General features: G+C 42.9%; 52 protein-coding genes and 1 tRNA gene (2 of these 53 running past the window's edge). 30 read left to right on the top strand and 23 right to left on the bottom strand.

Annotation, left to right across the window (positions count from 1 at the left end; translation table 11 throughout):
• From ACT3TH_RS03200 to ACT3TH_RS03175, 6 genes are all read right to left on the bottom strand, one after another.
• Window positions 1–522, bottom strand: partial view of an anthranilate synthase component I family protein gene (locus ACT3TH_RS03200; RefSeq protein WP_444754410.1) — the beginning only. 891 nt of this gene lie to the left of the window's left edge; the window shows 522 of its 1,413 coding nt (coding positions 1–522); its start codon is at window positions 520–522; its stop codon lies off the left edge, out of view.
• A 46-nt stretch (window positions 523–568) separates the two neighbouring features.
• Entirely contained in the window at window positions 569–844 is a 276-nt protein-coding gene (locus ACT3TH_RS03195) for a Trp family transcriptional regulator (RefSeq protein WP_444754409.1), read from the bottom strand.
• Window positions 845–1,100: 256 nt separating this feature from the next.
• Complete coding sequence (locus tag ACT3TH_RS03190; protein WP_444754408.1) at window positions 1,101–1,859, bottom strand: iron ABC transporter ATP-binding protein; 759 nt, start codon at window positions 1,857–1,859, stop codon at window positions 1,101–1,103.
• 248 nt (window positions 1,860–2,107) lie between these two features.
• Window positions 2,108–3,157, bottom strand: coding sequence for an iron chelate uptake ABC transporter family permease subunit (locus ACT3TH_RS03185; RefSeq protein WP_444754407.1), 1,050 nt, complete (start codon window positions 3,155–3,157; stop codon window positions 2,108–2,110).
• A gap of 74 nt (window positions 3,158–3,231) precedes the next feature.
• Window positions 3,232–4,332, bottom strand: a complete 1,101-nt coding sequence (locus tag ACT3TH_RS03180) for an ABC transporter permease (protein WP_444754406.1) — start codon at window positions 4,330–4,332, stop codon at window positions 3,232–3,234.
• 72 nt (window positions 4,333–4,404) lie between these two features.
• Complete coding sequence (locus ACT3TH_RS03175) at window positions 4,405–5,553, bottom strand: siderophore ABC transporter substrate-binding protein (RefSeq protein WP_444754405.1); 1,149 nt, start codon at window positions 5,551–5,553, stop codon at window positions 4,405–4,407.
• Between the two features lie 328 nt (window positions 5,554–5,881).
• Between ACT3TH_RS03175 and ACT3TH_RS03170 the strand changes: the two genes are divergently transcribed.
• From ACT3TH_RS03170 to ACT3TH_RS03160, 3 genes are all read left to right on the top strand, one after another.
• Complete coding sequence (locus tag ACT3TH_RS03170; RefSeq protein ID WP_444754404.1) at window positions 5,882–6,838, top strand: energy transducer TonB; 957 nt, start codon at window positions 5,882–5,884, stop codon at window positions 6,836–6,838.
• A gap of 82 nt (window positions 6,839–6,920) precedes the next feature.
• Entirely contained in the window at window positions 6,921–7,607 is a 687-nt protein-coding gene (locus ACT3TH_RS03165; RefSeq protein WP_444754403.1) for a MotA/TolQ/ExbB proton channel family protein, read from the top strand.
• A 98-nt stretch (window positions 7,608–7,705) separates the two neighbouring features.
• Window positions 7,706–8,107: an ExbD/TolR family protein gene (locus ACT3TH_RS03160; RefSeq protein WP_444754402.1), complete on the top strand. Its 402-nt coding sequence runs from the start codon at window positions 7,706–7,708 to the stop codon at window positions 8,105–8,107.
• A gap of 253 nt (window positions 8,108–8,360) precedes the next feature.
• Here ACT3TH_RS03160 and ACT3TH_RS03155 read toward each other — a convergent pair whose 3' ends face one another.
• Complete coding sequence (locus ACT3TH_RS03155; protein WP_444754401.1) at window positions 8,361–8,900, bottom strand: DUF2799 domain-containing protein; 540 nt, start codon at window positions 8,898–8,900, stop codon at window positions 8,361–8,363.
• A 323-nt stretch (window positions 8,901–9,223) separates the two neighbouring features.
• Here ACT3TH_RS03155 and ACT3TH_RS03150 point away from each other — a divergent pair, with 323 nt between their 5' ends.
• Complete coding sequence (locus ACT3TH_RS03150) at window positions 9,224–9,826, top strand: hypothetical protein (RefSeq protein WP_444754400.1); 603 nt, start codon at window positions 9,224–9,226, stop codon at window positions 9,824–9,826.
• A 253-nt stretch (window positions 9,827–10,079) separates the two neighbouring features.
• The gene (topA, locus tag ACT3TH_RS03145; RefSeq protein WP_444754399.1) at window positions 10,080–12,734 is read left to right on the top strand and encodes a type I DNA topoisomerase; all 2,655 of its coding nucleotides are present in this window, start codon (window positions 10,080–10,082) and stop codon (window positions 12,732–12,734) included.
• Window positions 12,735–12,828: 94 nt separating this feature from the next.
• On the opposite strand, the gene ACT3TH_RS03140 is transcribed toward topA, so the two are convergent.
• The 3 genes from ACT3TH_RS03140 to lon form a co-directional block, all read right to left on the bottom strand.
• Complete coding sequence (locus ACT3TH_RS03140) at window positions 12,829–13,386, bottom strand: superoxide dismutase family protein (protein WP_444754398.1); 558 nt, start codon at window positions 13,384–13,386, stop codon at window positions 12,829–12,831.
• 165 nt (window positions 13,387–13,551) lie between these two features.
• The gene (locus ACT3TH_RS03135; RefSeq protein WP_444754397.1) at window positions 13,552–14,682 is read right to left on the bottom strand and encodes a hypothetical protein; all 1,131 of its coding nucleotides are present in this window, start codon (window positions 14,680–14,682) and stop codon (window positions 13,552–13,554) included.
• A gap of 155 nt (window positions 14,683–14,837) precedes the next feature.
• Window positions 14,838–17,420, bottom strand: a complete 2,583-nt coding sequence (gene lon, locus ACT3TH_RS03130; protein ID WP_444754396.1) for an endopeptidase La — start codon at window positions 17,418–17,420, stop codon at window positions 14,838–14,840.
• Between the two features lie 422 nt (window positions 17,421–17,842).
• On the opposite strand from lon, the gene ACT3TH_RS03125 reads away from it, so the two are divergent.
• Together ACT3TH_RS03125 and ACT3TH_RS03120 are read left to right on the top strand one after the other, a co-directional pair.
• Window positions 17,843–19,204 (top strand): Na+/H+ antiporter family protein, encoded by a 1,362-nt coding sequence (locus ACT3TH_RS03125; RefSeq protein ID WP_444754395.1) that lies wholly within the window; start codon window positions 17,843–17,845, stop codon window positions 19,202–19,204.
• Window positions 19,205–19,305: 101 nt separating this feature from the next.
• Window positions 19,306–19,749: a hypothetical protein gene (locus ACT3TH_RS03120; protein WP_444754394.1), complete on the top strand. Its 444-nt coding sequence runs from the start codon at window positions 19,306–19,308 to the stop codon at window positions 19,747–19,749.
• Window positions 19,750–19,850: 101 nt separating this feature from the next.
• Here ACT3TH_RS03120 and ACT3TH_RS03115 read toward each other — a convergent pair whose 3' ends face one another.
• Both ACT3TH_RS03115 and ACT3TH_RS03110 read right to left on the bottom strand, forming a co-directional pair.
• The gene (locus tag ACT3TH_RS03115; RefSeq protein WP_444754393.1) at window positions 19,851–20,096 is read right to left on the bottom strand and encodes a hypothetical protein; all 246 of its coding nucleotides are present in this window, start codon (window positions 20,094–20,096) and stop codon (window positions 19,851–19,853) included.
• On the bottom strand, window positions 20,096–20,695 hold the full coding sequence (locus ACT3TH_RS03110) for a 5-formyltetrahydrofolate cyclo-ligase (RefSeq protein WP_444754392.1): 600 nt from the start codon (window positions 20,693–20,695) through the stop codon (window positions 20,096–20,098). The genes ACT3TH_RS03115 and ACT3TH_RS03110 overlap by 1 nt, the downstream gene beginning before the upstream one ends.
• Window positions 20,696–20,808: 113 nt before the next feature.
• Between ACT3TH_RS03110 and ACT3TH_RS03105 the strand changes: the two genes are divergently transcribed.
• From ACT3TH_RS03105 to ACT3TH_RS03090, 4 genes are all read left to right on the top strand, one after another.
• Entirely contained in the window at window positions 20,809–21,222 is a 414-nt protein-coding gene (locus ACT3TH_RS03105) for a hypothetical protein (RefSeq protein WP_444754391.1), read from the top strand.
• Between the two features lie 174 nt (window positions 21,223–21,396).
• The gene (gene fumC / locus ACT3TH_RS03100; protein WP_444754390.1) at window positions 21,397–22,800 is read left to right on the top strand and encodes a class II fumarate hydratase; all 1,404 of its coding nucleotides are present in this window, start codon (window positions 21,397–21,399) and stop codon (window positions 22,798–22,800) included.
• Between the two features lie 281 nt (window positions 22,801–23,081).
• The gene (locus ACT3TH_RS03095) at window positions 23,082–23,597 is read left to right on the top strand and encodes a DUF6680 family protein (RefSeq protein WP_444754389.1); all 516 of its coding nucleotides are present in this window, start codon (window positions 23,082–23,084) and stop codon (window positions 23,595–23,597) included.
• A gap of 381 nt (window positions 23,598–23,978) precedes the next feature.
• On the top strand, window positions 23,979–24,416 hold the full coding sequence (locus ACT3TH_RS03090) for a hypothetical protein (RefSeq protein ID WP_444754388.1): 438 nt from the start codon (window positions 23,979–23,981) through the stop codon (window positions 24,414–24,416).
• A gap of 97 nt (window positions 24,417–24,513) precedes the next feature.
• Here the strand turns inward: ACT3TH_RS03090 and ACT3TH_RS03085 are convergent, their stop codons facing one another.
• The 4 genes from ACT3TH_RS03085 to ACT3TH_RS03070 all read right to left on the bottom strand — a co-directional run bounded on the left by ACT3TH_RS03085 (window position 24,514) and on the right by ACT3TH_RS03070 (window position 28,293).
• Window positions 24,514–25,329 (bottom strand): MipA/OmpV family protein, encoded by an 816-nt coding sequence (locus ACT3TH_RS03085; protein WP_444754387.1) that lies wholly within the window; start codon window positions 25,327–25,329, stop codon window positions 24,514–24,516.
• A gap of 127 nt (window positions 25,330–25,456) precedes the next feature.
• The gene (locus tag ACT3TH_RS03080; protein WP_444754386.1) at window positions 25,457–26,479 is read right to left on the bottom strand and encodes a rhomboid family intramembrane serine protease; all 1,023 of its coding nucleotides are present in this window, start codon (window positions 26,477–26,479) and stop codon (window positions 25,457–25,459) included.
• Window positions 26,480–26,725: 246 nt separating this feature from the next.
• The gene (locus ACT3TH_RS03075) at window positions 26,726–27,913 is read right to left on the bottom strand and encodes an alpha-hydroxy acid oxidase (protein ID WP_444754385.1); all 1,188 of its coding nucleotides are present in this window, start codon (window positions 27,911–27,913) and stop codon (window positions 26,726–26,728) included.
• Between the two features lie 38 nt (window positions 27,914–27,951).
• A complete protein-coding gene (locus ACT3TH_RS03070) occupies window positions 27,952–28,293 on the bottom strand; it encodes a glutaredoxin family protein (RefSeq protein ID WP_444754384.1) in 342 nt (113 codons plus the stop codon).
• 290 nt (window positions 28,294–28,583) lie between these two features.
• Here ACT3TH_RS03070 and mtgA point away from each other — a divergent pair, with 290 nt between their 5' ends.
• The 6 genes from mtgA (at window position 28,584) to ACT3TH_RS03040 (ending at window position 33,289) form a co-directional block, all read left to right on the top strand.
• Complete coding sequence (gene mtgA, locus ACT3TH_RS03065; RefSeq protein ID WP_444754383.1) at window positions 28,584–29,270, top strand: monofunctional biosynthetic peptidoglycan transglycosylase; 687 nt, start codon at window positions 28,584–28,586, stop codon at window positions 29,268–29,270.
• A gap of 194 nt (window positions 29,271–29,464) precedes the next feature.
• Window positions 29,465–31,735, top strand: a complete 2,271-nt coding sequence (gene ppk1 / locus ACT3TH_RS03060; RefSeq protein WP_444754702.1) for a polyphosphate kinase 1 — start codon at window positions 29,465–29,467, stop codon at window positions 31,733–31,735.
• Window positions 31,736–32,075: 340 nt separating this feature from the next.
• Entirely contained in the window at window positions 32,076–32,246 is a 171-nt protein-coding gene (locus tag ACT3TH_RS03055; protein WP_444754382.1) for a hypothetical protein, read from the top strand.
• Window positions 32,247–32,325: 79 nt separating this feature from the next.
• Complete coding sequence (locus ACT3TH_RS03050) at window positions 32,326–32,577, top strand: hypothetical protein (protein ID WP_444754381.1); 252 nt, start codon at window positions 32,326–32,328, stop codon at window positions 32,575–32,577.
• 57 nt (window positions 32,578–32,634) lie between these two features.
• Window positions 32,635–33,006: a hypothetical protein gene (locus ACT3TH_RS03045; protein ID WP_444754380.1), complete on the top strand. Its 372-nt coding sequence runs from the start codon at window positions 32,635–32,637 to the stop codon at window positions 33,004–33,006.
• A gap of 79 nt (window positions 33,007–33,085) precedes the next feature.
• The gene (locus ACT3TH_RS03040; RefSeq protein WP_444754379.1) at window positions 33,086–33,289 is read left to right on the top strand and encodes a hypothetical protein; all 204 of its coding nucleotides are present in this window, start codon (window positions 33,086–33,088) and stop codon (window positions 33,287–33,289) included.
• A gap of 200 nt (window positions 33,290–33,489) precedes the next feature.
• On the opposite strand, the gene ACT3TH_RS03035 is transcribed toward ACT3TH_RS03040, so the two are convergent.
• Window positions 33,490–34,185 (bottom strand): tRNA-(ms[2]io[6]A)-hydroxylase, encoded by a 696-nt coding sequence (locus tag ACT3TH_RS03035; RefSeq protein WP_444754378.1) that lies wholly within the window; start codon window positions 34,183–34,185, stop codon window positions 33,490–33,492.
• 573 nt (window positions 34,186–34,758) lie between these two features.
• On the opposite strand from ACT3TH_RS03035, the gene ACT3TH_RS03030 reads away from it, so the two are divergent.
• The 11 genes from ACT3TH_RS03030 to ACT3TH_RS02980 all read left to right on the top strand — a co-directional run bounded on the left by ACT3TH_RS03030 (window position 34,759) and on the right by ACT3TH_RS02980 (window position 48,920).
• A complete protein-coding gene (locus tag ACT3TH_RS03030) occupies window positions 34,759–36,957 on the top strand; it encodes a malate synthase G (protein WP_444754377.1) in 2,199 nt (732 codons plus the stop codon).
• Between the two features lie 513 nt (window positions 36,958–37,470).
• Window positions 37,471–38,538, top strand: a complete 1,068-nt coding sequence (locus ACT3TH_RS03025; RefSeq protein WP_444754376.1) for a porin — start codon at window positions 37,471–37,473, stop codon at window positions 38,536–38,538.
• Window positions 38,539–38,731: 193 nt separating this feature from the next.
• Window positions 38,732–40,366 (top strand): CTP synthase, encoded by a 1,635-nt coding sequence (locus ACT3TH_RS03020; RefSeq protein ID WP_444754375.1) that lies wholly within the window; start codon window positions 38,732–38,734, stop codon window positions 40,364–40,366.
• Window positions 40,367–40,750: 384 nt separating this feature from the next.
• Window positions 40,751–41,626 (top strand): 3-deoxy-8-phosphooctulonate synthase, encoded by an 876-nt coding sequence (kdsA, locus tag ACT3TH_RS03015; RefSeq protein WP_444754374.1) that lies wholly within the window; start codon window positions 40,751–40,753, stop codon window positions 41,624–41,626.
• Between the two features lie 41 nt (window positions 41,627–41,667).
• Window positions 41,668–41,922, top strand: coding sequence for a heavy-metal-associated domain-containing protein (locus ACT3TH_RS03010; RefSeq protein WP_444754373.1), 255 nt, complete (start codon window positions 41,668–41,670; stop codon window positions 41,920–41,922).
• A gap of 71 nt (window positions 41,923–41,993) precedes the next feature.
• Window positions 41,994–42,218: a heavy-metal-associated domain-containing protein gene (locus tag ACT3TH_RS03005; protein ID WP_444754372.1), complete on the top strand. Its 225-nt coding sequence runs from the start codon at window positions 41,994–41,996 to the stop codon at window positions 42,216–42,218.
• A 291-nt stretch (window positions 42,219–42,509) separates the two neighbouring features.
• Window positions 42,510–44,870: a heavy metal translocating P-type ATPase gene (locus tag ACT3TH_RS03000; protein ID WP_444754371.1), complete on the top strand. Its 2,361-nt coding sequence runs from the start codon at window positions 42,510–42,512 to the stop codon at window positions 44,868–44,870.
• Between the two features lie 339 nt (window positions 44,871–45,209).
• Window positions 45,210–46,526: a phosphopyruvate hydratase gene (gene eno / locus ACT3TH_RS02995; RefSeq protein WP_444754370.1), complete on the top strand. Its 1,317-nt coding sequence runs from the start codon at window positions 45,210–45,212 to the stop codon at window positions 46,524–46,526.
• A 148-nt stretch (window positions 46,527–46,674) separates the two neighbouring features.
• The gene (locus ACT3TH_RS02990) at window positions 46,675–46,983 is read left to right on the top strand and encodes an FtsB family cell division protein (RefSeq protein ID WP_444754369.1); all 309 of its coding nucleotides are present in this window, start codon (window positions 46,675–46,677) and stop codon (window positions 46,981–46,983) included.
• 130 nt (window positions 46,984–47,113) lie between these two features.
• Window positions 47,114–47,854 (top strand): 2-C-methyl-D-erythritol 4-phosphate cytidylyltransferase, encoded by a 741-nt coding sequence (ispD, locus tag ACT3TH_RS02985; RefSeq protein ID WP_444754368.1) that lies wholly within the window; start codon window positions 47,114–47,116, stop codon window positions 47,852–47,854.
• Between the two features lie 457 nt (window positions 47,855–48,311).
• On the top strand, window positions 48,312–48,920 hold the full coding sequence (locus ACT3TH_RS02980) for a BLUF domain-containing protein (RefSeq protein ID WP_444754367.1): 609 nt from the start codon (window positions 48,312–48,314) through the stop codon (window positions 48,918–48,920).
• 367 nt (window positions 48,921–49,287) lie between these two features.
• Here the strand turns inward: ACT3TH_RS02980 and ACT3TH_RS02975 are convergent.
• The 3 genes from ACT3TH_RS02975 to pyrC form a co-directional block, all read right to left on the bottom strand.
• A tRNA-Glu gene (locus ACT3TH_RS02975) sits at window positions 49,288–49,363 on the bottom strand.
• Window positions 49,364–49,861: 498 nt separating this feature from the next.
• Window positions 49,862–50,656: a ribonuclease T gene (gene rnt, locus ACT3TH_RS02970; RefSeq protein ID WP_444754366.1), complete on the bottom strand. Its 795-nt coding sequence runs from the start codon at window positions 50,654–50,656 to the stop codon at window positions 49,862–49,864.
• Window positions 50,657–50,789: 133 nt separating this feature from the next.
• The gene (gene pyrC / locus ACT3TH_RS02965) at window positions 50,790–51,866 is read right to left on the bottom strand and encodes a dihydroorotase (RefSeq protein WP_444754701.1); all 1,077 of its coding nucleotides are present in this window, start codon (window positions 51,864–51,866) and stop codon (window positions 50,790–50,792) included.
• 341 nt (window positions 51,867–52,207) lie between these two features.
• Here pyrC and ACT3TH_RS02960 point away from each other — a divergent pair, with 341 nt between their 5' ends.
• Window positions 52,208–53,446 carry an argininosuccinate synthase gene (locus ACT3TH_RS02960; RefSeq protein WP_444754365.1) on the top strand — a complete coding sequence of 413 codons (1,239 nt, stop codon included), beginning with the start codon at window positions 52,208–52,210 and terminating at the stop codon, window positions 53,444–53,446.
• Window positions 53,447–53,540: 94 nt separating this feature from the next.
• Here ACT3TH_RS02960 and ACT3TH_RS02955 read toward each other — a convergent pair whose 3' ends face one another.
• The gene (locus ACT3TH_RS02955) at window positions 53,541–54,815 is read right to left on the bottom strand and encodes a hypothetical protein (protein ID WP_444754364.1); all 1,275 of its coding nucleotides are present in this window, start codon (window positions 54,813–54,815) and stop codon (window positions 53,541–53,543) included.
• Window positions 54,816–55,086: 271 nt separating this feature from the next.
• Between ACT3TH_RS02955 and ACT3TH_RS02950 the strand changes: the two genes are divergently transcribed.
• Entirely contained in the window at window positions 55,087–55,602 is a 516-nt protein-coding gene (locus ACT3TH_RS02950) for a L,D-transpeptidase family protein (protein ID WP_444754363.1), read from the top strand.
• A gap of 107 nt (window positions 55,603–55,709) precedes the next feature.
• Here the strand turns inward: ACT3TH_RS02950 and ACT3TH_RS02945 are convergent, their stop codons facing one another.
• Window positions 55,710–57,365: a CYTH and CHAD domain-containing protein gene (locus ACT3TH_RS02945; RefSeq protein WP_444754362.1), complete on the bottom strand. Its 1,656-nt coding sequence runs from the start codon at window positions 57,363–57,365 to the stop codon at window positions 55,710–55,712.
• 125 nt (window positions 57,366–57,490) lie between these two features.
• Window positions 57,491–57,671, bottom strand: partial view of an isocitrate lyase gene (locus tag ACT3TH_RS02940; RefSeq protein WP_444754361.1) — the final stretch only. The gene runs 1,406 nt beyond the window's last position; only the last 181 of its 1,587 coding nucleotides appear in the window; its start codon lies beyond the right edge, outside the window — the gene reads right to left on this strand; it ends in the stop codon at window positions 57,491–57,493.

The following is a 57,671-nucleotide window of genomic DNA, read 5'->3' as shown; positions in this document are numbered from 1 at the left end:
ACGGTTGTCTTGCTGCGCAGTAGGATAATAAAAATAGAAAATCTCACCCGTCATTTTATCGAGTGTCAGACCATCCAAATACACGCCAAACTTAAACGGTTCAAAATCTTCGCTCGCCTTAGCATTGAGACTGGGCTCAAAGAAATTCACACAGTCATACCCTAAGTAGCCGACAAGGCCGCCACTTTGATCGCGGGCAATTACATGTTGCGGGGTAATCTTACGTAGCAGCTCATAAGGGTTGTTAGTTTGATAGTGCACGGTTTCAGACGTTTTATTATCGGTGATGGCAAGCGTGGTGCGATCCAATGCAGCAATGGTCATAATAGGATCGAAACCAATGGCATGATGGCGTGAGATGTGACTGTCTTCGCCCAAAGATTCGAGCAAGTAACAAGTATCAAATTCACGCTCAATACGTTTGAATAGTGCAAAAAAGTCAATGTCTTGCGTCAGTTTTATGCGCTGCGGCTTACTGGGAATGTCAATAAGCTCAGGTTGCGTGAGTGTAGAGTCGGTCATAGTAAATCCAAAATGGTTCAAGTGGGTAAGAGAGGTATTCGGTGCATTAAGAACTTTGTCTATGCGTCGCTAGTAAGGCGCTAATATCATGACTTTGAATGGCTTTGGCCCCTCGCGAGACGGTCGCAATACCGACGCCTAACTGTTCAGATATATCACGTTGAGTAGCGCCGCGCTCAAGCAAGTCAAAAATACGAATGCGATTGGCAATCTCATATTGCTCTTTATCAGTCAATAGGGCATTCAATAACCCTTCAATATCATCATTGTCACTACAACTGGCTAGATGTTTCAATAAACTGCGATAGGGGTCAGTGCTCATAATATTTGATCTTAATAAAATAAAAAAAGAGATTATCTTGTTTCAGTATTCTAGTACAGTAGTACATAAAAGACAAGGGGAAGTAAGTTTTGGATTGATATTTACGGATATCTTATCGATGCTGCGTGATCTTAAAATCGTCAATGACAAGCAATCAATTGAAAATTATACTAATGCGGATAAGGCTTCTATTAGGCAAAGTAAATGCTACCTGATAAAAGCCTTTAAAATAGAAGTGCTACTTAATAATCTGCCTTCAAACTGTATCGACAATCACTGGACGACCTTGATGGTTCAGGACAGTGACATCGACGTTGTATAATTTTTTCATGGTTTCTTTAGTCAGAACGTCGGCGGGTTTGCCAACCGCCGTAACTTGCCCTGATTTCATAGTGACGACTGTATCAGCAAACTGTGCGGCTTGATTGATATCATGTAGGACAATTACGACGGTTTTTTGTTGGCTATGGCTCACTTCACGTAGCTCACGCATCAGGCGTCCAGCATGGTACATGTCCAAATTGTTCAATGGCTCATCGAGCAATAAATAAGGCGTGTCTTGGCAAACAATCATTGCAATCAACACACGTTGGCGTTGTCCACCCGACAAAGTAGACAAAAACCGATTGGCTAAAGGCTCAAGCTCGAAGCGCTCGATGATTTCCTGTACTTTTTGTTGATCGCTTGCCGTTGGTTGCCCTTGATGATAAGGATAGCGCCCAAACATCAGCAGCTCATGCACGCGCAGTCGACCTTGTACTTGGTTGTCCTGTCCGAGCATGGCGACGGTTTTAGATAATGTCCTTGCATGACAGCTGGCAATATCATGCTCACCAAAGCACACTTTTCCTGATTGTAGCGGTTGCAAGCGTGACATGACTGAAAACAAGGTGGATTTGCCCGCGCCATTGGGGCCAATCAGAGCAATAACTTGAGCGCTTGGTAAAGACAGGCTCACGTCATCTAGGATTTGCTGTTTGCCAATATGGTACGAGATATTATCTATTTTAATCATAGTGGTTCTTGCTTTTGCGAATGTTAAAGGGTCTTAGTTTGATAAGGTGTTAGTTAGTATTGGCGGCGCTGTTTTTAAAAACGTTATAGACGATATTAAATAAAATGGATACCTAAAATGATAGTGCACAACTGGTACAAATTTTTCTTGCTTGCTGTGCCTACGCTGACAGAGACCTCGTAAAATTTATTCGAGTCGCGCTGATTCTCTTTTACACTGGACCGACTGTATTTCTAAAAACGCTACTTTTAACGATACTTAGTCATAAAAATTAATAGTAAAAATACTAAGCCGCCTGCCAATTCAATGACGACTGATAGTACGCCTGCCATGCCCAGAATTTGCTCAAATACCGTCTGACCGAGCACTAAACAAATCATCGCCACCAAGCTGACCAGTATCAATCGCTCACTGTGATACATATTACGAGTAATACGATTGGTTAAGGCGCAAACCAACAATCCAAAAAAGGTCACAGGCCCGACGAGTGCGGTAGCAGTAGCGACCAATACCGCAATGACGGTGAGCAATCCAAACGCTAGGCGTTGATAGTTGATACCAAGATTGACAGCTTGTGCTTTACCTAGCATTAACACATCGCATTGATAACGCCAGCGCCAAATAAACAAGCCACTAATCACACAAATGACGAAGCTGATGCCAAGCAGTTGCGGATTGACCGTATTAAACTGGGCGTAGCTAGCAGATTGTATGACCACAAAATCATCGGGATTAATCAGTCTTGCGATCAAAGCCGATAGACTGCGAAACAATACGCCAAAGATAACGCCTACCAAAATTAGCCGTGTCAAATCTTGACTGCTTTTTGAAAACAACAATTGAAATAACAATAATGACGCGCCAAACATGAGAAAAATCTCAAGCATAAATTTGGCGATGGGATTGATGCTAGTAAAACTTATCGCGCCCAAAAAGAAGACCAGTAAGCTTTGTAGCAACACATATAATGAGTCAAAGCCCAACAAAGAAGGCGTCAAAATGGGATTGTGTGTCAAGGTTTGAAACAGTAAGGTCGATACGCCAATAGCATAGCCAACCACCATCAAGGCGAGCAGTTTTTTGCCGCGCAAGGGTAGGGCAAAATCCCAATACCCATTAACGTTGAGTGTCAAAAACAACACCATCGCAACCGCTAATATGAGGGCTGCGACAGATTTTGGATGATTGGTTATTAATGCCCAAAATTGAGCGAGGTGTTTCTGCCAAGTGGCAGAAGCGTCGTTACCATTTTCCGCGGCGCTTTTTTCTACAGAGCGAGGCGTAGACGATGAAAACATGGGCAAATCCTATAGTGTCAAGCTTATCTAATCAGACAAAAGGACAGTGGTATTAAAAAATAAGTAACAAGGGTTTATTGATCGGCAGGCGTGCGCAGTAACAGCCATAAAAACAGTACAGTGCCAACCACCCCAAAAACAGTAGCAACAGGCACTTCAAATGGATAACGAATAGAGCGTCCAATAATATCGCACAGTAGTACTGCCGACGCCCCTAATAACGCAACTGCTGGCAAACTACGACGCAACTTATCGCCCATTAGTCGGCTGACGATGTTGGGCACGACCAATCCGATAAAGGGAATCATACCAACCGTTACCACGACCACCGCGCTCATCATCGCTACCATGCCGACACCAAGCCACGTTACTTGTCGTTTGCTAATACCCAAGTTGAGCGCGATGTTATCACCCAGACCGACAATGGTCAGCTTATCAGCAATGATATAAGCAAGGACGCATAGACCTCCTGTTAGCCAGAGCAGCTCATAACGACCTGCTAACACACCTGAAAAATCCCCAAACTGCCAAACGCTGAGCATCTGTAACGTCTCAGTTTGATAAGCAATAAAGGTAGTCGCTGCCTCAATAATACCGCCAAAGACAATACCAATGAGTGGAATCATCAGAAAATCAGTGGGCGGAATGCGGTGGATGAGCGTCATGAATATCATCATGCCAACCACAGCTGCAATAGTTGCCACGCCCATTTTTACGATGAGGGCGCTGGCAGGGAAGAGCAGACTGACGACCAATAGTCCGAGCGCTGCGCTTTGGGTCGCACCCACCATGGATGGTTCAACGAAGCGATTTTTTAGTACAACTTGGATGATCATCCCAGCCACTGCCATAGCGATACCCGTCAAGATAATAGCAATGGTACGCGGTATGCGACTGACCAGCAGTAAGGAGCTGTCTGAGTTGGCGCTTTGACTGATTAGGCTTTGAAAAATACCTGACCACGAAAAATCTGCCACACCAATTGATAGGCTCAATAACACCAAAAGCCCCATAATAATGAGGCTACCCGTGTTAATTACCCACGGCGGTATGGCTGCACGTCGATGTTTAGGACTCAAGCCTTCAGCAGCCCCCTTTTGCCAGCTTGACGAGGTCTCTGGTAAAGAAGGGCTGGTCTTAACGCTGGTATGAGCACGATGTGGAAATAACGACATAGTGACTACTGGCTTAAAAAATGAGAGATTATAATTAACGCTTAGAGCAGTTGCCCAAACAGGTAATAAGGTTTATTTAGCGCCAGCAAACGCGTTTTTAATAGTGGTCAAGTCCTGTATCCACTGATAGTAGCCACCGAATGCAAGATAAGAGTCTGGACTTAGGTAAACCACTTGGCCTTTACTCCACGCATTGGTTTGCGCGACTAATGGGTTGTCCAATACTGCTTTGGCACCAGCACCATCTTCACCAATGGCGGCACTGCGATCAAGGACAAATAACCAGTCTGGATTGGTCTTTTGTAAATACTCAAAAGATATCGGCTGACCGTGAGGTGCGTCTGCGATTTGATTGTCGACCATGGGTACACCAAGGACGGTATGGATAAAGCCATAACGTGATTTATCACCATAAGCAGACAGTTTGTTGCCATTAACCATAATGACTAAGCCTGTGCCCTTATCTTTGGTTACAGTTTTAGTATCGTCAATCAGGCTGTCAATATCGCCTTGTAGTTTCGCCGCTTGATCGCTTTTACCAAATAACGCGCCCAAATCATGCAAGCGCTGTTTACTTGATTCATAAATGTTTGCCGTATCGATTGACATGTCTAGCGTTGGCGCGATGCTTGATAGCTCATCATATTTTTCTGCCATACGCGAGCCAATCAAGATAGCTTGCGGCTTCATCGCGTTCAGTGCTTCAAGATCTGGCTCAAACACGGTACCAACGCCTTTTGGCTCAGGCTGAGTTTCTGAATGTAAGTTATCTAACATGAGGTTGCTTGGCGTACCGTCAACAGCCACATTGAGTGCTGCCAAATCTTGCAACAAAGTCATGTCATAAACAACCAGTGGCGATGGGTTAATTGGTAAATCCACATCTCCTTTTACCGTATTTACCGAGATGGTCTCAGCAGAAACAGCGTCATTATTTGCCACATTTGGTGCTTCATCAGCGGTTCGGTTTTCATCTCCAGCTTCTGCTGGCTCAGAATTGTTAGACTCAGGCGCACTACAGCCTGTCACGCTGATGGTCGCTACAACAGCAGTCATGACTGTTGCCAATAACGGACGTTTAAATGAAGAGAGAGGAGAATGACTAGAAAATAAAGTAAAAGACATAAATAACTCGGTATACCAGATGTTTGGGCAAATATGAATAAAGCGATTGCCAATTGAGAGAATAAAAGCAGCTTGTCTGGGGTGATTACCTTCCATACAAGGCTCTGAGGTATTGCTGTAAACGTTGGTCGTTTTTATTTTAAAAAGTGTATAACCAATCAGCGGTCATGATAAATTAATTGAGATTCATTATCAATACCAATGATAATGATTTTTATTAGCGTCACCAAAGCTACCTTTATTATGAAGTTGTTGCATACGAAGTTCTGCTAAGCATCTAAGTTAAAGAGCAAAATTTACCTTGAAAATATTGGTGCTTTATTTAGTCATGATAAGGAAGATACGCAAAATTATTATTGATAATAATTATCGTTTGCATTATTATCTACAGCATTGTATTTCGGTTAATTTATATTAGGGTGTTATGAGTTCAACGGATTTAGAAGCGCCATCACGTAAACTTTTATTTGCGGCTATTATCATAGTTGTGGGGCTACACGTGTTGACGGCAATCGCATTGGCGGCTGTTAAAACTCCTGAATTAAAAGTGGATAAAAAAGATATCCCGCCTATTGAGATAGAGCTGATAACCCTACCTCCACCGCCGCCACCTGTTGAAGTGGAAGCAGTAAACCTTGAAGAAGAACCAAAGCCTACGCCTCAAGTGAAAGAACAGCCACCAGTACCTAAAGCCAAACCGGTGGCACAACCTAAGCCAAAAGCACCAGCGAAGCCAGTAGTAACCGAGAAAAAGACTACGCCAAAACCTGCACCTACAGTACCAGTAAAAAAACAAGAAATTGAAGAAAAACCAAGAGAGCCAGTGGTAGATCCGAAAATCGCTGAAGCAAATAATCAACGCAAAATCATAGTAGCGGAAGCAGAAAGAGCCGCTCGACAAGCGCAGGCGCAAAAAGCCACTGCCGATGCGAAAGCCGCTGCCGATGCGAAAGCCGCTGCCGATGCGAAAGCCGCTGCCGATGCGAAAGCCGCTGCCGATGCGAAAGCCGCTGCCGATGCGAAAGCCGCTGCCGATGCGAAAGCCGCTGCCGATGCGAAAGCTGCTCGTGATGCGAAAGCTGCTCGTAATGCTCAAGCCGCCGCTGCTGCCAGTAATACGCCGGTGAGTTTCAGTGGTAGTGATGCATCTTGGATAAAAGCGCCTAAATTCGATAAGATTTCCGCTGAACAACTAACGTTGACAATAAATTTCAAAGTGGATAAACAGGGCAATATTAAAGATATTAAAGTTAGTGGCACTAAAGATCAAAAGCTGGCACAAGAAGTTAAGCGCAGACTTCAACGTAGTAAGATAAGACCATTCATACAAAATGGCGTACCAGTTGTTGGTGCAGTTGCATTCAGTATAGTTGTAGAGTGATATATATAAAAGAATATGAAGTAAATTCAAAGCGGCAAATAATCACATCATAGCAATGAAATAACAAATCAAGGAGTCTGACATGGACTTTATGCAATACTGGCAATATAGCGACATGGTGACAAAAAGCCTGTTCTTTGTGCTCTTAGCCCTATCCATCATTTCATGGGTAACTGGCATCATTCGTGTGTTGCAAAGTCGCAAATTGGCGGTCAGTGTGGCAGACGATTTGAGTCAGAAAATTCAGTCAACGCAAGCTGAGCTGGTAGGGTCAGATGCTGCTACACGGCGTTTGACCACTGAGCAGACCTTGCTCAAGCATATCGGTCGTTACCGTTTTGCTAGCGAGCGCGGCTTACCTATCCTTGGTACCACAGCGTCAATTGCACCTTTTATCGGTTTATTCGGTACCGTATGGGGCATCTTCCATGCCCTTCATAATATTGGTACGAGTGGACAAGCAGGATTGGGACAAGTTGCAGCGCCCGTAGGCGAAGCACTTATTATGACAGGCCTTGGTATCGCTGTTGCTATTCCAGCGGTAGTGTTTTATAACCTTGCTGTACGTATCAACCGCCGTGTGATGTACCATGCCAACGACCGTGCACATGAATTACTGGCAAGCTCAGCTCAGCTGGCTGCTAATCCTCAGCCAACAGTCGCTACCAAATCAGTTGCAGCTCAGGCTCAGGTAGCAAAAGACGTTCAGCAAAGTACAGAAGAGGTTCAGCAAGCTGGTCATTATCGTAGCTCAACATCACAGCTGTAGTAATGCTTAGTTAATAGATCAGTTAATGAAAAACAAAGTCAGCGGTAAGCTCAAAGTGCTGGCTGTATTGAGAATAACCAAACGTATTGAGAATAATTATGGCATTTCAACTGGGTGATGATGACGTTCAAGGCATGAATGAGATGAACCTCATTCCGCTTATCGATGTCATGTTGGTATTGATGATTATATTTTTATTGACTGCGACCGTACTAAATCCGACGGTGCCATTAGACTTGCCAAAGACCAGCGCCGCAGTGAATGAGACCCCACCAGAAGCCATTCAAATCAGCATTGACAAAGATGCTGGTATATTTTGGGACAGTGATCCTATTAGTATGGAAGAGCTTGAGACGCGACTACAGCAGCAAAGCGCTGCTGGTACTAATCCTTCTGTACAATTGCGCGCAGACAAAGACAGTAGATATGATACGGTCGCTCAGGTGTTGGCAGCTACAAGTCAGGCTGGGCTTACTAAAGTTGCCTTTGTCAATGAGTAGCATTTGCTGGTAAGTATCCATGAAAATATCACCAAGATAATAAGAAAAAAATTAAAATAATAAAACTTTCCTTCTACCTCGCTTGGGCAACCTTGTGAGGTTTCCTTTATGTTAGCGTACCTCTAATATCAAGAGCGACGGGCATGGATCTTTAATGTAGCCATTTTATATTCTTCGCTCTCTATCAAGAAAGTGTCAGCGGTGCAAATAATACGTGAAGGTGGTAAGTGAAAACGTCCACGACGATTATAAATTACCAGCCATAGCCAAATGGACGATAACCGTAACCAAAGCGTCCAGGTCCATAGCCAAATGGGTAGGGCGAACGCAGATAATCGAGATCGCGTTGACGAATATAATAGTAACGCCCTTGAGAGTAAGCTTCTTCTAACTTTTCGATACCTTCAAGAGGACAGACAGGCTGCCAGTCGTAGCCTTCGCGTCCAAGCTTGTAAGCATTGAGCTCAGTACAATAGTTTTTGAGACCTTGCTGGCGTCCTTGCTCCCATTGTATGCGATTGGGCGTGGCACCGCCTACGCTTGCACAGCTATTGGCATAATGACCAAAGTAAGCACCTGAACGTCCCCTTAAACCATCTGCATAGCCAATTTCTTCCCAATTGCTGGCTTGACACTGCTGCGGCGTCAAGCTTTGGGTCGTTGCACAGCCTGACAAGGTCAAGAAAGCTGCACTCATCAACGATAGGGTAATACGACTGTTACCAGTGAGCTTTCTGGTTAATTTGCCAACGAAATTAGCAGTCGATGAGTTTAGCTCAATAAGATAATTCATAATAAACCTGCGCGCGTTTAAAATTATGGTTTATCATAGCACTTTTTAAAGCTGCCAACTTTTTATATCTGGTTATCATGTTGGTTTTTAGATACGCCAAGTGATTGATATGCCAATATAAATGGTGATGATAACACTAATTAAATTGTTTGGTTTTTACTAGTGCATTATTTGAGTAGCTTGATTTTTAACGGTTCGTGCTCATTATAAGCGTCTATATACTACTTACCTATCTATCCACTGCTTTGAGCGTAAACGGCAGTATAAACCTGACAGTTATATTTTTTAGACGTACTTTTATTTAGTCAAAAGGCCAGACCATCATGGGAATATTGATAGGTGTTATCATTGTGCTATTTGTATTAGGGAGTATGATGGCGCTCAAACCTAACGGTATCGATCAGCGTTTGGACAAACTGCGCATGACTGCCCGTCGTTTGCAGCTGAATCCAAAGCTCGTCACTTGTCCTGATTGGATAAAGGGCCGTGACAATGAGTACGGTCGCGGGATGATGGGTCAGTACTGTTTAGTGCTAGAAGACACGCAGTTGCCGCATACGCGCTATCAGGTAATTAATGGACAATGGCGACCAGACAGCATTTTTGTGGATACGAGTAAAGATACCACGCCACTTAGTATTCCAAGTGCGCTCCGCCCTAATCAAGGCAACACTAGTCCTACGGTCAAAAAAACCAATTTCACTTTGGACAAAACGCCACTGGATTTACCAGTCAGTATTGAGCCATTTGTAAAAGGTTTATTGACCAAAGCGAATAGCATTATTATTTATTGGGAAGACATCGCTTACGTGCGACCATCGACCAATCCCGCTTATCAACAAAAAGCGATCGAAAAAGATTTATTGGTACTAAAAAAGAACCTTGAAAAATGGGCGTTAGAGATGCAAAGAAAAACTATTAAGTAGTAAATACTTTTTTAATCCCCATTGATAGTCAATATGCAAGCGCTTTTGACAAACGCTCAGTCATTTATTGTTGACAGTTTAACGCTTAGCAGTGTAACGTCTTTATAACCCTATCTTTGTTTTATGGTTATCGTTTGTTTTATAACCATTTTTTGAGCAGCTATTATTACAATAACCAAGGCGCTATTATAAATTGCCGTGCTGCTGAAATTATCCTTATTTTTCATTTACTTATATTATGGTGTCGTCACATATGGCAAAAACAACAACCAAAAAAAGTCAAGCATCTGCTGCTGACAACCCAAAGGGTAAGTCTTTGGTGATTGTAGAATCACCCGCAAAGGCCAAAACGATTAATAAATATCTTGGCGATGACTTTGTCGTACGCTCAAGCATCGGTCATGTCCGCGATTTACCAGTTAGTGCCAGTAAAAGCACCAAAAAGCCGACCGCTGCAAAAAAAGATGAGAGTCTGAGCAAAGAAGAAAAAGCGCAACAAGCACTGGTACGCCGCATGGGTGTCGATCCAGAGCATGACTGGGCGGCGGTCTATGAAGTACTGCCAAACAAGACCAAGGTTATAAAAGAGCTTAAGGCCTTGGCCAAAGACGCTGACCAGATCTATCTCGCGACGGATATGGATAGAGAAGGGGAAGCGATCGCTTGGCATTTAAAAGAGGTCATCGGCGGACCTGATAGTAAATACCAGCGTGTGGTCTTCAATGAAATCACCAAATCTGCTATCCAAAATGCCTTTAAACAACCCTCAAAGCTCGATATCGACCGCGTCAATGCTCAGCAAGCGCGTCGTTTTTTAGATCGAGTGGTCGGCTTCATGGTCTCGCCATTATTATGGCAAAAAATCGCCCGTGGTCTGTCTGCTGGTCGCGTACAGTCGGTTGCTATGCGTCTCGTCGTTGAGCGTGAGCATGAGATTCGTGCTTTTATTCCTGAAGAGTATTGGCAGATTCATGCCGATACGCATATTGCTAATAGTAAAAAAGATGCTGAGCAAATCGGTATTCGTTTGGAGGCGACCAAGCAAGCTGGTAAGCCTTTGAAGCTCGTCAATAAAGAGCAAACTGATAAAGTATTAGAAATCCTAAAAGCCAGTGACTTTATCGTTAAAGAGCGTGAAGAGAAACCCACGCAATCGCGCCCAAGCGCCCCGTTTATTACCTCGACGTTACAGCAAGCGGCCAGTACACGACTCGGTTTTTCTGTTAAGAAAACCATGATTTTGGCACAGCGTTTATATGAAGCCGGTCACATTACCTATATGCGTACCGATTCGACCTTTTTGTCCGGTGATGCGCTAGCCGCTGTACGTGGTTATATCGAAGACAGTTATGGCACAAAATACGTGCCAGAAAAGCCCAATTTTTATGGCAATAAGCAAGGTGCACAAGAGGCGCATGAGGCCATTCGTCCTTCTAATGTCAATATGAAGTCAACTCAGCTAAAAGGGGTTGAGCGTGATGCCATTCGTTTATATGAGCTGATTTGGCGTCAGTTTGTGGCCTGTCAGATGCTACCGGCAAAATACCTGTCAGTGAATCTGTTCGTTGGTGCAAACGATGTTGAGCTAAAAGCGCGTGGTCGTACCTTGGTGTTTGATGGTTATACAAAAGTCATGCCACCTGCCAAGACTGATGATACCTTGTTACCTGATGTTAAAAAAGGCGATCAGTTAACCCTAGATAAGCTTGATCCGAGCCAACACTTTACCAAGCCACCACCGCGCTATACCGAAGCCAGCTTGGTAAAAGAGCTTGAGAAAAAAGGTATCGGTCGCCCATCGACCTATGCTTCTATTATCTCAACCATCCAAGATCGTGGTTACGTGAAGCTCGAAAACAAGCGTCTGTTTGCCGAAAAAATGGGTGATATTGTCACCGACAGACTGACGGCTAGCTTCCCAGACCTGATGGATTATACCTTTACGGCAGCGTTAGAAGACAAGCTTGATCATGTGGCAGAAGGCGAGCAAAACTGGAAAGACGTACTTGATAACTTCTACGGTGAGTTTAAAACAACGCTTGAGCGCGCCAAAGAAAAAGACGGCATGCGCCCAAATGATCCGACCGATGTGCCAGATGTGCATTGCGACATTTGTGATCGTCCGATGCAGCTGCGTACAGGCTCAACAGGGGTATTCTTAGGCTGTACTGGCTATAATTTACCACCAAAAGAGCGCTGTAAGGGCACCAAGAACTTAATGCCAGTTGAGGCATTTGCCAATCTTGATGAAAGCGACGCTGCTGATGAAACGGCTGAAGTCAAAGACTTGATGGAAAAGAAACGCTGTCCAAAATGCGGTACGGCAATGAACGGTTACATCGTCGATGGTGGTCTAAAGCTACACATCTGCGGTAATAATCCTGATTGTGATGGTTATATTTTAGAAGAAGGTAAGTTCGAAGTACCGGGTTCTGATGCGCCAACCATTGATTGTAATAAATGTGATGGGCAGATGGAGCTCAAGACAGGACGTTTTGGTCCTTACTTTGCTTGTCAAAAATGTGACAACACTCGTAAAGTGCTAAAAACGGGGGAAGCTGCGCCGCCGCGTATGGATCCTATTCACCTGCCCGAGTTAAAATCGACCAAGCATGATGATTACTTTATCTTGCGAGAAGGGGCGGCGGGTATGTTCTTGGCAGCGTCTAAGTTTCCAAAGGTTAGAGAAACGCGTCCACCGAAGCTTGCTGAGTTAAGAGAAATCAAAGACAAGATGGAAGATAAGTTCCAGTATCTGTTTGAAGGGCCAGATGAAGACCCTGATGGCAACCCAACTATTTTACGCTGGTCACGTAAGAAAAAAGAGCAATACATCGGATCTGAGAAGAACGGTAAAGCCACACGTTGGGGTGTGTACTGGCGTAAAGGCGAATGGGTAGAGGAATAGTTTTTCCATAAAAAAACCTCTTAGCGAACTAAGAGGTTTTTTTATTGCTTGAAGATAAAGGTTTAGTAGAAAAATACTGCTTTATCTCAAAGTGTTAAACCTTTTCAATGATACCACAAGCGATACGGTCGCCTGCATTACCAGCTGGCTGGCTCTTATAGTCATCAGCATTGGCATGGACAATAAAGGCTAAGCGATTTACGCTATATTTGCCTGTCTCAGCTGCAGAGATTTTTTTGTTCACATAGTTGATAGTAGCAACACCATCTTCATTAGCCGTTAAATTTGGTAAGTCGCCTGCATGACCGTTCATGTCATCCGGATGAGAGTGAGGCTTGTTGTCTGGATTAAAGTGACCACCTGCCGCTTTACCCATGTCTGCACAGCTACCAGTTTCATGAATGTGCAAGGCAACTGTTTTACCTGGTTGCAAGTTCATAAGCTTGCCATACACTTGGACACCGCCATCAACTGGACGTAAGAAAAGCTGCCCCACTTCTTTACTTTTACTATCAACAGTTTTAACAGTTGATTTTAGAGCTGGTTGATTCAAAGGATTGCCAGTCTGCATTTGATCTTGAACCGTTTGACACCCTGTCATTGCCAACGCTGAACCACATAATAGGGCACTTGCAAGCATCGTCTTATTCATTGTTATCTCCATTTATTTTTAATCGTTATGATGAAAGGTTTTATCCATAATTTTTTTAGAATCTTCAAACATTGCTTAATGTCCAGATTAGTATAGCCAAGGAACCACATTAGATATTCATCAAAAGCGCAACAATCGGTTAATAAATGTAAATAACGTATGGGTTTAAAATTTCTTAAAATATTTTTTTCTTTTATCTTCGCTTTGCCAAACTAAAATTTCACCTGATTCTAGCTTTTGGGTAAGCAAATAGTTAGGTTCTGATTGCTCCGTAAGTGTCTTTGCGTTGTTCGTATAGGTTAGGATTAGTTGGCTTGTGCTGTATAGCATCATCCTTCTGAGATGCTTTTCAATATTATTTCTAGCTTCGCTACAGCCCGTCATAATGGCAGGAAAGCCGCCAGTGATTAAGGTTTGATTGACAGAGAGCGCATAAGAGCCCATAACAATATCGCAGCCACCATAGACAGCGACGGTTTGATCGTAAATACCTGACTCAAACTTATCTTGTTTGTCATTCTCTCCGCTCTTGTGACTATTTAGATCATAGGAAGCAACAATAGGTCTTTCAGTTTGTATAAAGTCGCTTATGGCTGTACCCGTTTTATCTGTTACTTTTATCAGATGCCAGCGGTAATGCTCTAGCAGTGAATTGGTAATTGGCATACCAGCTACCGCATGTTTTGGCTTTGGTGAGCCCGTAAATACGAGGGTTTTACCTGTATTGGTCTTTAAGGCGAGTTGCTTTTCTATATTTCCATTCATAAACCCAGATTTCGATAATTGGGATTCAAGTTTAAAATTCGCTGTTATATACCAATCAAGCTTGAAAAAGTGATCTAATAGACGGGCAGTATCACTATGAACGACGGTATTTCCGCGCCTATCTTTGATGGTTGCCTCATACATTGTAATGCAGTCAGCAGGGCTGTTTGATGATTTGACTGTGTCCTGCAATTTTGTATCTGTATAAGGATAAGGCGTCGGTAGCCAAATATTGAAAGACACGCGGTATTGATAACAGCCATCATCAAAAGTTAATCGGTTAGGGCGAATATCGATCCTTAATGGCGTCTGAGGAGTTACAGGTATGAGCTTGTCTTTGTCATCACTGATATGGGTCAATTGCCAGTCATAGTTTGTGGCGGTTTGAAACAGTCTGGGTTTTAGTGTGGTCGCTGACCAATTTTTATCATCAATAATGGCACTGGTTTGCGCCATACGAGTGAGGTTATTGGTTTGGCAACCTAACAAAGACATTGAGGACAACAAGCTTATAACTAAAAGTGAAGGCATTAGAGTGTTTAACGTTATAACTGTCTACTTTATAAACATTTGTCTAAAATATAGCACAAAAACTCAACTAAACTTTATCTTATTCCGTGCATAAAAAAAGCCGCCCATCCTAACGATGAGCGGCTTTCTAGTTTTAAAATTTAACTAAGGGTTTATTAGTTATGTAGCGCTTTGCCTGAGGTTTTATCAACCGTGACTTTCGCAGGTTTTAGTGGTTTTGGCATACTGACCAACGCCACCTTTAATATCTCATCAATCGTCGCAACAGGCTGAATGATCAGACCAGCTTTGACATTGTCAGGGATATCTGCCAAATCACGCTCGTTAGTCGCTGGAATCAAGACATGCTTGATACCGCCGCGATGCGCCGCGAGCAGCTTCTCTTTAAGACCACCGATACGTAGGATTTTACCACGTAAAGTAATCTCACCTGTCATGGCAATATCTGGACGAATGGCGATACCAGTCAACGCAGACACAAGCGCTGTCGTAAGCGCCCCACCAGCAGAGGGACCGTCTTTCGGGGTCGCGCCTTCTGGCATATGCACATGGATGTCAGTGGTTTTCACCGTCTCATAGTCAATGCCTAGGCTTTCACCGCGAGCACGTACGACGCTCATAGCGGCACGGATTGACTCTTTCATCACATCGCCAAGTGAACCTGTAAAGCTAAGCTCACCTTTACCTTTCATGGCGACCGCTTCGATAGTGAGTAGCTCACCGCCAACTTGTGTCCAAGCAAGACCCGTGATACGACCAATCTCAGGCTCTTCTTCAGCCAAACCATAGTCATACTGATGTACGCCTAGATAGTCATCGATGTTTTTGTCATCGACCACGACCAGTTCGCGTTCTGCTTTTTTAGGAGCTCGAGCACCATGCGTTTCAACCGAACCGCGCACTACTTTGCGACAGATTTTATTCACTTCACGCTCGAGGTTACGGACGCCGGCTTCACGTGTGTAGCTACGCACGATGCTATGCAATGCCGCTTCAACGATCTCAATTTCGCCTTCTTTGAGACCATTTTGCTTAATCGCCTTTGGCACCAAGTACTTCTGCGCGATATTGACTTTTTCTTCTTCGGTATAACCCGGCAGACGAATCACTTCCATACGGTCAAGCAGTGCAGGCGGAATATCCATGCTGTTGGCGGTACAGATAAACATCACTTGTGACAAGTCTAAGTCCATATCTAAATAATGGTCATTAAAGGTGTCATTCTGTGAGGGATCTAATACTTCAAGCAAGGCCGATGCTGGATCACCGCGGAAGTCTTGTGCCATCTTATCGATTTCATCTAATAAGAATAGCGGGTTTTTGACTTCGACTTTTGCCAGTGATTGAACCACTTTACCTGGCATCGCACCGATATAAGTACGGCGATGACCACGAATCTCTGCTTCATCACGCACGCCGCCCAGTGCCATACGCACAAACTTGCGACCTGTTGCACGAGCAATCGATTCGCCCAATGAAGTTTTACCCACACCAGGAGGGCCGACGAGACAAAGAATAGGGCCACGCAGTTTTTTTACTCGCGATTGTACGGCGAGGTATTCTAAGATTCGATCTTTAACATCTTGCAAGCCGTAGTGATCTTCGTCCAAAACTGTTTTAGCTTTGTCTAAATTGATAGAAACTTTGGTCGTCGCATTCCATGGCGTATCCAAGATCCATTCAATATAGTTGCGTACCACTGACGATTCGCTCGACGCAGGCGGCATCATCTTAAGTTTTTTAAGCTCTTGATCTGCTTTTTTGCGTACATCGTCTGGCAAGTCCGCATCTTCTAGACGCTGCTCAAGCTCAGCCACATCATCTTCACCATCAAATGCACCGTCATTCATATCTGACAGCTCATTTTTAATGGCTTTCATTTTTTCATTCAAGAAGTATTCGCGCTGATTGTCTTCCATCTGTTGACGCACTGCATCTTGAATGTCTTGTTCGATGTTTTGCTCTGCACTTTGTTTAACAAGATATTCTGTCAAGGTATTGATATGCGTTTTGATGTCATCGTTTTCTAAGAAAGACTGCTTAACATCAAGATCCATCGAAACACGCGTCGAGATGAAATACACCAATTCTAATAAATCATCAATGCGTTTTGCCACGCGAGTCAGCTCACGCGCATTACGCAAACGCGCATCCGCATAGCTTTCAAACAATGTGGTCAGAGCTTGTATCGTGTTTTTTTGTTGGCTCTCATCCATGCTGACATCAAGATCAGCACGCTCAAATCTTGCCACCAATAGCTCGTCATGGTTTTCGATATTATCGACGCGTGCACGGTATTGGCCTTCGATCAATACTTTGATGCAGTTCTCATCGCTATCATGTGGCATGGTGCTAACGATGCGGCAAACCGTACCATATTGATATAAGTTTTCCTGATCGATGTCTTCAGTCAGTGAGTCTTTTTGGGCAACGACCAGTACTTTACTACCATACTCGGCTTGCGCCAACTCAACGGCTTTCACCGATGGAGCACGGCCCACAAACAAAGCAATTTGCATGTGCGGGTAGACGACGACGTCTCGCAGTGCCAATAACGGTAAATAATTCTCCGGTTTAAGGTCTTTGTCGCTGTCGTCAATCGCATTGTCTTTAACATCAGTAGACGCTGTGTCTGGCGCATCATTAGACGAGGCTTCTGTCTCGTTGTCTTCTGCAACAGTAGGTGAAACGTCGACATCGATGTCGATATTGTCTTGTGCTATTTTATGTTCAGTCATAGATTCTTCCTCGTTCACCAGACTTGTAAAGTCAAGTTCGTGGTTCATGCTTAGATAAATGGTGTTCACAGATAAAATTGCAAGTCTTATTGGTCAAGTCATACGCTTATCTGCGTTAAATAGTTTTATTTATATAAATTGTCTCACTGGCTGTTTGTGGATGGAGTAGAAGCAGCAAAAAATACATGTCAGGAGTAGGGTAGCACTTTTAAGTATATTGTTTAGCTCATCACCACCGGGTTCTATGCGTAGGTTTTATAAGAAAAATAAGGTAAACTGACGCCCGTCTAAAACAGAGCTGTCTAACGTAGAGTGTTTTAAACATTTCGTTTTATACGTTAAGACTGTTTTTATAGACTTTAAGACATTCATAGGTTGCAGTTAGACCGAACAGACGAAGCAGACAGGAAAAGGGGCAACACATGGCAATCAATGCGGTATTGATGGCAGTCATTATCATGCTAGGACTGTCACTTTCGCGAGTGCACGTGGTGCTCAGCTTATTAATCGGGGCATTGGCAGGCGGGTTGCTGGCGGGTCTTGGTATTACCGATACCTTGGAGGCCTTTCAAGAAGGTATTCGCAATGGCGCACAAATCGCGCTCTCTTACGCGTTACTTGGCGCATTTGCAGTGGCCATCGCTCACTCTGGATTGCCGCAATCCTTGGCAGGAGCGGTGATTAAGCGTATTGATGCGGGTGGTACCAGCGGTATGATTAAGTATATGCTATTTGCTGGCTTGATTACTATGAGCTGCTTTAGTCAAAACTTAATCCCCATTCACATCGCCTTTATTCCTTTGCTTGTACCGCCGTTGTTACTGGCCTTTAATCGCATGCAGATTGACAGACGACTCATCGCTTGCCTATTGACCTTTGGTTTGGTCACCACTTATATGTTTATCCCGTATGGCTTTGGTGACATTTATCTCAATCAAATTATGCTCAAAAACGTTGGCGAAGCAGGCATCGATGTTGCTAATATTTCTGTGGTGAAAGCGATGGCCATTCCAGCGTTAGGCATGCTGCTTGGCTTAATCGTAGCGGTGTTTGTCAGTTACCGCACACCGCGTCACTATCAGCAAGTGGCGATAGACAAAGCAGCTCATGATGCTGTGGTAGAAGGTGATGCGTTAAGCAAGACAGCAGCGGATGCACAAACGCAAAGTAAGCTTAAAACGTTGGTCGCACTGGCTGCCATTGTCACCGCATTTGTCGTGCAGCTCTATACCGATTCGCTATTGCTCGGTTCGATGTTTGGCTTTGGTGTCTTTATGGCGACTGGCGTGGTCAAATGGCGTGAAGCCGATACGGTCTTTAATGACGGTATCAAGCTGATGGCGATGATTGGATTTATTATGATTACCGCGCAGGGCTTTGCAGAAGTTATGAAAGCGACTGAGCAGATTCAGCCGTTGGTCGATGGCGCTGCGTCTTTGTTCGCTGGTAACAAGGCGATAGCAGCATTTATCATGCTTGCCATTGGTCTAATCGTGACCATGGGGATTGGCTCGTCTTTTTCGACCATTCCTATTTTGGCAGCGATTTATGTGCCGCTGTGTGTCTCTTTAGGATTTTCGCCATTGGCCACGGTTGCGATTATTGGTACGGCGGGCGCGCTTGGTGATGCGGGTTCGCCTGCGTCAGATTCGACATTGGGGCCAACCTCTGGTCTTAATATCGATGGACAACATGACCATATCAAAGACAGCGTAATACCAACCTTTTTGCATTACAATCTGCCGCTACTGGCGTTTGGTTGGATTGCAGCAATGGTGTTGTAGGTTGCTTTAGCTAAAACATAGTTCTATAAAAAGCCATCGTATAGATGGCTTTTTTGCTTTAAGGTGGGAATAGAAAATAGCGCATAAAAAAGGATAGAATAATGAAAGTTAAAGAACACATGAGTGCAACTCAGCTTAAAAAAATATTAAACGAAAGAAAGCATCTAAATGAGAGAAAAGTAAAATTTCTATTCATTATTCTTGAAGAACACTTAGAAAATATTACGCCACCTAAGACTTATGAAAAATCGCACTACACATATCATACTGATGACACCGTCTTTTATTCAATTGCTCATGGTCGTCCTGATTGTTATTTCCCTTTCATATTTTTAAATGAAAGATTTATCGTAGGCGTGGGAGTCAATCGTCCTAATATTGAGTTAGATTTTAGACATAATTTTAATAAACCAACAGAGCAAGATCAGAGGGAAGTCATTAATCAGTTGTTCGACATCGTCGAAAATGCAGACATTTTTTTACTTGAATGTATGACTAGAAACAACACAACCATTGAATTTGTAGGGGTGGAACATGAACATTAACAATAACAATGTAAGTATCTCAGTCTGAGTGTAATTAAAGTCTAGCGCACCAACAATAGATGGATGCTAGCTATTGATGTGCTGGGTACACGCTACTCAAATCAGAGATCATCTTCATCAAAATCTTTTATCTCGTCATTCAAACTACTCAAAAAAGCATCACTTTGCGCGAGCAACTCATTTAAGCGTTCTTCATTAATTAGCCTTGTCATCTCTTCAGAACTAAAGGGCTGTTCTTGACTGTAGTAACGTCGCTCTCTAGCGTCATCACTTCCGAATGTTTGCAGATACTCGTCCACCTTATCGGCGCTAGATTCTTTTTCATCAGATTGTTTATTATTACTCATCAAAACCACCTTATGCCATTTGGCGTAATCAAACCATCTAAAGGTACATCCCAAGGCTGACGTTGCAACGCGTCGACCACTTGAAAATCATAACACCAACCAATTTTTAACAGTTTTTTAGCGCCAGCTCGATAGCTCTTGCCAAGGGTCGTGTCATAAAAACCGCCGCCCATACCCATGCGGTTACCATGTAAATCTACCGCGACTAACGGGCAGATAATGACATCTAATTCGCGCGCCCAAAGCAGGCGACGATGATGGTTTTGCTTCATGCCTAAGCGATGAATGCGGGTTGGAATGTTTAATAATTTGGAGTGATAGATCGGTACAAAACGCAATCGCCTATCGTCATGACCTAATGAACCGACAACAGGCAAATAAGCAAAATAGCCTAAGCGATTACACCAGTCCAGCAGTGGCTGAGCGGGCAACTCACCAAAGCCATCATAGTATAAGCCGATACACGCATTTGCTGGCAACCGCTGCTGTAATTTAGCTAAATGTAGACTTGCTGCTTTGCCTAATTGCCTGCGCGTACTTTCGTTTAACTGACGACGCTGGCGCGTAAAGTGTCGTCTAGGTGGATTGCTAACAGTCATATTTTACCAATTCCCATATTCTTAACTGAAAGTGTAAAACATTTTTTGAGATTATAGTAAAGCAGAGTGATATAACCCTTTCAACATTAGAAATATTAACTTTAGGAGATAGCATGAAAGTTAAGCTTAAACATAGTAGCGGATGCGATGATTACTATAAAAAAGTTCTTGATAGAACTAGTTTGATACAAGGCAATACTTATCAAGTTATAGAAATTCAGAAAGAATATTATCGTATTGATGGAGAAGATGGCGTAGGACCTTGTCTCTACGATAAACGTATTTTTGATACTGTAGATCCAAGCATTCCTGAAGGATATATTTATCAATTCAATTATGAAGATGAAGAGCAGAGTCATGAAGATGACAAAGGATTTATATGGCGAAACTCTGTAGAGGATTACAACATTACACCAAAGTGTTTTGCCCAGCGTGCATTTTTTGACTTTTATCACGATGGCAGAGAAGAACAAGTTGCCATTTATAATGAATATATTAGAGAATTAAAGGATACGAAACTAGGATGAGAGTTTGGTTTGAATTGTTAAAGGGGCTTTTAAATCACCTATAAACCTAAATGCGTTTAGCATAAAGCCATGCTATCATAACGCCACTTTATATCGTATTCTCCTTTATGTGCAGCGGATGTTGCACTTTTTACGGCTCAGCCATAAAACAACAAACCATCAAAGAGGGTAGTTATGTCGACACAGAATCAGGCAACTCGTACCGAAAAAGACACCATGGGCAACGTGGAAGTCCCAGCTGATGCTTATTGGGGCGCGCAAACTCAGCGTAGCCGCGAAAACTTCAAAATCGGTGGCGAGACATTGCCGCGTCCGATGATTGAAGCAATGGCATTGGTTAAAAAAGCCGCGGCGATTACCAATGCAAGCCTAGAACGTATTGAAGATGACAAGCGTGATTTGATCGTACAAGCTGCTGACGAAATCATCAACGGTGGTCTTACGGGTCAGTTTCCGCTAGTGGTATGGCAGACAGGTTCTGGTACACAATCAAACATGAACATGAATGAAGTACTTGCCAACCGTGCCAACGAAATCGCTGGTTCTGAGCGTGGTAGCTACACCCCGATTCATCCAAATGACCATGTAAACCATGCACAATCTACCAATGACAGCTTCCCAACGGCGATTCGTGTGGCGGCTGCTCGTCAAATCAACAGCTTATTGATTCCAGCGGTAAAAGCATTGCGCGATACCTTGGATAAAAAAGCCAAAGAATTCGATAGTATCGTTAAAATTGGCCGTACGCATTTGCAAGACGCGACGCCTTTGACTTTAGGCCAAGAGTTCAGCGGCTATGTGAGCCAACTTGACCATTCATTAACGCGTATCGATAACGCGCTACAAGGCTTGTATGAATTGCCACTAGGCGGTACGGCGGTTGGTACTGGTCTAAACGCCCATCCTGATTATGCGGTAAAGTCAGCAGAACAATTGGCAACATTGACTGGTTTGCCGTTTGTCACGTCACCAAATAAATTTGAAGCGCTTGCCGCTCGTGATGCCGAAGTATTTGCTTCAGGCGCATTAAAGACATTGGCAGCTAGCTTAAACAAAATCGCGAACGATGTACGCTGGTTGGCATCAGGTCCTCGTTGTGGTCTGGGCGAGTTGACGATTCCTGAGAACGAGCCAGGCTCTTCTATCATGCCGGGTAAAGTAAACCCAACTCAGTCAGAAGCAATGACGATGGTTGTCGCGCAAGTCATGGGTAATGACGTAGCTATCAGCATGGCTGGCGCATCAGGTAACTTTGAGCTAAACGTGTATAAGCCAGTAATCGCGTTCAACCTGTTGCAATCAATCAAACTACTTGGCGATGCGTGCAATAGCTTTAACGAAAACTGTGCGGTTGGTATCGAGCCAGTAAAAGACAAAATTGACGACTTCTTGCATAACTCATTGATGCTAGTGACGTCATTGAACCGTCATGTTGGTTATGAAAATGCGGCAAAAATCGCTAAGACAGCTTATAAAGAAAACAAAACCTTGAAGCAAGTGGCGGTTGAGCTAGAGCTATTAACTGAAGCGCAGTTTGATGAGTGGGTAATTCCTGCTGATATGGTACATCCTAAGTAAGTTATTAAAGACTTCTGAGAATAGAAAAAGACCTTGTCATATTATGTGGTAAGGTCTTTTTTTAGTTTTTAGACTTAGTAAGAGAGCTAATACCTGAGGATCGTCAAAAAAAATGACTATCTACTATAATAAAAAGGGAATATCTTATATCTATTTACAGTGACGCAGAAAATTATAAATTTTATTTGGGCTGTCTTGAAATTTCAGCTGTTAATTTACAGTATACTCGTGATTGAGTTTTTATTGATAATCTTAAATATTGTTAGAAAAGGAATTGAAAAATGGGTATCGCTGATTGGCTTATGATATTTGCAGTTTTATTCGGGCCAATAATAGCTGTCCAGTTAACTAGATACCTAGATAGAATAAAGGAAATAAGAGAAAGAAAGTTGAATATATTTAAGACTTTAATGGCAACCAGAGCTTACAACGTTTCATGGGCGCATGTCGAGGCTCTTAATCGTATCGATTTAGAGTTCGATCATAATAATAAGAAAGAGAAAGCTGTAATAGCTGCTTGGAAAGAGTATCTTGATCTATTAAGTAATAGTTCAATTAGCTCTGAACAATGGAGTATTAGACGAGTTGATCTAATGGTAGAACTGTTATATAAAATGGCCAATGTACTTGATTACGATTTCGATAAAACCCATATTAAAAATTCCTTCTATTCTCCGATTGCTCATGGGGCAACAGAAGAAGAACAGGCAGCTTTGCGGCGTGGATTATTAGAGGTTTTAGAAGGAACAAGGCAAATTCCAATATCTTTTTCTAACATTAAAAGCTCTGAAAAATAATTTGAACAAGTGATGATATGTAGGTTAGTGATAGCGTAGTCTATTTTATTACATCTAATTATATAAGAGGACCTTGCCACATTACGCGGTAAGGTCTTTTTATTATTAAACATCTAATCTTAATTAAAACTTATAAAGCAAACCAAGCGTCGTCGCCAATCCAGTACGCGAGTCTACCATTGGGCTATCATACTGCTTATTTGGTAAAAAGCACACGCTTTTTCCTTGTCATGCGGCAAGGTTTTTTTATGTTTTTGAATTTTTGATGAAGAGGACGTAGCAAAGACACACCTTTTACGCAAAGTAAGGGTGGTTGGATATGTATATTAGGACCATTAGATAAAACAACTATTGCTCCAATATACTAAGTAAGGATAACTAATGAGCCTTGACCATACTTGTCACAACCTGCCAGTACTCTCTAAAATAGCTCTGTATGTGTGGCTGCTATCCCTATGTTTACCCGCGCTACATTACGACGGTGAGACCTATTTTGGTTATGAGACTTTAGTAACGGGTATTCTGTTTGGTTGGATCGGTTTAGTATTTCAAGCTTATAGTAATCTCACTTTTTTGTTAGCGATATACCTGACGTTTCGCCATAGAAATCCGATTGAGCTTGCCACTTTTACTTTTATGCTTGGGTTGTCCACTTTTTTTCTCACAACCATAGTAGCAACAGGTGATAAAGGAATTTATGATTCAGAAATCGAACTGAAAATCTGGGGCGTTGGGTTTTGGATTGGCTCATACGCATTATTATTTATAAGCACGGTTTGGCGCTTCTATTTAGAGCGAAACTCGAATAAAATACGATAAAAAAGCCAGCAGAGCGTTTGAATTTATAACAGCTCGACTTAAACAAAGAAAAGCCGAGCAAAATGCTCAGCTTCTTTACATCAAATCTTTCAAATCTCTAAAACTTATAAAGCAAACCAAGCGTCGTTGTTGCCTGAGTACGCGAGTCTACCATTGGACTGTCGTATTGCTCATTCGGTAAGTAACTTAAGCTCTGATTGGCAAATCCAGCCCATTTATCATTAAAGTCATAGTTGGCACTGATATTGATGTAAGGGTTTAAGCTGTTATTAGACGCATAAGTATCAACGCCTGTACGTGCTGACTCTGCTTCACTAACGCCATAGTAATAGTTGTTATAATCTTCATCATGATACTCAAAGCCAAAGCTTGGATAAACTGTCAGCTTGTCTTTGCTGATTCTAGCAAGGTAGGACAAACGAGCAATATTGCCACCACTACGATCTAAGACATCCGTCGCTACTTGCGCACGGAACGCACCGATAGGCGTACGGCGCTGATAACTCAGACCAGCCGCAGCTGACGCTTTACGTTTATCAAGACCTGCCAAATTACCATTGGCATCATCAGGATCGAATTCATTACCCGCGAGCTGAGCGTAGGCAGACAACTGATTGGTGCCATCATTGATAAGATACGCGCCAGCTTGAGCGCCGCGCAAATACACTCTGTTGTTATCATAAAACGCACCCGGCAATACCAATACATCGGTGCTGTCTTCCAAATCATAAGCGGATTTTACTGCCATGGCATTGACGCCAACGCTCAAGACAGCATCTTTGTCAGTAGGTAGGTTTTTATTTAGAAAAGGAATGGCATGAGAAACGCTAGCCACACTGAATAACGCAGTAACCGTTAACGCGCTAAGCAAAGTGCGCGCAGAGATAGTAGGAAGCGCTGCAAGTTTAAACATAATCGAGTCTCGTGAGTGAGTAGTAATGGTTGGATAGTATCATCAGACAGACGTAATAGAGTAAGGTGGGCTAAATAAATAAGCTGTTTATATAGACAGTTCAGCAATGATAAATAAGTATGACGGTTTACTCAATGGTTTTTAGCACTTGTACCAGTTGATGATGAATATCTTGCCACCACCAGATAAAGCCAATGCCTATTAATAGCATCACTGCCCGAGGCAATAGTCGCCAGATAAATGAGGATTTGTCAGGGGGTTTTTGTTTGGTCGTATTGGCGTGAGCTGTATTAATACTTATATCTGAATTCACACTAGTATTATTTTCGGAGTCTCTATTATCAAAGTCTCTATTATCAAAATCAGCATGGTTACGGGTCGAATAGGACATATCGGCACTAGATGACTGATCGATATATCTGGTCTGATAAGTATCTTGGTCATTAGGGTTATAAGGGCTTGGTTCATTAATTCGGTAAGGCGTCTGAGTGGTAGGTGTGCTTTGCTGAGCCAATGTTGTGCCAGTCATACTTTGACGGTAGGCAATTGCGAAAGCCAACGCGATGACCAGTCCCGTGATAGCTCCCCCGATATGACCTGCATTATCAATACCTGGGACTGCAAAACCATACACAAGGTTGATGCCCATGATAAAGAGTAGGCTTCTTAAGTTGAGCATCAGGCCATTGACAGATATTTTAAACAGCGCCGCTATCAATAAGGCAGCACCAATACCCATAATACCGCCAGACGCGCCAGCTGATAGTCCCGGTTGCCCCGTCCCGTCCAAAATACTTAACCATGTAACCTGAGTATTGAGTAAATTACCTCCGATTGCTGACAACAAAAACAATGCCAAAAACTTAGTTGAACCAAACATCGGCTCGGCAATCTGCCCGAAGAAATACATGGCAAAACCATTAAACAATAAATGCATCAAACCAATATGTAAAAACGCACTACTGACCAAGCGCCACGGCTCATCATTCATGGTAAAGGGAAGGGCATTGGCTCCCCACTTTATGAGTGCCTCAGTCGATGGATTGTTGGCGTCAACGCCTGTTAGTACCTGCATGACAAACAAGCCGATAAAACTGATTAACAATAAGGTAGTGACAGGCGCTGTTTTTAATAATTGTTGAATGGTCATAAATACTAAAAATTTATTAAAGGTTATAGGTACATTATAAAGGGTATGGTCAGAACATGTTACCTATTAGCTGGCAAGCAGTGCAGTCAATTCAAACCAAAAGTGCTATATACGGTTATCATGTTCTAGTGGTAAAAATCTTCCTCACTGACTATTCATAAGCGTGACAGAGGCTTCGCAAAATTTATCCCAGTAGAACCGTACTCTGTTTGAAACAGACTGATTATATTTCAGAAGCATTTATTTTTAAAAATTATTAACTTTAAGGTTTTCAAAAGTCCCTTTTACCAAAATATCGTCTGTGACTTTTTGAATATTTGTATGACCACAGAACGCCATCGATATGTCACATTCTTTGTAGATGATTTCAAGCGCACGGCGTACGCCATCTTCGCCATAAGCACCCAAGCCATAAAGAAACGCGCGGCCAATCATCGTACCTTTAGCGCCTAATGAGATGGCCTTTAACACATCTTGACCCGAGCGAACGCCACTGTCGAGCCACACCTCAATGTTACTGTTTTCAGCATGGACAGCCTGTACGATATCCGCCAGCGCTGAGATAGAGGAAAGCGCACCGTCTAATTGACGACCACCATGATTTGAGACGACCAGCGCATCGGCACCGCTACGCGCCGCCATGATCGCGTCTTCAGGCTCCATAATGCCTTTGATAATCAATTTGCCGCTCCACATATCTTTGATACGGGCAACGTCGTCCCAACTAAGCGCTGGATCAAACTGCTCAGCCGTCCACGCCGATAAGGAAGAAATATCCTCGACGTCTTTTGCATGACCGACGATATTCCCAAACGAGCGTCTCTTTGTCCCAAGCATATTAAGACACCATTCTGGCTTGGTCATCAGGTTTAAGATATTGGTCAATGTTGGTTTGGGCGGGGCAGACAGTCCGTTTTTAATGTCTTTATGCCGCTGGCCGAGTACTTGTAAGTCAGCCGTTAAGATGAGCGCTGAACAATTTGCCTCTTTGGCACGGCGAATTAGGTTGGCCATAAAAGCCTGATCGCGCATCACGTACAACTGAAACCAGAACGGCTTACTCGTGTGAGTGGCGATGTCTTCGATAGAGCAAATACTCATGGTAGATAAAGAAAAAGGCACACCGAATTTTTCTGCTGCTTGTGCCGCCTTAATCTCACCATCTGCCCACATCATGCCCGTAAACCCAGTTGGGGCAATGGCGACTGGCATCTTGACGGATTCACCGATCATCGTCGTCGCTAGACTGCGGTTTTCCATATTGACCAACACGCGCTGGCGCAGTTTAATACGGTCAAAATCGCTTTCATTGTTGCGATATGTGGTCTCAGTCCATGAGCCTGAATCGACATAATCATAAAACATACGCGGCACTTTGCGCTCAGCGACTCGGCGCAAATCTTCAATATCTGTCACTTTCTCTAGTGATTTCATAAGCTCTCCATTGCAAAGGTATTACGATTGGCTGCATGTCATGGCGTTAGCAATCCTTGTAAGTCCATGACGGAAAAAGGATAATTTAAGCGTTTGGTTGGCGTCAAAATTACTGGAATGGTGGTAGCAAACTCCATCATCAATGATTCATCAAAATCGGCAATATCGACATGCTCGTAGGCAATGGGTTGTACCGCTTGAAACTGAGAGAGTATTTGCTCAGCGATGTCACACAAATGGCAGCCGGAGGTGCCCAATAGCCACCATTTATCAAGACTTTGACAAATATCAAGATGAGGATTTTCGGCAGCCATGCGTGCACGTAGTGCTTCGATAGAATTATTTTGCGTATGGCTTTTATGAGTAGCGTTGTCGTGCATATGTATTCTCTTATGATCAATACTAAACAAATCGGTACGTTTATATTAAGTTAACTGTATCTTAAGACATATCAAATATTACCTGCCTTTAAATATTCAATCAAAAAACATAAATACTGTTTACCCTTTATGACATCATAAAGAAATGGGGTAAATAATGACAGCGATTGTGAGATTAGGTAAGATGACATGCGGTTTTTGATTACTGATTTATAATCATTGGCTGATTACCTCTTCTCGATAGTGGCCTATTTCATCTTATTATTATTTTAATCACTTGGGTATCTTACATGGCAAGTTTTAGCAAATTTATCAAACGACTATTACTGGCGTTAATGTTGTTGGTTGTCACCTTCCATGTGTTGGTCGCGGGCCTACTACTCATTTGGAAAACGCAGCCTATTAATAACAGTATGTTTATGCTGACACATCGCTTAACAGGTGGCGATGTCACCCAAACTTGGGCTGAGAGTGACGCCATTGCAAAGTCTGCCAAGCAAGCTGCGATAGTAAGTGAGGACTCGACGTTTAGCCAGCACAATGGCTTTGATTTCAAGGGTATTGAAGCGGCCCGTAAGAAAAACGAAGCGACAGGTAAGATGTCTGCTGGTGGTTCAACGATAACCCAGCAATTGGCAAAGAATTTATTTTTGACCTCACATCGTTCGTATGTGCGTAAAGGCGAAGAAGCCGTTATCACGCTGATGATAGAAACGTTTTGGGATAAGGAACGTATCTTGACCGCTTACCTAAACGTGGCAGAGTTTGGCAATGGTATTTATGGCATCGAGGCGGCCGCTCAGCATTATTTTGACAAATCGGCTGCGAAACTGAATCGCGATGAATCTGCCTTACTGATCGCGATGTTGACCAATCCAAAATATTATCAAGACAATCAGGGTGATAGACGTTTGCGTAATAAACAGCGTATCATCAAAAAACGTATGAAAAATGCCGTCTTGCCACAATCGGCTTAAACGTTTATCTGAGCGTAATCAAGTTTGAGCAGTAATGGTGTGGTTTGTCATAAATACCTGTTATAAAAAAAGAGTAGTACGAGAGCGATTAAAAAATATTATAAAAAATGATGGCGTAGCGATGACGCAAAAGGAGTAATAACGTGGTAGATGTGTACGATAATCAGGACAATAGTGGCGACATTAATAATGCGATGACTACTGCTAGCAATGAGACTGCTGGTATTAATAACGGTCGTGGTATTAAAGAAAATAGTGAGATTAATGAGGCTGCTGATACTGGCAAGAATACGGATGTTGGTAAGAATACCAATGATGAAGCCCAAACAGAAAGTAATAATGAAAACTTAACTCAGGTTGCTTGGCAACGGTCAGAAGATGGCAGCTATTCACCCAGTAGCTATATCAATCGCGATCTGTCTTTATTGCAGTTTCATTTGCGTGTCTTAGCACAGGCAGCCAGTCCTCGCCATCCGCTACTTGAGCGCTTGTTCTTCCTGATGATTTTTTCATCGAACATTGATGAGTTTTTTGAGATTCGTGTCGCTGGCATCATGCAAAAGCTCAATATTGGGGACGTGTCGACCAGTGCTCATGGTATGCGGCCGAGTGAAGTGCTAAATGAGATATCTGCTATCACTCATCATGCTATTGATGAGCAATATCGCATCCTCAACGAAGATATTTTGCCTGCGCTTGCCCTTGAGGATATCCGCTACCTAAAGCGCGATGAGCTAAATGCTGAGCAATCGGCTTGGATGAAGCGCTATTTCACTGAACAAGTATCCCCCGTACTGACACCGATCAGTATTGATCCTGCCCATCCGTTTCCACGTTTGGTAAATAAAAGCTTAAACTTCATCGCAACGTTAGAAGGCAAAGATGCTTTTGGTCGTGACATCAATCTAGCGATTGTGCCTGCGCCGCGCAGTCTACCGCGTGTGATTCGTTTGCCTGACGAATTGACGGGAGGCAAAGAGCACCATGTCATGCTATCGGCCATCATTCATGAGCATATCGGTGATTTGTTTCCTGGCATGAGTGTGACAGGGTGTCATCAGTTCAGACTGACGCGCAATGCTGATCTGGATTTGGCTGATGATGTCGAAGACATTGCCAAAGCGCTGGAGGGTGAGCTTGAAAACCGCCGTTTCGGTGATAAGGTACGTTTAGAGGTCACAACCGACTGTCCGATACATATTAGCGATTACTTGCTTGATGAGTTTGACCTGCATGACAATCAGCTTTACCGAGTCAATGGCCCTGTCAACTTAACACGCCTGCTGTTTGACTTTAATATTCCAGCACTGCGTTATGAGCCGTTTACGCATGTGGTGCCAAAAGAATTCCGCCGTGAGATGGACAAGCTGGACAAAGCGACGAGCATGTTTGCTGCTATGCGCAAAAGCGACGTGCTGGTACATCATCCATTTCATGCGTTCTCGCCCATTATCAATCTGCTTTGGCAAGCTGCGAGCGACCCAAAAGTTCTAGCGATTAAACAAACGCTGTATCGCTCAGGTACCAATTCAGAAATCGTCAAAGCACTTGCTGCTGCTGCGCGCAATGGTAAAGAAGTCACGGCCGTTATCGAGCTACGCGCCCGCTTTGATGAAGCCTCCAATATCGCAGTCGCTAACTATTTACAAGAAGCGGGTGCGGTAGTGGTATATGGCATCGTCGGCTACAAAACTCATGCCAAGCTAATGCTGATCGTGCGCCGTGAAGACGACCGCATACGCCGTTATGTTCATCTAGGGACTGGCAATTACCATGCGGGCAATGCCAAAGTGTATACCGATTACGGTCTATTTAGCGCAGATCCCGATATCTCAGAAGATGTCCACAACATTTTCCAAGAGCTGACAGGGATGGGCAAACCTGCCAATCTTAAAAAGCTATTGCATGCGCCCTTTACCTTACACGATAAATTGATGAGCTTCATCGATGATGAAATCGCTCATGCAAAAGCAGGCAAGCGTGCTCATATTATTATCAAGGTCAATGCGCTCACTGAACGTAAGCTTATCGGTAAGTTGTATGATGCTTCGCAAGCAGGGGTCAAAATTGAGTTGATTTTGCGATCTATGTGTTGTTTACGTCCGCAGGTCAAAGGGTTGTCTGAAAATATTACCGTACGCTCAGTCATCGGACGTTTCTTAGAGCACACCCGCGTTTATTATTTTTATAACAATGGCGCTGAACGCTTGTACTGCGGTAGTGCGGACTGGATGGATCGCAATTTGTTCCATCGCGTAGAAGTGGCGTTTCCAATTGGAAACAAAAAACTGTTTAAGCAAGTTTACCAAGATGGTTTGATTAACTATTTAAAAGACAACACGCAAGCATGGTCGCTGGATGGCAATGGTATTTGGCAACAAATAGAGCCAGCCGCTGGAGAGCCGCCGCATACTGCTCAAGCACATTTACTCAAAGTCATCAATGGTGTAGAAGAGCCAGTTTAACTTACTCACTAATAGCGCCAAATTCTATTTTTATAACCAAGTACTGATACAGTCAGTGCTTGGTTTTTTTATTGTCTATTTAAATGTTTTGCCTTCTATATAGAAGCATTTCTCATAGAAGTTACAAACAGTCTTGTAACCTCACATTTATTCACATATTGATACGGCAGCACACTGGTAGCGATGGTAATTTGGTACTTATACTGACTACTAGAAATAATAAGTCTATAGAAGATCATAGGTATATAAAAGCAACTAGATAAAACTGGGCTTTGTTCACAAAATACCAGATAGATTTATTATGTATATAACTTAATAACCATAAAAATAGGAATTTGCTATGAGTGATACTAATAATGATAGCTCGGACGTTAAAAAAGCAGCAGAGCAAGTAGACAATGCACAGATTGAGAAAAATCTTGAAGAAAAAAAAGAAATAGACGCACCTGAGCAATTAAGCGAAGAAGAGCAAACGCCTTTTATTGACGACGATCTACGTACAGATAAGTAGTTTTACTTCCTCTTGGCGATGATCTAGGTATCGTAGCCATTTAACTGAATTTTTAAACTATAGTCTTAAGGAATACGTTATGCCATCTAATACTCGTCCAAATGATGAAGAACCAGTACCGGTGAGAGATCCTGCGCCAGCGCAGCCTGAAAATCCTACAGACAGCTATGAAGGTCGAAAGAACAAGCCGAATATAGATGGACCTGAGCAAGCCTCGCAAGAGACTGATGAAGTCTTTGTTGATCCGCGAAAAGAAGAAGATTTACCAGCAGGTGGCAAGAATGTAGCAGACTTAAATGCATTTGATTTGAGCCAGAATGGCAATAGATAATCAATCTTGCTAGCTGTGTAAATAAGCCAATCGAATAATAACTATAAGGACATAATGATGGAAACTAGAGATCCTGCCTTGACCAAAACCCGTATTACAGAAGATGAAACCGCTCAAACATTTGATAAACCTGATCTAAATAACAATCACGATGATGATCATAAAAAGCTTGAAGAGAATCTTACCGAAGAAAATGGTACAGACACTTTGACAGAAGATACGTACGATTCAGAGCATGTCAATGAAAATGACAACCCAGCCCGTCAGCCTGATCGCCGTGACCAAAGCAGCAATGGGTTTGACGATAATATCAATGAAGACACCGTTGGTAGTGAAGCGCCTGATAGTTATCATATCAATAACATGAATCGTTATGCCAATGTTGATAATGCTCAGACCCGCGTCCTGAATCCTGATCAGAAAGATTGATAGAATTAATATCAGATAGAAAACGTTAGCATCTTAGAAAAAAGGCATATCAATAAGAAATACATACTAAGGAGCGAAGATGAGCTTACCAGATGACAAACCAGAAATGGATACTGAGCATAAGTTAAAAGATGCAGATGATAATAATGGTATCGTTCCTGATGATGCGCTACAGAAAGCCAATCCAGCGGCTGCTGAGAGAGCAACCGATGATCATGACCCGCATAACGTGGCCAAAAACCGTAAGCAGTATGACAGCCCGTTAATGGAAGATGATAAATAGCTAATGAAAGATGACGAATAGTAGTATAAAAGCTTTAATGGTTCGTAATTTTACTAAGCGAAAGTCGCATTAGATTAATAAAGGTTAATCGTAAATTCGAGTGTAGAATAGTACTTATATATGAAGAGGTGCAATAATGACTTTGAGATATGCTCGAAGCGATTATTGCACCTTTTTTTGTTTAGAGGATTAGGTCGTTGCTAAGCAGGCGTTCCACTATGAAAGCGCAATTCAGTATCAGGGCTGGAAATCAGCGCTGCTTCTACCTCTTTAAAGAAGGCCACTCGTTCATCGATACTTTCGTCAGATAGTGATTGAGCCAATGCTAAGTAATCCTCAAAATGACGGCTTTCTGACTTAAGTAAATAGCGATAGTATTTTGCCAAACGCTCATCATTGATAACTTCTGCTAATGCCGCAAAACGCTCACAAGAGCGCGCTTCAATAAATGCACCAATGATCAATACATCCACCATCGCTGCTGGCTCATAAGTGCGCTTGTGCTTCAACATACCTTTGGCGTAGCGTCCGGCACTTAAATACTGCCAATCCTGTCCGCGATCATTCATGATGCCAAGCACTTGCTCATAATGTAGCATCTCTTCACGTATCAGCTGCGCCAACTTGCACTGTAAGTCATAGGAGAACTCATAACGAAATATTAAGTTCATTGCTGTACCAGCGGCTTTTTTCTCGCAATTGGCGTGATCCTGAATAATTAATGGTAGATTTTCGATAGCAGCATCTACCCATGACTGCGTGGTTCGAGCACCCAAAAAACTATAAACAGGGGACAGATCCACCTTTATCGGTGTTCGCAGTTGTGCGATATCGACGCTATCTTCCACCGGATTGTTGTCATTAGTAACGCTATCGCTAATAGGATTCGACTTCATACTTTTACTTTCTTTATTCATAGTTTTGGTCACAGTTAAATGTTTGGTGCATTCTGATCAAGTATAGATAGTGGTTAATGATAAATCACTCTAGTAGTGACAACTGATAGGTTGTTTACGTCTCATATTATCTTACTTGTCATCGTCAATAAATGCGCTTAGCGCAGACAACACATAGGTTATCATTATTCTACAACCTAGACATTTATTTAGTGAATGGCATTCCCTTGTTTATTTTATTATTTGATAGTAGGATGAGATTTTGCTTTAGTCATATTTTATCTCACTAATTATTCTATTTTACTGCTTAATAGTCACGTAATCATTGATAGTGCATATTATAACAATTGCAAACGCGATCTAAAGTAATAGATGTGCAGACAAGATTTGCTTGGCTTCATTTGGATAAAAGCCATGAGCGCCGCGATAGCTAGACGCTACATTTATATAAGACAATAAGTTTGCTTCGTATGTCATCTAAGTTGGGAACAGATGCCAGACCGACAATATTCTTCAATCATTGCGGCAGTAATTTCGTATTTAAAAACCTCACGAACAGATAAGGATAACAACATGAGCCAGTCTTCTAACGCCAATCGTATTCAAAAAGGCAGCCTTGCCATTGACCAGCAGTTGTATGACTTTATTGAAAACGAAGTGCTGCCAAAAGTCGGTGTTGATTCAGAGAGTTATTGGTCAGGTTTTGAAAAAGTCATTAGAGAATTCACCCCGCGCAACAAAGCGCTGCTAGAAACTCGTGACAAAATTCAAGCACAGATTGATCAATGGCACCTACAACACCCTACCAAAGACGGCAATATTGATTATCCTGCTTATAAAACATTCTTACAAGAGATAGGCTACCTATTGCCAGAAGGCGATGACTTTACGGTCAGTACAGAAAATGTGGATGATGAAATTGCCCACATCGCCGGACCGCAGCTGGTAGTACCAGTACGTAATGCTCGTTACGCACTGAACGCAACCAATGCACGTTGGGGCAGCTTGTACGATGCCCTATACGGTACTGATGTCATCAGTGATGAAAATGGTCAAGAAGCCAAAGGTGGTTACAATCCAACTCGCGGCGCTGCAGTTGTCGCGTATGCCAAAAAATTCTTAGATGAACATTTTGCTTTGGCATCAGGTTCTTATAATGATGTGACAGGTTTTAGAGTGGTTGATGGGCAGCTTGAAATTGTTCAAGGAAACAATAGTACACAGCTAAAAGATCCGGCTCAGTTTGTTGGTTTCGTAGATGAAGCCGAAAAACCAACAGGTATTTTATTAAAAAATAATGGCCTGCATGTAGAGATTCAGATAGATACCAACCATCCGGTCGGCAAAGACGATCCAGCAAACATTAAAGACGTGCTTCTTGAGTCCGCGATTACGGCCATCCAAGATTGTGAAGATTCAATCGCTGCCGTTGATGCAGAAGAAAAAGTGGAAGTGTATCGTAACTGGCTCGGTTTAATGAATGGTGACTTGCAAGAAACTTTTGAAAAAGGTGGCAAGACGAGCACTCGTCGACAAAACCCAGACCGCGAATACAATACGCCAGATGGCGGCAAGCTAATCTTGCCGGGTCGTTCTCTATTGCTCATCCGTAACGTTGGTCACTTGATGCAGAACCCTGCAATCTTGGTTGATTTGGGAGAGGGCTTCGAGGAAATCTTTGAAGGACTGATGGACGGTTTGGTTACGCCGCTGCTGTCGCTCAATGACCTGCAAGGCAGAAGCGAGTTATCGAACTCGCGCAAAGGCTCCATGTATATTGTTAAACCAAAAATGCACGGCCCTGAAGAAGTAAAAATGGCCAATGACTTGTTTAATGCCTCAGAAGATTTATTGGGCTTAGAACGTCATACCATTAAAATTGGCATCATGGATGAAGAGCGTCGCATGACGGTCAATCTAAAAGAGGCCATTCGCCAAGCAAAAGAGCGCGTCATTTTTATTAATACAGGCTTCCTCGATCGTACGGGTGACGAGATGCATACCAGTATGAATGCAGGGCCGTTCGTGCCAAAAGGCGAGATGAAGTCGCAGGCATGGCAGCCAGCGTATGAGCAGTGGAACGTTGATATTGGCTTAGAGACAGGGCTACAAGGCCATGCTCAGATTGGTAAAGGCATGTGGGCAAAACCTGATGAGATGAAAGAGATGATGGACACCAAGTCCGCACATCCAAAGTCTGGTGCTACCACTGCTTGGGTTCCCTCACCGACGGGCGCAACCTTGCACAGTATGCATTATCATGAAGTGAATGTCGCTGATGTACAAGACAGCCTAAAATCTCGTAAACGTGCAAGCTTAGACGATATCTTAACCATTCCATTGGCAAAAGACACCAATTGGACAGAAGAACAAAAGCAGCAAGAGATTGAAAACAATGCTCAGGGTATCTTAGGTTATGTGGTGCGCTGGGTGAATCAAGGGGTAGGTTGCTCTAAAGTACCAGATATCAATGATGTTGGTCTTATGGAAGACCGCGCGACGTTACGTATTTCAAGTCAGCATATCGCTAACTGGTTGCACCATAATGTGGTCAGTGAAGATCAGGTGATGGACACGATGAAGCGGATGGCAAAAGTCGTCGATGAGCAAAATGCTGATGATCGGGATTATCAGCCGATGGCTAATGACTTTGAGCACTCGTATGCCTTCAAAGCCGCCTGCGATTTGGTCTTTAAAGGGCGTGAGCAGCCCAGTGGCTATACTGAACCATTGTTGCATCAAGCGCGCCTCGACTTAAAAGCCAATTGCTAAGCCAATTTGCTCATCGCAACGCCTATTAAATAAAACATATCGTTTTTATAAGCGCTATTTATCCACGGGTAAGTAGTGCTTATTTTTGTGAATTAAAGGTACGTTACGAAGCGATTGTGTTCTCTATTATGTGACTCATCGGGCATTTTCTTACAATTGTTAGCCTTAAATGATAGAAACAATATTTACCGAATCTCACATTTAAAAAGCGAAAAAATATGTTGCAAATTATGTCAAAGTTGTTATGCTTGTATTCGAAGTATGAGTTTGGTAACGGATGTTACGCAACGGAACGATAAAGACCAAAGTTTACATGGCAGTTACGTTTTTGATCTAAGTTATGTAAGTCATGGTTTTTTTCATCTTACTGTAATAGAACTTCGCCACACTTGTTTCTGACTAATCTCGGTAGCCAGTTACACATTATATCTTTGAGGATTTGTGACGATACCATTATGAGCATCAGCTAATAATAGCTAGCTTATTACTAAAATTGTAAAGTGGAGATACCCCATGAAAAAACTACTTTTAGCTACAGCAGTTGCTGCCCTATCTGTATCTGCAGCCAATGCAGCTCCGACTATCTATGGTAAAGCATTCTTAGCTGCTGACTATGAGAACGCCGATTTTGATTCACGCGTTATTGGTGGAGGGGATGATTTTGATGAAGACACGTTAAAAATCAACTCTCATTCTTCACGTCTAGGCTTTAAAGGTTCTGAAGCCATGACTGCTAACACTGACGTCATTTATCAGTTAGAGTATGGCACAAGCATCGATGGTGACAATGCTACGTTCACTAATCGTGATACATATCTAGGTATCAACAACAAACAGTTTGGTCAGTTCCGCGTTGGTAAAAACCAATCTAGCTTAGACAAAGTTAACAACGTTGTTGTTAACCAAGGTTATTGGGATAACCTAGGCACAAACGAAATGGAAAGCGACGTTGTTGAAGCGTTAAACATGGCTGATAGTAGCCGTATCAACAGCTCAGTTATCTGGACTTCACCAAAGTATGATGGTCTGCCATTACAACTTTCTGCAATGTATAGCTCTGACGATAAAAACTACAACAACGATGCAGGTTTCGGCGTTGCAGCGATGTTTGATCAAGGTACTGGTTTCACCGCTGGTGTTGCGTATGACAAAGATCAAAACATTGATGGTGATATCATCCGTGGTACCGCTTCTGTTGATTTAGGTAAATACATCGCGGCGCCTGTAACAGTTGGTGCCCTATACCAAGTAGCAGATTATGACTATGATCGCTCTACTAGCAAAGAAAAAGGTCTAGTTTTAAGTGCTTTAATGGGCTTAACTAACTTTGCTCGTCCAGCAAACGTTTACGCACAGTACAACAAAACTGACAACTTGAATGGTTGGGATGGTTCAGATTCAGACCAGATCGTTGTTGGTGGTCAGTACTTCTTTAAAGACAACATCATCATGCATGGTTATGCTGGTGTGAACAGCGCTGATGATCTTAAAACATTAAGTACAGATGACGGCGCTATGGTAACTACCAGAGGCGATGCTAAAGTAGTTGTAGTTGGTACTGGTCTAGAATACAAATTCTAATCTAACCATTAGAATCTGATTAAAAAAACTCATCCTTCGGGGTGAGTTTTTTTGTTATGAGTATTTAAGTAGTTAGTGGTGCATAAGAACGCCAAGCCAAAAATGAAGAGTTTCAAAGAGTTTGTACTTTTACCCTATATTTTATGGCATATTTTTAGTAAAATCCTTCTTTACCAATTACCGACAGAATACTATGACCAAGTTTATATTTGTGACCGGTGGGGTAGTGTCCTCACTAGGAAAAGGTATCACCGCAGCGTCTCTAGCAGCGGTCTTAGAAGCACGTGGCGTGACTGTCACCATGACCAAAATGGATCCGTATATCAATGTCGATCCAGGTACGATGAGTCCGTTCCAGCATGGCGAAGTATTCGTGACCGAAGATGGCGCGGAGACCGATTTGGATTTGGGCTACTATGAGCGCTTTTTACGTCATTCAAAAATGAGTAAGAGCAATAACTTCACTAGTGGTCGCATCTATCAAAATGTCTTGAATAAAGAGCGCCGTGGAGAGTATCTTGGTGGTACTGTGCAAGTTATTCCACATATTACTGATGAGATTAAAAGTAAAATCTTGACCAGTGGTGAAGGCTACGATATCGCTATTATCGAGATTGGTGGTACTGTCGGTGATATCGAATCGTTACCCTTTATGGAAGCGGTACGTCAGATGCAAGTAGAGCTCGGCCGAAACAGAGCCATGCTGATGCATTTAACACTGGTGCCTTATATTGCAAGTGCAGGCGAGACCAAGACCAAACCTACCCAGCATTCAGTAAAAGAGCTGCGTTCTATTGGTTTGCAGCCTGATATCTTAATCTGTCGCTCTGATCATCATATTTCACAAGACAACCGTCGTAAGATTGCGCTATTTACCAATGTAGAAGAGCGTGCGGTTATCATGTGTGAAGATGCACAAAGTATTTATCAAATACCGCGTACGCTTCATGAGCAAGACCTCGATGACTTAGTCTGTGAGCGCTTTGGCCTTGATGTACCAGAAGCGGATTTGAGTGATTGGGATAAAGTAGTTGAAGCTCAGCTCAATCCTGAGAAAACGGTTACTGTAGCCATGGTTGGTAAATACGTCGAGCTACCTGATGCCTATAAGTCTATCAATGAAGCTTTATTACATGCAGGTATCACTCATAAACTTGATGTCAAGATTGATTATATAGACGCTGAAGTTTTAGAGAGCGACGACAATTTGTTTGCCCGTCTTAGCAGTGCTGATGCGATCTTAGTACCTGGCGGTTTTGGAGAACGCGGTACTAATGGCAAAATTAAAGCCATTACTTATGCACGTGAAAATAACGTGCCGTATTTGGGTATCTGCCTTGGTATGCAACTGGCGGTGATAGAATATGCGCGTAATGTCCTTAAGATTGATGCCAATTCTTCTGAGTTTGATCGCAAGACAGCAGAGCCGATTATCGGTCTTATCACTGAATGGTTGGATGAGCGCGGCGAGCTACAGATTCGTAGTGATGATTCAGACCTTGGTGGTACGATGCGTCTTGGTGCGCAGCAAGCTGAACTGGTCGCGGGTAGTAAACTGAGCCAAATCTATGGCGCTAGTAATATCACTGAGCGTCATCGCCATCGTTATGAGATGAATAATCGTTATATCGAGCCATTAGAGCAGGCTGGCATGACCATCTCAGGCTATTCTGCCAAACAGCATTTGGTAGAGTCTGTCGAAGTTGCTGAGCATCCATGGTTCATCGCAGTACAGTTCCATCCAGAATTTACCAGTTCACCACGTGGCGGTCATCCATTGTTTAATAGCTTCGTAAATGCGGCAAAAAACTTTAGCGAAAATAAGTAATTAGTGAATGAGTAGCTATAAGTATTATTTTATCTGCGCTAAAAAAGACTGATCTTCGGATCGGTCTTTTTTTTAGGCGTATTTTGGTAGAAAGGTGATAAGTTAAAAAAATCAAAATTATAAGTATGGTAGTCCTAAATAAAATAAGGATAAATCTTATAACTTGCTACTGCGATAAGTTCTGCTTGCTGTGCCTGTGCAGACAGAGGCTTCGCAAAACTGATTCTAGTAGCCCTGCATTCATTTTATAGTGCTTTCTCCGTTGTATGAGTAAAGTGATGACTAGCAATCGTACGTAATTACGCTTAGACACTTTTTTTCATGGGCCTATCGGTTACAATGTGGAATAGAAATACAGATAACAATAAAGAGGAAACCTTTTTAATGGAAAATTTATCGACCGCACAATCACACATTGAGCTTAATACGCCTAACGGAAATAGTATCAAGATTGGCAATGATCAGCCGTTTGTATTGTTTGGTGGCATGAACGTTTTAGAGTCTAAAGAATTGGCGTTCGAGATTGCTGAGCAATATGTTGAGATATGCCAACGTTTGGGTATCGGTTATGTCTTTAAAGCCAGCTTTGATAAAGCCAACCGTTCAAGCTTGCATTCTTATCGAGGTCCGGGTTTAGAGCAGGGAATTGATTGGCTCGGACAAATCAAAGAAAAATTTCAAGTACCGATCATCACTGATGTACATGAACCGCATCAAGCAGCGCCAGTTGCCGAAGTGGCTGATATCATTCAGCTGCCTGCGTTTTTGTCACGTCAGACTGATTTGGTGCACGCAATGGCTAAAACTGACGCGATTATTAATATTAAAAAAGCGCAGTTTTTAGCGCCACATGAGATGCGCCATATCGTTAATAAATGCCTTGAGGGTGGTAACGACAAACTGATTCTTTGTGAACGCGGTAGTGCGTTTGGCTATAACAATCTAGTTGTTGATATGCTGGGTTTTGATACGATGAAGCAAATGGATATCCCTGTATTCTTTGATGTGACGCATAGTTTACAGCAGCCAGGTGCGCGTAGTGACAGTGCAGGCGGACGCCGAGAGCAAATCACAACGCTGGCACGTGCCGGTATGGCAACAGGATTAGCAGGGCTATTTTTAGAAGCTCATCCGAATCCAGAAGCAGCAAAATGTGATGGTCCGTGTGCTTTAAGAATGAACCAATTAGAACCATTCTTGCGTCAGCTCAAACAAATCGATGATTTGGTTAAGGGTTTTGAGACACTTGATACTCATTAGCTTGATATTTATTAATAAGGCATAAGGTAGGGGATAAAACCATGGCGATAAAAGTTGCACAGGTGAGTATTGAAAATATCGATGATGCCGAAGGGCTAGAGAGTGTAATGACGGCGTTGAAAAACATCTCAGGCGTGACTGCTATCGAACTGGATGCAGCGAATCACATCGTTACCGTACGTTATGAAGATACAGACACCAGTATTCATGCTTTAACTGCTGCCATTAGTATGGTGGACTATGTAACTCAGCCATTCCCTATTGATGCGCCGCAAAACCCACGTTATGATGATTAAATGCTGTTTACTCAGTCTTGAACAGATAATAGTAAACGTATCTATTTACTAACAAAAATAAGGAGCCTAACATGGCAAACAAAACCCGAATTATTAAAATTGATGGTATGACTTGCGGTGGTTGTGTGGCAAGTGTCCATAATGCAACCGCCGATATCGAAGGTCTAGACGACATAAGTATTGAACTGGCTGACAACCAAGCAACTGTAACCTTTGATGATAGCAAAACGAGTGCAGAAGCAATTGCTGCCGCTATCGATGATGCAGGCTTTGATGCAATAGTCGCTAATTCATAAGTTTTTGTCTTTATTTAAAAAAACCAGCTATCATGGCTGGTTTTTTAGTGGTTGAAAATTGATATTGTTAGGATATGCTATATATGCATTACGTCAAAACCTTTAAAGAACGTACTTCAGCACTAATATATGGTTAATACCATACCAATTCTAAATCCATACCATGCCGATTTTTAATCACTTTAACCCTCTTTACGTTTGATAGGTTTCACTTGTTCGATGTAGCTTCCTCCACCCACTGATGTTTTTATGGCTCCTAATAATCGATAAGTGCCATAACGAGTTTTATTTATGAATGATTCTACCCATAACCATAGTCCTAATGACTACGATGTTGACACTGATATCCAATCTAATACAACGCTTGCGGCGCAGCGTGCCCACTTGCAACTGGCGATTGATGGTATGAGTTGTCAAGCTTGTGCATCACGTATCGAAAAAGTGCTAAATAAAAAGCCTTCGGTATATGATGTCAGTGTGAATTTTGCAGGCGAGACTGCTAATGTAGATTACGATCCAACGCAGACGACACCAGATCAAATCACAGAGTGGGTAAATAAAACGGGTTTTGTCGCCAATTTGCAGGCAGCCGACAGTTTGTTTGCGCAAACAGATGAAGATACAGCAACCAAGTACCCGTGGCGATTGATTGGATTATGGGTATGTTTGCTACCGTTTTTAATCGGTATGGCGGGTATGCTTGTTGGTGAGGGTATGGCGTGGATGCCACCCGTTTGGCTTCAGTTTGTATTGGCCACAGTGGTACAGCTTGGTTTTGCCCTACCGTTTTACAAAAGCGCTTGGGCATCCATTAAAGGCGGTCTTGCCAATATGGACGTGCTGGTTGTTATTGGCACACTGACAATTTGGGCGTATTCGACATATTTATGGCTCACTCATGGTGATGGTAGTTTACATAGCTTGTTGCAAAGCAACCATGTTGGCAGTCACAGTGTTGATCATGGCCCTGCTGTCTATTTTGAAGCAGGCGTGATGGTGATTGCTTTTGTTCGGACTGGTAAATATCTTGAGGAACGTACCAAAAAGCATAGTCTAAACAGTATTGATTTGCTCTTGTCGTTGACCCCTGATGAGGTCGAGCGTCAGCAGCCCAATGGCGAGTTTCAGAGTGTGGCGCTTAAGGATATACAGGTAGGCGATATACTGCGCGCCAAACAAGGTGGCCGCGTAGCTACTGATGGCACGGTCACCGATGGGAGCGGCTGGTGTGAGGAGAGCCATCTAACAGGCGAGTCAGTCCCACTCAAAAAAGACGTGGGCGATGTACTAATGGCAGGTGCTTTGCTCGAAAATGGTAGCTTGCTTTATCGCGTCAGTGCGAAAGGGAGCGATACCAAGCTCGGTGATATGGTACAAGCACTGAGCGATGCCCAAGGCTCAAAAGCCAATTTGGCACGTCTTGCTGACAGAGTAACGGCTATCTTTGTACCTGTGGTAGTGACCATTGCTTTAGTCACCTTTGGATTGACATGGTGGCTGACAGGTATGATGGATACCGCACTCATGCATGCCGTATCAGTCTTAGTCATTGCTTGTCCTTGTGCTCTTGGTTTGGCCACGCCAGCGGCAATTATGGCAGGTATGGGGGTCGCCGCGCGGCACGGTGTTTGGTTTAAAGACGCTCAAAGCCTTGAGGCGGCTGGTAATATTGATACGGTAGTGCTTGATAAAACAGGCACGTTGACCATCGGCAAACCTACGATCGTCGATAAGGTAATGGTAGATCAGTCACTAGCCGTGGACGATGTATTACAAATAGCGGCAAGTATCGAAGCACACGCCAGCCATCCGCTAGCAACAGCAATTGTTAATGCTGCCGCAAAGCGTAATTTGCCACTGTTATCTGTGACTGATGTCAGCGTCATAAAAGGCGCTGGCATTCAAGCAAATATTGATGGATTGGGGTTGGTAAAGGTTGGTACAGCAGAATTTGCCAACCTAAACTTGCCCAAGCTGATGCCAAAAGTATGGCAAATCGCTAGTACGGTGGCGATTAGTATCAACAATGAGCCACTCGGCGCTTTTGCTTTGGCTGATGACTTAAAAGCGGATACACCGCAAGCCATTACGGCCTTACAAAATGCCGGTACTCATGTTATTTTGATGAGTGGGGATAAGCAGTCCGTCGTCGACCATGTGGCAGGGCAGCTGGGTATCGAACAAGCTTATGGCAAAATGAGTCCGCGTGATAAGGCAAGTCAAATTGCCTTGTTGCAAACGGCAGGTCATAAGGTTGCTATGGCAGGAGATGGTGTTAATGACGCACCTGCGATGGCAACTGCCGATGCCAGCTTTGCTATGTTTGAAGGTACTGATGTGGCACAGCACAGTGCCTCCGCAAGGCTCATGGGCGAGTCGTTGATGCATATTGATGCCGCTCAAAAAATCGCAAAAGCCACGCTACGCAATATCAAACAAAACCTATTTTTTGCTTTTATTTATAATTGTCTTGGTATTCCGCTTGCCGCATTTGGCTTTTTAAATCCTATGATTGCGGCGGCTGCAATGGCGTTAAGCTCCATTTCAGTATTGATGAATGCGCTACGATTGACGCGGTTTAAGACAGAGGTTGAGCTTGACAATACAGTGTCAGCTTCTCATAGTAAGACAGATCGTCCCAAAAAAGCATGATTGTTATATTCTTCTTAATATGAGTATGTATTGCAACGAGACTATAAAAATAACAAGACTATAGAAGCAAACATCGATATCTATGTTTGATATTGTGATGATAAGTCAGTGTAAGATAAGCGATGTTTGATAAAAAATATGCTATGATGCCAAGCACTATAGCTGGCTGTCGCTGTACCACGCAGAGCGTAAATAGCGCTAAAGATTAACTGATTTTACAGGTATGAAAAGCCGTTTTTTGGCATACGCGTATGCGATAGCTTGCTTTACCTTTTTTGTATTTTATTTGCCGTTATTTATCCCACAAACTTGGCATGACCAAAGGAATTAACAGACATTATGTACGCTGAAGAAACCAACAACGTCACCGCAATTAAAGACATTCGCGCTCGTGAAATTTTAGACTCGCGTGGTAACCCAACGATTGAAGCCGATGTTATCTTGGCTGACGGTACCATTGGTCGTGCTGCTGCCCCAAGTGGCGCCTCTACTGGCTCACGTGAGGCACTAGAGCTACGTGATGGCGATAAAGATCGCTACATGGGTAAAGGCGTCAAAAAAGCCGTTGCTAACGTCAATAGCCAGATTCGTAGTGCGTTGATGGACAAAGACGTCACTGAGCAGCAAGGCATCGATGATGCAATGATTGCGCTGGACGGGACAGAAAACAAAGACAGCCTGGGTGCTAACGCTATGTTGGCAGTGTCACTAGCAACCGCTAAAGCCGCTGCTAAATCACAGAATTTGCCTTTACATCAATACATTGCCAACTTGCGTAACCAGACGTCATTGACAATGCCTGTACCCATGATGAACATCCTCAATGGTGGTGAGCACGCGGACAATACGGTCGATATCCAAGAATTCATGATTGAGCCTGTTGGCTTTACCAGTTTCTCGGAAGCACTACGAGCGGGTACAGAGATTTTTCACAGCTTAAAGTCTGTATTAAAGTCACAAGGTTTGAACACAGCGGTTGGTGATGAAGGCGGTTTTGCGCCAAACCTACGTAGCAACGAAGAAGCAATCACCGTTATCCTGCAAGCGATTGAGCAGGTCGGTTACAAGGCAGGTGAAGATATCCACCTTGCCCTAGACTGCGCAGCGAGTGAGTTTTATAAAAATGGTCAGTATGTTTTGGCGGGCGAAGGCAATAAGGCTTTTGATAGTCAAGGCTTCTCAGATTACTTAGTAGGTCTGGCGCGTCAATATCCTATTATTTCTATCGAAGACGGTCTTGATGAGTCAGACTGGGATGGTTGGAAGTATCTAACCGAACAGATTGGCGATAAAGTCCAATTGGTCGGTGACGATTTATTTGTGACCAATCCTGCTATCTTGCAAGAAGGGATTGATAAGCACATTGCCAACGCCATTTTGATTAAATTTAACCAGATCGGTACACTGTCAGAAACGCTAGATGCGATTTATCTTGCGAAGAAAAATGGCTATGCGACGATTATTTCGCATCGCTCGGGTGAAACCGAAGACAGCACCATTGCCGATTTGGCAGTTGGTACTGCTGCTGGTCAAATCAAGACCGGATCGTTATGCCGATCAGATCGCGTAGCCAAGTACAATCAGTTGCTACGTATCGAGCAGCAAGTACGTGCAAGCTACCGTGGTCGCGAAGAGTTCATCGGTTTACGTGGTTAATAAGGCTAGGTTAAACGGCTAAAATTATCGCTAAAGCTAGGCGATATATGATTACTGATGTGTATGTCATTATTAATGTGATTATGTATTGCCTAGCCAGCTTAGCTAACTTTTATTTTATATATTTTCTATCGTTTGGCGTTATTACATGAAATACTTTAGCCAATTTATCTTAGTTGCTTTAGCGGTTGCAGTGCTTTTAGGACTGCAATATCAATATTGGCTGGGTGAGAACGGCCGATTTGGTCATAGCAAGCTTTTGACTCAAATTGAAGAGCAGCAGCATTTGAATGACAACCAAGTGGCCGCAAACAACTTATTGCGTACTGATGTCTATGACCTAAAAAATGGTCTGGAGGCAGTCGAAGAGCATGCTCGCTTAGATTTAGGCTTGATTAAGCCCAATGAGACGTTTGTTCAAGTATCTACGGCACCAACGACGCACAGTCGCTATTAAGTCGCTATAACGTGATGTGACACTTTACTATCCATCATAAAGACGTAGTTTACATCTGATTTCATTTCCATTTCAGTCTTTATCCCTTTTTAGCCATACTATCATGGGCTATAGCCATGAATCTTACCTTATGAATAATCATCCTCGTATACATGCCATGATTGTCGCTGCCGGTCGCGGTAGTCGTTTTGGTGCGTCTATCGCTAAGCAATATACCTTACTACAAGGGCAAACACTGCTACAGCATAGCGTGGCACGTCTTGCCTGCAGTAAATATATTGATCGGTGCTTATTGGTCGTGGCTGCGGATGACAATACCGCACAGACACTTGATTTTGCGTTGCCTATTGAGTATGCGAATGGTGGTGCTGAGCGTTGGCAATCTGTTCAAGCGGGCGTGATAGCGATTGATGAAATAGAGTCTGATGACTCAGACTTAGTTCTAATCCATGATGCTGCGCGTCCTACTGTGCCCAGTCGGGATATTGACCGAGTCATTGAAGCGGCGATGACAGAGCCATATGGGGCTATTCTAGCGACACCAGTCGCTGACACTCTCAAGGCCGCCTATACTCAATCTAACCTTACAGATGAATGGTTAGACGAGGGTCGCCAACACACTTATGCTAAGCGTACCGTTGATCGTAGTAACATGTGGCAAGCACAAACACCGCAAGTTTTTCGATTGGGGCAATTAAAAAAAGTACTGAGTCATGTCTCTGCTCATCAACTCCTCATTACGGATGAAGCCAGCGCTTTTGAGCATTTGGATCTACCGATTCGACTGGTCACTGGCAGTCGTCAAAATATCAAACTTACTTATCCTGACGACGCTATATTGCTCGCAGCGATTCTGACTGCTCAAGCATAAGTGCGCGTGCGCATTTTCCTCATTTTCTACTCTCTACTAGTCGATATTGACCTAAATGCTAGAAGCATTCTTTAGGACTGCATAGTGATATAAATTCATTTTTGTAACTATATCAACGCTATCTGACTCTAATTCAGCTGATTATTTTTCATTATAGATTTATCACATAGTCTGTCTGTCATACTGCGTATGTCCTAAAGAGCATTTGAGTGACAGATACAAATAAAAATGAAAAAATGTTTACTAATGTCACTTGCTCATCTAGTATATTCATAAGTTGCTTTGATGACGCAAGTAGCCTATGATGTAACCATCTTAATACAATTATTATAAACATTTATAAAATCAATAATATACCAAACCAGTTCTATGCTCTAAAAGGTTTCGTCTCTATTTTCTTTTCTAAAGTTCTTATAGTTGTCTTAGCTACATTTACCTAATTATAGGGGGAAGCTGATTGTCAACATTTAACGATTCTATAGACCCAGTGACGCCAGATCTCTGCCAGCTTGTATATCTGAGCCACATTACTTCGACTGGACTTTCAAGCTCCAGCACGCTTAACGACATCGCAGAAGTCGCCATTAAACAAAATAAAATAGACAACATCACTGGTATTCTTTGCTACGGCAATGGCTACTTCTTACAATGTGTAGAAGGTACCGAACAAGCATTGACCAATCTTAAAAACCGTTTGTTGTTAGATGACCGGCATAAAGATTTAAAAATATTGGATTTTTCAGCACTTGCTGAGCGCCGTTTTGCTGCTTGGTCACTTCGCTCTATCACACTTGAGCGCTGGATGGTCAGCGAGCCTAGGCTTAAAGGTTTTATGCCATTTAAACCTGACAGCTGGGAATCTAATGAATATAAGGAATTTTTAAATATTTTGAAAAACTATTACGAAGAACAAGTAGAAAGCGGTAATATCGATACTCAGCCTATTAAATACAGTACGCTAGGACTAACATTGGGTAAGGTAATAGGGCAGCATCAAGCTTTCTTTTTGATTCAAGCCATATTAGGTGGACTAATCGTATTAGCGCTGCTTTGGCTTTTGCTATAAAAAAGCTTGATCACTTTGATCACACAATATCTTGTAAGAGGAGTCAGCATAAAATGCTGGCTTTTTTTTAATTGGATTCTCGTTAAAAATTATTTTGTTATAGGGTATTAAGCAATACTCGTAGAGTAGGTATAAAAGCGGTTCTAAGAAGGATTTGGCAATTTGTTAACAGTCGTACGCCAGTGGTTGTTAAGCATGTATAAAATGGAGAGGTAAGCACTTTAGAGATTGAGCATAAAGAGATAAAAAACACATAGACATAAAAAAAGCCCAATCACAATGTATTGTGATTGGGCTTTTTGATGGTACGCTTATCAGTCTTATCCAATGCTTCTCAGCAAACTTGCTAATAAGTGACGCCAAATAGTGGCGTCCCCAGGGGGATTCGAACCCCCGTTACCGCCGTGAAAGGGCAGTGTCCTAGGCCTCTAGACGATGGGGACTAGTTACAACACTTCAACTGCTTTCACCATTTATGCTGAAGTGGTGCGTATTCTAATAGTGTCAGCGTTTTCTGTCAAGACTTTTTTTTCGCCTTTGTGAAATTAAATATCTTTTTTTGAGCGCACGACGCGGATGCAGATCTTTACTCTTTAGATGATGCCGAATCCATAGGGAAGTACATGCACTGATGGTCAATGCTAACAGCATATAGCCGAGAATGGTTCCCCATAACTTGAATTGTGGATCCATGACAAAGTCCCTCCCATTAAGCCTTCATAGTGTTTGCTCTCAATTCCATGTGGGCAACGTAAACTCTCTATAAAACGCAATAGTACTATTTTTAATCAACTCTCTATCAATCAAAGGCTTTCTCAACCTAGTGCGCATAAAGCCGTAGTTAAGGTTGGACGAATCGCAAGATTTAGAGATCCAAGTTATTAAGTATTACAAATAGCACTATTATGCTTAGTTAGCAATGTAGGATATGTGAGAGGGACTTATTTATCTTCATTATCTGCGACTTCCTCTGAGACTGGTTCAGCCTGCATCGCGTTGGCCAGCATAGGATAATGGTTGAGGATATAACAAAACAACTCAGCCGTTTTTTGCGTGTCGTACAACGCAGAGTGAGCATCTTTGCCATCAAACTCAAGTCCCGCGGCTTTACAGGCTCGTGCCAATACGGTCTGACCAAACGCTAGGGCCGATAGCGTCACGGTGTCAAACACTGAGAAGTTATGAAAAGGGTTGTGGCTTTTGCTATTGGTACGTAGCACCGCAGCATTTAAAAATGACAAATCAAAATGAGCATTGTGCCCGATTAAGACGCATTGTCGGCAGTCTTCAACGCGGCGTATCTCTTTTAAACCCTTAAAAATACGGCGTAGTGCTGTTTTTTCATCTTCAGCAATGGCTTTGCGCATCGGGTTGTTCGGGTCGATACCTGTAAAGGCAAGCGCACTTGGTTCTAGATTTGCCCCTTCAAATGGTTCAATATGAGCATTGAACGCTTCACCTGGATAAAAGATGCCTTCCTCATTAAGTAGTATAGGAATACAGGCAATTTCTAACAAAGCATCCGTCTGCGCATTAAAACCTGCTGTCTCAACGTCAACGACGACAGGTAAAAACTTACGAAAACGGTCTTTTAGACGCATCGGTGTTGTTTCTTCAGCCAATGACACTTCTGTTGCAGCACCATCAGTGAGAATGGCCGAGACTTTATTGAGGTTATTGTCTGAATTATTTAATAAGGTGTCGTCAGGTAAGGCGGCATCGTTTTGAATGGTCATATCAGGTTAAATCGCTTTTATCAGTCGTACTATTATATTGAATTAAAAAGAAGCGGCCTATGATAAAAATCATGCCGCTGCCTAAGAGGGCATTGTTCTTATCATAGGATAGAGCAAAGAGCCGTAGACGTAATCAGATAGACGCTTTGATAGACCAAGGCAGCATTTCACCAGCCATAAGCGGCGTCACCGATCCACCATCAAAATAAGGATAGTCTGTTGGCACTTGCATAGGTGTGTTGATTAAGGTAATGGTACTCTCGTTGACTGGTAAGCCATAAAATTGAGGCCCAAAACGACTGGCAAAGCCTTCTAATTTGTCAATTTTGCCCACACTATCGAAAACCGTAGCATATAGAGGCAATGCTGTGGCCGCGCTATAACAACCTGCACAGCCGCAAGCTGATTCTTTTTTATCGGTAGCATGGGGGGCTGAGTCAGTGCCTAAGAAGAACTTTGGATTGCCGCTAGTAGCAACATCTAACAAGACCCTTTGATGGCTTTCCCGCTTCAAGATAGGCAAGCAGTAAAAGTGCGGTTTGATCCCGCCAACCAGCAAGTGATTGCGGTTAAACATCAAATGCTGTGGTGTGATCGTAGCAGCAATGTGATTGCCTTGAGCCAATACAAAGTCTGCCGCGTCGCTGGTGGTAATGTGCTCCATGACGATCTTTAAAGTGGGGAATTTGACAATAATCTGTGCCAAAACCTCATCTAAGAAGCGCTTCTCACGGTCAAAAATGTCCACATGATTTTGAGTGACTTCGCCATGGAGTAATAAGGGCAGGTTGTACTTTTCTAATGCTTCAAAAACATCGACACAGGCATTAATATCAGTGACGCCATCAGCTGAATTGGTGGTAGCACCAGCAGGGTAAAGCTTGACGGCTTGTACGACGCCGGATTTTGCCGCGACTTCGATATCTTGCGCAGTAGTGTTGTCCGTTAGGTACAAGGTCATACGCGGATCAAATGCTGCTTTTCGCTCATCGTTTATGTCGCTGGCTTGCAAATGCTCCAAGATGCGAGTGCGGTAGGCAATGGCCTCAGCGGCGTTCTTGACTGGTGGTACTAAGTTTGGCATACAAATGACACGGTTAAAACTATTGGCGGCGTGCGGTACGGTAGTACTTAATGCCCCGTCATCACGCAGGTGAATATGCCAATCGTCTGGCTGGAGGAGGGTCAACTCTCTAATCGAATCAGTCATAATGTCGTCGCGCTCTATATCGTCATATACGAAAAATAAAAAGAAGGGGTGCAATAGCGCTATCATAACAGATTTGCCTACTTGACTGAATATACCGCCAACTATCTGTACATAATTCATGGCTCGATCTTCAATATACCTTTATAGAACAGCTCTGTGATAGAGAAGGTAAAAATGCAATAATTCAAAACTTAAACCAAAAGCGATTACCTGAGGGCAGTTACACTTTTGCCTATAGTAAATATGATGTACACTGAACATGTAAATTATTTTTCAGTATTTGTTTTCGATTTAATCTTAGTGCTTTTACTAAAGCGACATTCTCATAATAGGAGTTATTCATGGCTCAGCTTGATCCAAAAAATATTAATAAAATCGTATTGGCATATTCAGGTGGCCTTGATACTTCAATCATCGCTAAATGGCTTCAAGAAACGTATGATGCAGAAGTGATTACCTTTACCGCTGACATTGGTCAAGGCGAAGAAGTTGAGCCTGCCCGCGCCAAGGCCAAGGCCATGGGTATCAAGCATATCCACATCGAAGATTTGCGTGAAGAATTTGCGCGTGATTATGTGTTCCCTATGTTCCGTGCCAATGCCATCTATGAAGGCGAGTATCTATTAGGTACTTCTATCGCGCGTCCGCTCATCGCTAAGCGTTTGGTTGAAATTGCTAAAGAACACAATGCCGATGCCATCAGTCATGGCGCGACTGGTAAAGGAAACGACCAAGTACGTTTTGAGTTGGGTGCGGTTGCTTTGTCACCAGATGTTGTGACCATTGCCCCTTGGCGTGAGTGGGATTTATCTAGCCGCGAAAGCTTGATGCAGTATGCCAAAGAGCATGACATTGCAATTGACTATGCGGGTAATACGAAAAAGTCTCCTTATTCGATGGATGCCAACTTACTCCATATCTCTTATGAAGGCGGTGTCTTAGAAGATCCGTATGCTGAAGCAGAAGACGATATGTGGCGCTGGTCTGTCAGCCCAGAAGAAGCACCTGACGAAGCGCAGTATCTAGAGTTAGAGTACGAGAAAGGTGACATCGTTGCTATCGACGGTGAAGCACTCAAACCTTATGAAGTGATGATTAAGCTAAACGAGATTGGCGGCAAACACGGTGTTGGACGTTTGGATATCGTTGAAAACCGCTACGTTGGCATGAAGTCACGTGGTTGTTATGAGACGCCAGCGGGTACGATTATGCTAAAAGCGCATCGCGGTATCGAATCATTGACATTGGATCGTGAAGCGGCGCATTTAAAAGATGAGCTCATGCCACGCTATGCAAAAATTATCTACAACGGCTACTGGTTCAGTCCTGAGCGTATGATGTTGCAGGCGATGATTGATAAATCACAAGAGTACGTAAACGGTACCGTCCGTGTGAAGCTATATAAAGGCTGTGTCAGCGTGGTTGGACGCAAGTCAGCTGATTCATTGTTTGACGAAAAAATCGCGACTTTTGAAGATGATGCAGGTGCTTATGATCAAAAGGACGCTGAAGGCTTTATTCGTTTGAATGGTCTGCGTTTGGCAATCGAAGCCAGCCGTGGTCGTGACTTATCAAAGTAAGATTTTTACTTATTTTGTAATTCGTTAAAAGCTGAATATCATAAAAAACAGAGGCCTATATACATAGCGCCTCTGTTTTTTTGGCTGTAAATTTTTAATCATTTTGTGCGGTTTTAGTGATAGGCTGATCATCGTCTACCATGACGATGGCCACATCTTGCTGCTGGTACTCTTTAATACTATCTTGTTCGATCACTTCTTCTGTCGCGAGAATATGACCGTTAGACTTTTGGGTTTGATATTTTATAGCGGCGAGGACGCCCAGCACACCAATGACAAGGATGATAATGAGAATAACGGGATTTCGCCAAATAGGTGTGGTTGCCTCATACTCAATCGGTTTTTCACTAATCGTTGTGGGTATATTGTCGTTATTACCACCAATCAATCCCAAACTGACGAGCGGAGGTTTGGGTGGATTGGCAGGTTCAGAGTTCACGCGCAGTCGATGTCGGCTAAGATAGATATCAGATATTTTTGCCAGTTGTAATAACCAGCGTTGATGCGGTAACGCAATAGCGTGCATTTCTGCAAACACCAGCATGTCATTGTGCCGCCCTTGTTGCAAATTATCAGGTGAGCGGCCGATGGCTTTTAAATAATTGCCAGTTGCCAGCTGCATGTCTTGTACTGGCTCATGACTGTCAAGTCTGAATGAAGTAAGCTCATACCAGTATGGGTCAAAAGCAGGTGGGACGCTTGATAGCGGCTCAGTATCCAATAGATGAGATTCAATTAAAGTTGCTGACTCTGCTTGTTTTTGTGGGTTTGATGGGCTATCTGCTGGCATTAAGGGTGGTTTGTCACTAGCGTTTGCCAATTCAACTGATGCTATATTTGACGCGTTTATCTCAAAGCGCGATGCTGCTAAAAACTGCGGTTGTAAGGCAAACCATTTATTAATCTCGTCATGATCAAGTTGACTGTATTCTGCCAAGATAGCCAGTTCACGAAGAACAATCACACACAAAGACGTCAGTAAAATCTGTACTTGCTGCGGCCTTGCATCAATCTGTGTGGCAATACGCTCGCTGGCTTTGATCACGCGTCCATTGTCATGAAAGATGGCATCCGCAGCATCGTGACGATGATATAACGTCGCATTGATAGTCGCAAAATTCATAGAGTTGTATTGTCGCAGCTCTCTGACCGCCGCACGCCCAAACAGTTTTTTGCTAACAGCTTGTCCTTGATGGCGCTGCTGATAGACGAGAAGGGCGCTTATGATGGCCTGCAAACTGGCATTCATGGCTAAACGCGCTTGAGGTAATGAAAGTTGAGCGGCATCTGCCAATAATGACAGCATCGGCATGGTATCTTGATATAGAAAATCATACATCGACACACGTGTCGGTGAAATAGTCGTCATAATCTGCTAGCATCAAAAAGTGTGTCCCTATCTTACGGTGCCAAATGCCTTGAGACAATCCCTTAACAATAGAAATTTTTATCAAAAACACTATGGTCAGGTCAATATAAGAGAGATTCAGCGGGACTGGTATAAATTTTACGAAGCCTCTGTCGCCGTAGCTACAGCAAGCGAGGAAAGTTTGTACCAGTTCTGCATGATAACACCCTGTACCTGTTTTATTTAGTATCGACTATATCAGCCATACTATGAATAATCGTTGGATGTATTTATGAGAAATAATAAAAACCTTGATACACAGCTAATTATTAACGTTACTGAGCAAACACTGACGGTATATCAGCAGCAAAATCAAATCAGTAAATACTCTGTATCGACCGCTAAAAACGGAATCGGTAGTCAGCAAGACAGTGGTTGTACGCCGCTAGGTCGACATGTTATTGCAGAAAAAATAGGTGGCAATGCGCCTATCAATTCAGTGTTTGTTGGGCGCGTGCCGACAGGTGAAATATACGATGCAGCGCTTGGCACGAATCATCCTGAGCGCGATTGGATATTGAGTCGAATATTATGGTTGAGTGGTCTTGAGGAAGGTGCGAATAAAGGCAATAATGCTCAAGGCGGTTGTGATACTTACCAGCGCTATATCTATATTCATGGTACGCCAGACACTGAGCCGATGGGTCTACCGCTCTCGCATGGCTGTGTGCGTATGCGCAATCAAGACATTGTTGAGCTGTTTGAAGGAGTAGAAGAGGGTATGGCGGTAACTATAATCGCTGAGTAAACACTGGCTACTATAGTTAGTCTCTAAATAAAAAAGACAGCTTGTAAACGAGCTGTCTTTTTTATACTGTTTTCATACTATGTTGCTGTACGCTCTTATAAATAAACTTACCAAAACATCGTACCATCTGTTACTTTTCTTAAGCGCTTTTCGGCACTCTGATGGTCGCTTTCTAAAGTGGCTCCAAACCAACCCGCTCCATATAGTGCATTAGTTTTTGATGCCGATTTTAGCTGATAACGCTGTTGATACCGAGTATGAGTCTGATACTTTTCTAATGCCTTTTGTGCTTTAATCACACTTTGTAGCCAGCGTTTGGTTTTCTTTTTAGACGATTTTTTATGAAATACTGGCGCAGCAAACTCACTGAGATAGCGTAACGCTTCTAATTGGAGATGCAAATGATGTTGTGCCTGCGCATCGTCGTAGTGTTCTGAAGCTCTAATTTCTAAATTGTTGTTTTCTGAATCCTTAGTTTCTGAACCTATGCTCTGCGCATCACTCTCATGCTCAGCATTATCTATATCATCAATCTTTTCATCCGCTTTTAGCAGTTGTTTGTATTGCTCAGACAAAATCTCAGTGAGTTTGTCGATAGCAGGTTTATCATTTTGTGGTTCAAGCTGTGGGTCACTCATGGTAAATACAATCAGCTCTAGCAACGTCAACTGAAAATCATTGGCTTGTACCGCATCCATTGGCTTTATTTTAGACGCCTTTATGTCTGTCGCCCAATCAGTCGCAGGCGAGCCAAGTTCTTGTAGTTTAGGTTCAACATGAGTGGCTAAATACGTCAGCTCACGATAGTCATCAAGCAGAGTGACAGTTTGCTTCAAGATGGGTTGCCAATCAGGATTGATCTCATCAGAGAAACTTGCAAATGCGGTTATCGCAACGAGCAGGCGCTTAACACCAATTTGAAATTGCAAAATGTGCTCGTGGTCAGTACTACCAGCTACAATAGCACTGCTATTCGGCAGTATTTGGAGCAGACAGTTATGTACAGCGGCGCGTACAAAGGCGGGCATACTGGTGTTTTGATTGACACTCAAATTGTTTAGATCGGCACTAACCGCCGGACTATAACGTTTGTTTTTGATGAGTAATCCACCGCGTTCCGCTTTGGTCACGGTAGATAAAGAAAGCTTATAGCGTTTGCACCATACTTTGGCTGTCGTAAATAAGAAATCCACATCGCCTGATATCAATTCAAACTCAATTTCCTGAATGGCATCTTGCTTGGTATCGTCAGTACCGTGAATGATTTCTCCACGATCGTACGCCACCTCAATCTTGTTGTCAGGAACACTACCAGAACCATAATCAGAGTCGTTACTTATCTTTTCTACTAGCAAGCGTGTGGTACGCTGTACATCGGTGATATACAATTGCGTCAGTTTTTTGGACAACTTTTTAAGTTTAAAATCCTCTAAAGCAGAAGCGACAGGCGTGTCTTTATAAATGGTTAGATCCGGCATGAGGGCATCATTGTCGAGCATGATTTGTACTTGTTCATTGTCCAGCACGGCATTATGTTCTAGACGTGCGACGAGGCCATCACCGCCAGCTTTGATGGTTTGTACCCAAGTATCACCCTCCTTGCGAATACGCAGACCAATACCAGCCTTTGCAAGCTGGCGGTTAGGGGTATCGTAATAATGGGCTGCTAATTGCGTCAAATTTGAAGATTTGACATGTACTTGACGCATGAGACCTTTTAAACGCGCTTCTGGTACCAAAAATTTCAGCTCTATCTCTTGCATAATGGCTCCTAATAATTCTGAATGATGACCATTAGTCTACCATTCTATGATTCTTTAAACCGCAATAAAAAAACCGCCCTACATGAAGTAGAGCGGCCTTTTTTGTAACGTATGCGTATCGTTTATTAGAACTGGTTCATTGTGTTTTTGCCGCCGCCCGCTTTCAGAGCGTTTTCACCTGAGAAGATCTCTTTGTGATCATCACCAAGATCAGAACCAGCCATTGCTTGGTGCTTAACACAAGCGATGCCTTCACGGATCTCTTTACGTTGTACACCAGCTGCATAAGCAAGCATACCGTCATCA

The sequence above is a fragment of the Psychrobacter sp. AOP22-C1-C5 genome, assembly GCF_052378885.1.
Taxonomy (GTDB): Bacteria; Pseudomonadota; Gammaproteobacteria; order Pseudomonadales; family Moraxellaceae; genus Psychrobacter.
This window is presented reverse-complemented; position numbering and strand designations above follow the sequence as displayed.

What these genes read in the sequence shown, in the direction of transcription:
- ACT3TH_RS03175 (WP_444754405.1), bottom strand. Translation starts at nt 5,553, where the DNA reads ATGGAAGGTAATCACCCCAGACAAGCTGCTTTTATTCTCTCAATTGGC.
- ppk1 (WP_444754702.1), top strand. Translation starts at nt 29,465, where the DNA reads ATGACTACTGCTAGCAATGAGACTGCTGGTATTAATAACGGTCGTGGT.
- ACT3TH_RS03115 (WP_444754393.1), bottom strand. Translation starts at nt 20,096, where the DNA reads ATGAGTAATAATAAACAATCTGATGAAAAAGAATCTAGCGCCGATAAG.
- ACT3TH_RS03140 (WP_444754398.1), bottom strand. Translation starts at nt 13,386, where the DNA reads ATGAATAAGACGATGCTTGCAAGTGCCCTATTATGTGGTTCAGCGTTG.
- ACT3TH_RS03170 (WP_444754404.1), top strand. Translation starts at nt 5,882, where the DNA reads ATGAGTTCAACGGATTTAGAAGCGCCATCACGTAAACTTTTATTTGCG.
- ACT3TH_RS03005 (WP_444754372.1), top strand. Translation starts at nt 41,994, where the DNA reads ATGGCAAACAAAACCCGAATTATTAAAATTGATGGTATGACTTGCGGT.
- ispD (WP_444754368.1), top strand. Translation starts at nt 47,114, where the DNA reads ATGAATAATCATCCTCGTATACATGCCATGATTGTCGCTGCCGGTCGC.
- ACT3TH_RS03185 (WP_444754407.1), bottom strand. Translation starts at nt 3,157, where the DNA reads ATGTTTTCATCGTCTACGCCTCGCTCTGTAGAAAAAAGCGCCGCGGAA.
- ACT3TH_RS03160 (WP_444754402.1), top strand. Translation starts at nt 7,706, where the DNA reads ATGGCATTTCAACTGGGTGATGATGACGTTCAAGGCATGAATGAGATG.
- ACT3TH_RS03055 (WP_444754382.1), top strand. Translation starts at nt 32,076, where the DNA reads ATGAGTGATACTAATAATGATAGCTCGGACGTTAAAAAAGCAGCAGAG.
- ACT3TH_RS03195 (WP_444754409.1), bottom strand. Translation starts at nt 844, where the DNA reads ATGAGCACTGACCCCTATCGCAGTTTATTGAAACATCTAGCCAGTTGT.
- ACT3TH_RS02960 (WP_444754365.1), top strand. Translation starts at nt 52,208, where the DNA reads ATGGCTCAGCTTGATCCAAAAAATATTAATAAAATCGTATTGGCATAT.
- kdsA (WP_444754374.1), top strand. Translation starts at nt 40,751, where the DNA reads ATGGAAAATTTATCGACCGCACAATCACACATTGAGCTTAATACGCCT.
- topA (WP_444754399.1), top strand. Translation starts at nt 10,080, where the DNA reads ATGGCAAAAACAACAACCAAAAAAAGTCAAGCATCTGCTGCTGACAAC.
- ACT3TH_RS03025 (WP_444754376.1), top strand. Translation starts at nt 37,471, where the DNA reads ATGAAAAAACTACTTTTAGCTACAGCAGTTGCTGCCCTATCTGTATCT.
- ACT3TH_RS02945 (WP_444754362.1), bottom strand. Translation starts at nt 57,365, where the DNA reads ATGCAAGAGATAGAGCTGAAATTTTTGGTACCAGAAGCGCGTTTAAAA.
- ACT3TH_RS03180 (WP_444754406.1), bottom strand. Translation starts at nt 4,332, where the DNA reads ATGTCGTTATTTCCACATCGTGCTCATACCAGCGTTAAGACCAGCCCT.
- ACT3TH_RS03030 (WP_444754377.1), top strand. Translation starts at nt 34,759, where the DNA reads ATGAGCCAGTCTTCTAACGCCAATCGTATTCAAAAAGGCAGCCTTGCC.
- mtgA (WP_444754383.1), top strand. Translation starts at nt 28,584, where the DNA reads ATGGCAAGTTTTAGCAAATTTATCAAACGACTATTACTGGCGTTAATG.
- eno (WP_444754370.1), top strand. Translation starts at nt 45,210, where the DNA reads ATGTACGCTGAAGAAACCAACAACGTCACCGCAATTAAAGACATTCGC.
- ACT3TH_RS03045 (WP_444754380.1), top strand. Translation starts at nt 32,635, where the DNA reads ATGGAAACTAGAGATCCTGCCTTGACCAAAACCCGTATTACAGAAGAT.
- fumC (WP_444754390.1), top strand. Translation starts at nt 21,397, where the DNA reads ATGTCGACACAGAATCAGGCAACTCGTACCGAAAAAGACACCATGGGC.
- ACT3TH_RS03150 (WP_444754400.1), top strand. Translation starts at nt 9,224, where the DNA reads ATGGGAATATTGATAGGTGTTATCATTGTGCTATTTGTATTAGGGAGT.
- ACT3TH_RS03125 (WP_444754395.1), top strand. Translation starts at nt 17,843, where the DNA reads ATGGCAATCAATGCGGTATTGATGGCAGTCATTATCATGCTAGGACTG.
- ACT3TH_RS03165 (WP_444754403.1), top strand. Translation starts at nt 6,921, where the DNA reads ATGGACTTTATGCAATACTGGCAATATAGCGACATGGTGACAAAAAGC.
- ACT3TH_RS03095 (WP_444754389.1), top strand. Translation starts at nt 23,082, where the DNA reads ATGGGTATCGCTGATTGGCTTATGATATTTGCAGTTTTATTCGGGCCA.
- ACT3TH_RS03110 (WP_444754392.1), bottom strand. Translation starts at nt 20,695, where the DNA reads ATGACTGTTAGCAATCCACCTAGACGACACTTTACGCGCCAGCGTCGT.
- ACT3TH_RS03090 (WP_444754388.1), top strand. Translation starts at nt 23,979, where the DNA reads ATGAGCCTTGACCATACTTGTCACAACCTGCCAGTACTCTCTAAAATA.
- ACT3TH_RS03050 (WP_444754381.1), top strand. Translation starts at nt 32,326, where the DNA reads ATGCCATCTAATACTCGTCCAAATGATGAAGAACCAGTACCGGTGAGA.
- ACT3TH_RS03190 (WP_444754408.1), bottom strand. Translation starts at nt 1,859, where the DNA reads ATGATTAAAATAGATAATATCTCGTACCATATTGGCAAACAGCAAATC.
- ACT3TH_RS03070 (WP_444754384.1), bottom strand. Translation starts at nt 28,293, where the DNA reads ATGCACGACAACGCTACTCATAAAAGCCATACGCAAAATAATTCTATC.
- ACT3TH_RS02990 (WP_444754369.1), top strand. Translation starts at nt 46,675, where the DNA reads ATGAAATACTTTAGCCAATTTATCTTAGTTGCTTTAGCGGTTGCAGTG.
- ACT3TH_RS03040 (WP_444754379.1), top strand. Translation starts at nt 33,086, where the DNA reads ATGAGCTTACCAGATGACAAACCAGAAATGGATACTGAGCATAAGTTA.
- ACT3TH_RS03105 (WP_444754391.1), top strand. Translation starts at nt 20,809, where the DNA reads ATGAAAGTTAAGCTTAAACATAGTAGCGGATGCGATGATTACTATAAA.
- ACT3TH_RS03120 (WP_444754394.1), top strand. Translation starts at nt 19,306, where the DNA reads ATGAAAGTTAAAGAACACATGAGTGCAACTCAGCTTAAAAAAATATTA.
- lon (WP_444754396.1), bottom strand. Translation starts at nt 17,420, where the DNA reads ATGACTGAACATAAAATAGCACAAGACAATATCGACATCGATGTCGAC.
- ACT3TH_RS03135 (WP_444754397.1), bottom strand. Translation starts at nt 14,682, where the DNA reads ATGCCTTCACTTTTAGTTATAAGCTTGTTGTCCTCAATGTCTTTGTTA.
- ACT3TH_RS03085 (WP_444754387.1), bottom strand. Translation starts at nt 25,329, where the DNA reads ATGTTTAAACTTGCAGCGCTTCCTACTATCTCTGCGCGCACTTTGCTT.
- ACT3TH_RS02950 (WP_444754363.1), top strand. Translation starts at nt 55,087, where the DNA reads ATGAGAAATAATAAAAACCTTGATACACAGCTAATTATTAACGTTACT.
- pyrC (WP_444754701.1), bottom strand. Translation starts at nt 51,866, where the DNA reads ATGACTGATTCGATTAGAGAGTTGACCCTCCTCCAGCCAGACGATTGG.
- ACT3TH_RS03000 (WP_444754371.1), top strand. Translation starts at nt 42,510, where the DNA reads ATGAATGATTCTACCCATAACCATAGTCCTAATGACTACGATGTTGAC.
- ACT3TH_RS03035 (WP_444754378.1), bottom strand. Translation starts at nt 34,185, where the DNA reads ATGAAGTCGAATCCTATTAGCGATAGCGTTACTAATGACAACAATCCG.
- ACT3TH_RS02955 (WP_444754364.1), bottom strand. Translation starts at nt 54,815, where the DNA reads ATGACGACTATTTCACCGACACGTGTGTCGATGTATGATTTTCTATAT.
- ACT3TH_RS03075 (WP_444754385.1), bottom strand. Translation starts at nt 27,913, where the DNA reads ATGAAATCACTAGAGAAAGTGACAGATATTGAAGATTTGCGCCGAGTC.
- ACT3TH_RS03155 (WP_444754401.1), bottom strand. Translation starts at nt 8,900, where the DNA reads ATGAATTATCTTATTGAGCTAAACTCATCGACTGCTAATTTCGTTGGC.
- ACT3TH_RS03080 (WP_444754386.1), bottom strand. Translation starts at nt 26,479, where the DNA reads ATGACCATTCAACAATTATTAAAAACAGCGCCTGTCACTACCTTATTG.
- ACT3TH_RS03010 (WP_444754373.1), top strand. Translation starts at nt 41,668, where the DNA reads ATGGCGATAAAAGTTGCACAGGTGAGTATTGAAAATATCGATGATGCC.
- rnt (WP_444754366.1), bottom strand. Translation starts at nt 50,656, where the DNA reads ATGACCATTCAAAACGATGCCGCCTTACCTGACGACACCTTATTAAAT.
- ACT3TH_RS03020 (WP_444754375.1), top strand. Translation starts at nt 38,732, where the DNA reads ATGACCAAGTTTATATTTGTGACCGGTGGGGTAGTGTCCTCACTAGGA.